Genomic DNA, 57,152 nt, shown 5'->3' with positions numbered 1-57,152 from the left:
CAGACTAATTCTATATTGGCCGCCCGGAAAAAGCCGTACGAGAATCCGGATCAGAACTTCAAGAACCTGACGGGTATCGACATGCTTGCAACAGCCATTGAATCGATCGAGACGATCATCGTCGATCTGCCAACCATCCGCCCGCACAAGCTGGCGATGCACACCATGCAGAACCAGACTTTGGTGATCATTCGTGTGCGCTGCGCCGACGGCATCGAAGGCATCGGCGAATCCACCACCATCGGTGGCCTGGCTTACGGCAACGAAAGCCCTGAAAGCATCAAGACCAATATCGATCGACACTTCGCGCCGCTATTGCTGGGCCAGGACGCCAGCAACGTGAACGCCGCGATGTTGCGCCTGGAGCGCAGCATCCGTGGCAACACCTTCGCCAAGTCCGGCGTCGAAACCGCTTTGCTCGATGCCCAGGGCAAGCGCCTTGGCCTGCCAGTCAGCGAATTGCTCGGCGGCCGCGTGCGCGATTCCCTGCCAGTGGCCTGGACCCTGGCCAGTGGCGACACCGCCAAGGACATCGCCGAAGCGGAACAAATGCTCGACCTGCGCCGCCACCGGATCTTCAAGCTGAAAATCGGCGCCGGTGAAGTCAACCGCGACCTGGCCCACGTCATCGCCATCAAGAAAGCCCTGGGTGATCGCGCCAGCGTGCGGGTCGATGTCAACAGGCCTGGGATGAAGCGGTGGCATTGCGTGCCTGCCGGGTCCTGGGCACCAACGGCATCGACCTGATCGAACAACCGATTTCGCGCAACAACCGCGCCGGCATGGCGCGCCTGAATGCCATGAGCCCGGCGCTGATCATGGCCGATGAGTCGATCGAGTGCGTGGAGGATGCCTTCAACCTGGCGCGAGAAGGTGCGGCATCGGTGTTCGCCCTGAAGATCGCCAAGAATGGCGGCCCTCGCGCCGTGTTGCGCACCGCAGCCATCGCCGAAGCGGCCGGCATCGGCCTGTATGGTGGCACCATGCTCGAAGGTGGCGTCGGCACCATGGCCTCGGCCCATGCCTTTGTCACCCTGAACAAACTGGCCTGGGACACCGAGCTGTTCGGTCCATTGCTGCTGACCGAGGACATTCTCGGCGAGCCGCTGGTCTATCGCGACTTCGAACTGCATGTGCCGAAAACACCGGGCCTGGGCCTGAGCCTGGATGAAGAGCGCCTGGCGTTTTTCCGTCGCGACAAATCATCCACTGTCCTTCATCACGCCTGAGGAGTGCATCATGCTGTTCCACGTAAAGATGACCGTGAACCTGCCGGTCGACATGAATCCCGAAATCGCCGCCAGGCTCAAGGCTGACGAAAAAGCCCTGGCCCAGCGCCTGCAAGAGCAGGGCAAGTGGCGGCACCTGTGGCGCATCGCCGGGCTGTATGCCAATTACAGCGTGTTCGATGTCGACAGCGTTCAGGAACTGCACGATCTGCTGATGCAACTGCCGCTGTACCCGTACATGGCGATCGAAGTCACCGCGATGTGCCGGCATCCTTCGTCGATTCGCGAAGATGACCGCTGAACCCAGCCTGTTCAGTTCGCTACGCTTATAATTACAAGATGAGGAACCCACCAAAATGAACGTCAAGATTTCCCACACTGCCGAAGTACAAAAGTTTCTCGAAGAGGCCAGCGGCCTGCTCAACGATGCAGGCAACCCGCGCACCAAGGCGCTGGTCTACCGCATCCTGCGTGACTCGGTGAATATCATCGAAGACCTGGCCGTAACCCCGGAAGAGTTCTGGAAAGCCGTCAACTACCTCAACGTGCTGGGTGCGCGCCAGGAGGCAGGATTGCTGGTGGCCGGGATCGGTCTCGAGCATTATCTCGACCTGCTGATGGACGCCGAAGACGAGCAGGCCGGCAAGGCTGGCGGCACTCCGCGCACCATCGAAGGGCCGCTGTACGTGGCGGGTGCACCGCTGTCGGAAGGCGAAGCACGCCTGGATGACGGCGTCGATCCGGGTGTGGTGCTGTTCATGCAGGGCCAGGTCAAGAACACCGCCGGCGAACCCTTGGCCGGTGCGGTGGTGGATGTCTGGCACGCCAACACCGGCGGCACCTACTCTTACTTCGATACCACGCAGTCGGAGTTCAACCTGCGTCGGCGCATCGTCACCGATGCCGAAGGTCGCTATCGTTTCCGCAGCATCGTGCCGTCGGGCTACGGTTGCCCGCCGGACGGTCCGACCCAGCAGCTGCTCGATCAACTGGGCCGTCATGGCCAGCGCCCGGCGCATGTGCACTTCTTCATTTCCGCGCCGGACCATCGCCACCTGACCACCCAGATCAACCTGGATGGCGATCAATACCTGCATGACGATTTTGCCTATGCCACCCGTGACGAGCTGATCGCCAAAATCACCTTCAGCGACGATCAAGAGCGGGCAGCGGCCCATGGCGTGACCGGTCGTTTTGCCGAAATCGACTTCGATTTCACTTTGCAGACTTCCGCACAACCCGATGAACAGCAGCGTCACGAGCGGGTTCGCGCACTCGAGGACTGATATCCTTAAGTAGCGGGACCGGGCCACGAGATAACCGACCGTTTATCTCGTGGCTTTGCTTGTGACGAGCTCTGCCCCGCAAGACCCGCAGCACCCTATAACAACAACGAGAGTGACCCGATGATGCAAGCGCAATTGTTGAGTCAGCGCAGCACCGTATTCGACCATGCCGATCCTTACGCGGTGTCGGGCTACGTCAATCAGCACGTCGGTAACCATTGCATCCTGATGCCCCGGGCCGGGCGACCGCTGGCCAGCCTCAATCACCGCAAATTTGCCAGCCTCGACCTCTGCCGCATCAGCTATGGCGGTAGCGTACGGGTCACCTCCGGCGCCCTGGAAAGCATCTATCACCTGCAGGTATTGCTGCAAGGCAACTGCCTGTGGCGCGGCCATGGCCAGGAACACTACTTTGCCCCTGGCGAATTGCTGTTGATCAACCCTGACGATCCGGTGGACCTGACTTACTCCGACGATTGCGAGAAATTCATCCTCAAGGTGCCCACGACATTGTTCGAGTCGGTGTGCGACGAACAGCGTTGGCGGTACCCGGGGCAGGGCGTGCGGTTCCTGGAGAACCGCTATCAGCTCGACGAACTTGAAGGTTTTGTCGGTTTGCTGGCGATGATTTGCCAGGAAGCCGAGGCCACCGAGCAAATTCCCAAAGTGCAGGAGCACTACGCGCAGATCATCGTCAGCAAGATGCTCAGCCTGATGAAGACCAACGTCAGCCGGATCAGTCTTGGCTCGCAGACGGCCACGTTCGAGGTGATTGCCGACTACATCGATCGTCACCTCAAGCAGGACATCGATAGCGAAGAGTTGGCCCGCCAGGCGCGGATGAGCCTGCGTTCGCTGTATGGCTTGTTCGAACGCAACGCCGGTACCACGCCGAAAAACTACATCCGGCAAAAGCGCCTCGAACGCATCAAGGCCTGCCTGAGCGACCCGACCTGTAACGTGCGCAATGTCACGGAGGTGGCCATGGATTACGGCTTCCTGCACCTGGGACGATTTTCGGACAACTACCGCAAGCAATTCGGCGAATTGCCTTCGGACACCCTCAAGCGCCGGCACTGACCTTCTATCATCTCGACACAGATCAGCTGTAGGAGCTGGCTTGCCAGCGAAGGCGGCCTCAAGCCTTGCATCGCCCATGCACACGCCTTCGCCAGCAAGCCGGCTCCTACGGTCCGCATGCACCGCCGATTCAACGGCAGTATCTAGTCCCCTGGGGCTGCACTAAACGGATACAGGTCTGCACCCAGCGGATAGTCCGAACCATCCCCCCGTCCTAGCATGGTCCTGCCTGACAATAACAATGGAGGCGGTGGCCATGACCCTGCGACCCGAATACCTGCATTCCCTGCTTGAAGACGATCCAGAGCAGGGTATCTATCGCTGCAAACGCGAGATGTTCACCGACCCGCGGCTGTTTGACCTCGAGATGAAACACATCTTCGAAGGCAACTGGCTGTATCTCGCCCACGAAAGCCAGATTCCCAACAAAAACGATTTCTACACCACCACCATGGGGCGCCAGTCGATCTTCATCGCGCGCAACAAGGACGGTGTGCTCAACGCATTCCTCAACGCCTGCAGCCATCGCGGCGCGACGCTGTGCCGGCACAAGTCCGGCAACAAGAGCTCCTACACCTGTCCGTTCCACGGCTGGACCTTCAACAACTCCGGCAAGCTGCTCAAGGTCAAGGATCCGGCCGAAGCGGGCTACCCGGCCAGCTTCAACTGCGAAGGCTCCCACGACCTGACCAAGGTCGCGCGTTTCGAATCCTATCGCGGCTTCCTGTTCGGCAGCCTCAACGCTGATGTGTTGCCGCTGGTCGAGCACCTGGGCGAGTCGGCGAAGATCATCGACATGATCGTCGACCAGTCCGCCGATGGCCTGGAAGTGCTGCGCGGTTCCTCCAGCTACATCTACGAAGGCAACTGGAAACTCACCGCCGAAAACGGCGCCGACGGCTATCACGTCAGCTCCGTGCACTGGAACTACGCCGCGACCCAGAACCAGCGCAAGCAGCGCGAGGCCGGCGATGACAATCCGACCATGAGCGCCGGCAGCTGGGCCAAGCAGGGCGGTGGTTTCTACTCCTTCGACAAGGGCCACATGCTGCTCTGGACCCGCTGGGCCAACCCTGAGGACCGTCCGCTGTACGAGCGTCGCGACGAACTGGCCCAGGACTTCGGCAAGGCTCGCGCCGACTGGATGATCGAGAACTCGCGCAACCTGTGCCTGTACCCGAACGTGTACCTGATGGACCAGTTCAGCTCGCAGATCCGTATCGCCCGGCCGATTTCGGTCAACCGCACGGAAATCACCATTTACTGCATCGCCCCCAAAGGCGAAAGCGATCACGCCCGTTCGAGCCGGATTCGCCAGTACGAGGATTTCTTCAACGTCAGCGGCATGGCCACCCCGGACGACCTGGAAGAGTTCCGCTCCTGCCAGACCAGTTACGAGGGCAGCGCGACGGCCTGGAACGACATGTCCCGTGGTGCCGAGCACTGGGTCGAAGGCGCCGATGAGGCCGCGCAGGAAATCGATCTGCATCCGCTGCTCAGCGGCGTGCGCACCGAAGACGAAGGCCTGTTCGTGCTGCAGCACAAGTATTGGCAGCAGACCATGCTCAAGGCCTTGGCCGCAGAGCAGTCCGACCTGATTGCAGTGGAGGCCGTGCAATGACTATCACCTATGAAGCCGTGCGCGACTTCCTCTATCGCGAAGCTCGCTACCTCGATGACCGGCAATGGGATGAATGGCTGGAGTTGTATGCAGCGGACGCCACCTACTGGATGCCGTCCTGGGACGACAACGACGAGTTGACCGAAGACCCGCAGCGGGAAATCTCGCTGATCTGGTACGGCAACCGCACCGGCCTGGAAGACCGCGTGTTCCGGATCAAGACCGAGCGCTCCAGCGCCACCATGCCGGACACCCGCACGTCCCACAACATCAGCAACATCGAGCTGCTCGAACAGGCTGACGGATTGTGCAAGGTGCGCTTCAACTGGCACACCCTGAGCTTTCGCTACAAGACCGTCGACAGCTATTTCGGCAGCAGCTTCTACACCCTGGATGTGCGCGGTGAGAACCCGCTGATCAAGGCCAAGAAAGTGATCCTGAAGAACGACTACGTTCGCCAGGTCATCGATGTTTACCATTTGTGAGGCTGCCGTCATGACCCATTCCATTGCGTTCAACTTCGAAGACGGTGTCACCCGCTTTATCGACGCCAATGCCGGTGAAACCGTGGCCGATGCCGCGTACCGCCAGGGCATCAACATTCCGCTGGACTGCCGCGACGGCGCCTGCGGCACCTGCAAATGTTTCGCCGAAGCCGGTCGTTATGACCTGGGCGAGGAATACATCGAAGACGCCCTCAGCAGCGATGAGGCCGAGCAGGGTTTTGTCCTGACCTGCCAGATGCGCGCCCTGAGCGATTGCGTGGTCCGCGTGCCGACCTCCTCGGATGTCTGCCGCACCCGCCAGGCCAGCTATGACGCGACCATCAGCGCCGTGCGCCAGCTGTCCGACAGCACCATTGCGCTGTCGATCAAGGGTGAAGCCTTGAGCAAACTGGCGTTCCTGCCGGGGCAGTACGTGAACCTGGGGATTCCCGGCAGCGAACAGACCCGCGCCTACTCGTTCAGCTCGTTGCAGCGCGATGGCGAAGTCAGCTTCCTGATTCGCAACGTGCCTGGCGGCCTGATGAGCAGCTTCCTCACTGGCATGGCAAAGGCGGGCGACAGCATGAGCCTGGCCGGGCCGTTGGGCAGTTTTTACCTGCGCGAGATCCGCCGTCCGTTGTTGCTGCTGGCTGGCGGTACCGGCCTGGCGCCGTTCACCGCGATGCTGGAGAAAATCGCCGAGCAGGGCAGTGAGCATCCGCTGCATCTGATCTACGGCGTGACCAACGATTTCGACCTGGTGGAAATGGATCGCCTGGAAGCCTTCGCAGCCCGCATCCCCAACTTCAGCTTCAGCGCCTGCGTGGCCAGCCCCGACAGCCGGCACCCGCTCAAGGGCTACGTGACCCAGCACATCGAGCCCAAACATTTGAACGACGGCGACGTCGATGTCTACCTGTGCGGCCCGCCACCGATGGTCGAAGCGGTCAGCCAGTTCATTCGCGAACAAGGCATCGCCCCGGCGAACTTCTACTACGAAAAATTTGCCGCCAGCGCCGCGTGAGGTACACATGAACAGATTTCACGAAAAAGTCGCGTTGATTACCGGTGCCGCCCAAGGCATCGGGCGCCGGGTGGCCGAGCGCATGGCAGCCGAGGGCGCGCAGTTGATCCTGGTGGATCGCTCCGAGCTGGTGTTCGAAGTGCAGGCGGCATTGGCGCCGGGCAGCCAGGTGCTGGCCCTGACGGCCGATCTTGAGCAGTACGAAGAATGCAGCCGGGTGATGCAGGCCGCCGTCGAGCGCTTCGGGCGCCTGGACGTGCTGGTCAACAACGTCGGCGGCACGATCTGGACCAAGCCTTTCGAACACTACGAACCGCAGCAGATCGAAGCCGAAGTCCGTCGTTCGCTGTTCCCGACGCTGTGGTGCTGCCATGCCGCGCTGCCGTTCATGCTTGAACAGGGCAGTGGCGCCATCGTCAACGTGTCGTCCATCGCCACCCGCAGTGTCAATCGCGTGCCCTACGGTGCGGCGAAAGGTGGGGTGAACGCGCTGACCGCGTGCCTGGCTTTCGAAACCGCCGGGCGTGGCATTCGAGTCAACGCCACCGCCCCCGGTGGTACCGAAGCGCCGCCGCGGGCCATCCCGCGCAACGCCGCGCAGCAAAGTGCCGAGGAGAAAGTGTGGTATCAGCAGATCGTCGACCAGACCCTCGACAGCAGCTTGATGAAACGCTACGGCACCCTGGATGAACAGGCCGCGGCTATCCTGTTCCTGGCCAGCGACGAAGCGTCCTATATCACCGGCATGACCCTGCCGGTCGGCGGTGGCGACCAGGGCTGACAAGTCTGGGCAGCTAAAAGCGACGCTGAAACGCCTGGACGATCCTGAGCGTAGCGTCGCTTGTGTCCAGGTTGTGTATCGCGTCCAGCGGATACCAGATGCAATCGAAGATTTCGTTTTGCGGCCGGGCCTCTCCCGGGTTCAGCACCGAGGCCTCGTAGACGTGGTGTCGGGTACTGCCGGTTTGCAGCTCCATCAGATACAGCAGGCCGTCGACCCCCAGCCCGGTTTCTTCGTGAAGTTCGCGCATGGCCGCGCCCGCGATGGTTTCACCGCGCTCGACCTTGCCGCCCGGCAGCGTCCAGCGACTCTTGAGCTTGCGCACCAGCAGAATATGCCGGTCCTGCTCGCAAATGACGGTTGCGCGTACTTTCATGTGCCACTTGATCGCCTGTTGTCATGAATCAGACATAAGAATGCAATATTCCGGCCGGAACCGTCCCGATTGCTGCTTGATAGGTTGGAGTGGCGGGAGGCAGAGAAAGTGCAAACCGATTGCAACCACCGGCGCGACGTCTGGTCTGCATTTAAGTAAGGGGCAGGTGTAAGGTAATCAACTCAAAGGTGGCTGATCACTGCCGAACAGGAGGTAACCATGAGTGTTCCCATGCTCAACAAGATGCACATGAACGGTTATGACGTACTCAGCGTCAACAACGGCCCATGGCGGGTCTGCACCGAGGGTGACCGGCTCGGCGCGTTTGCCAGCAGGGAAGAGGCGCTGGCCTTTGCAGCCTCTCTCCCCGGTTACAAATCCCGGGCAAAAAAGCCCGCCACCAGTCAGAAAACCGATAAATAGTGCGCCTTAAGCCCCGGTTTGCCGGGGCTTGTCGTGTTCAGGCGGATTGTGCTCTTTTCGACTGATCGCCTTGGCCTTCACCTCTTCGGCATAGCCCGCCAAACGCTGTTCGTCGCCCTGGAACAGTTCGCACAAGCGTAGGGCTGCCTGTGCGTCTACATCATTGCCCGCCTGGCGCAACTGGTCCGCGATGCGCAAAAGCTCGACCGCCGACCATCGCAAGTCCGAGGCAACGCTTTGCAGGTCGCGACGAAGTTCGTTTTCCGATTCGTTAAGCCACATAATGCTCTCCTGATAAGCTCCGCTAAGAAATTTTAGTCCCATTTCGGCGGGGGAGCGTTAAGTTCGTCCGATACCTATAGAACCGCAATCATGCAAGCCTCTACCTGGCAACTGTTGGAAGTGCGTAACGGCAAGCCGATCAAGCTGTGGACCGAGGGCGTCCCGGTCGAGAGCGAAGCCCGGCAGCAATTGATCAACACCGCGAAGATGCCGTTCATCTTCAAACACCTGGCGGTCATGCCCGATGTGCATCTGGGCAAAGGGTCGACCATTGGCAGCGTGATCCCCACCGTGGGCGCGATCATCCCGGCCGCGGTCGGGGTCGACATCGGCTGCGGCATGATCGCCGCGTGCACCACGCTGAGCGCCGCCGACTTGCCCGACAACCTGCACGCGCTGCGCAGCGCCATCGAAAGGGCCGTACCCCACGGCCGGATACTGAGCCGGGGTCGCCGCGACGAAGGCGCGTGGCACAGCGTGCCAAGGCAGGCGGATCAGGCCTGGGCGGCGCTGGACCCGCGGTTCAAGGCCATCACCGCCAAATACCCGAAACTGGCCAGCACCAACAACCGCCACCATTTGGGCACGCTGGGCAGCGGCAATCATTTCATCGAGGTCTGCCTGGACGAGGCCGACAGGGTCTGGTTCATGCTGCACAGCGGCTCGCGCGGCGTCGGTAACGCCATTGGCAACCTGTTCATTCAATTGGCCCAGGCAGACATGCGTCAGCACCTGGCCAATCTGCCGGACCGCGACCTGGCCTACTTCGAAGAAGGCAGTCGGCATTTCACGGACTATGTCGAAGCGGTGGGCTGGGCCCAGGATTTCGCCCGGCAGAACCGTGCCTTGATGATGCAGGCGGTGATCGGGGCCACCCGGCAAGTGATCCACAAGCCATTCGAGGTCGCGCTGGAGGCCGTCAATTGCCATCACAACTATGTGCAGAAAGAGCGGCATTTCGGTGAGGACGTGTGGGTCACCCGCAAGGGCGCGGTGTCGGCAAAAAAAGGCGAACTGGGGATCATTCCCGGCTCCATGGGGGCGAAAAGCTTCATCGTCCGCGGCCTGGGCAACGAACAATCGTTCTGCTCCTGCAGCCATGGCGCCGGGCGCACCATGAGCCGTACCAAAGCGAAAAATACCTTCACCGTCGACGATCAGGTCCGCGCCACGGCCCATGTGGAGTGCCGCAAGGATGCATCGGTGATTGATGAAATACCGATGGCCTACAAGGATATCGACAAGGTCATGCAGGCTCAGCGCGAACTGGTGGAAGTGGTGCACACCCTGCGCCAGGTGGTCTGCGTCAAAGGCTAGGCGTGAAAGGCGCGTCCTTTTGTCGGGAAAATAACGCGAATTCGGCAGGTTGGTGTCGTATTGAGGTAGCCAATTACTTGCTGTGACGAGGCCCTTTCAAATGACGACTACCGATGATTTCAGATTTCATGCCCATGAGCTGATAGTCGATCTCGACGCGGCCACCACGGAAATGATGAAGCTTATTTCTGCTCATCAGCTGAGCGGCCCGGAATGGGAACGGGTCAGTCAATGGCAGCATGATGCCTATGAACGGTGGATGACCTATCTGAACGCCAGGTCCTATCCGGAATCGGATGATACAAATACCCCGCACTGAGTTCTGCTCAATGGATGGATGTCTGGTCAGCGACGCGCTACATTGCGTCCTTTTCAGGAAAGGGAAGCGTCATGCGAATGTTGATCGGGGCCTTGGGGGTGGCGTTGCTGGCGGGCTGTTCGTTGCCCGCGTCAGTGGTGCCGGGTGAACCGAATGTAAGCAAGTACAGCGAAAAACCGCCCAAGGAATACGCTGCCTGCGTCCTGCCGGCCTGGCAGCAAGTGGTGCCCAACTCGACTCAGGCGGGGATTTCCAATGGCTACCGGATCACGGCGCCGAGCATCATCACAGCCGACGAAATCCTCGATATCGTGAAATCCAAAGACGGCAGTCGCGTATCGCTGTATCAGGGACCGCCCTGGGCTAAATCAGCGGCGTTGCGCCAGGCTGTGCGCGACTGTCTGTAGGATTCAATCGCGGATCTCGTTCACCTGGATGAGTGTGTCGTCGCTTGCCTGAGCGTTTGCAGCGCTTTTCTTTTCCCGACGATCGTTCATCCAGTGGTCCACTTGCTCGCCGAATTCCGGCGGGGCCTTGCGCCCGACCTTGCGCGCCAGATCCAGAATGGTCTGCTGGGCGAGGGCTTCTTCCATGCGTTTCTGCGCCGTCATCATCACGGCATGCACCGCGCAGGGACCGGCCACCGCCCAGTCGGGCGTGGCGCCTTCGAACAACGCGCAGCGCCCACGAATCTCGCGGCAATCAAAGATGAGTTTCTGGCCGTCGATGGCATTGACGATATCGAGCACGCTGATTTCGTCGGCAGGCCTGGCCAGCTTGAACCCGCCGCGCACCCCCTCGGTCGCCACCACCAGCTTGGCCTTGGCCAGTCGGGTGAAGATTTTTGCCAGATAATCCAGAGGCACGCCTTGCAACTCGGCGAGGTCGCGCACACTCGCCTCCCGGGTGTCCCCGTGGTGACCCACCAGAAAAATCAGGCAATGAATGCCGTACTCGACGCCAGCGCTGTAAAGAGACATCGGTATCTCCGACTAATGTTGTCGTAAATATTAGCAGCTGGACGTGAGTCAGGCAACGCGCCTGGTACGCGCTCAATGGCAGGGCGCACCATAGTGATGCGGCTGCTTAGAAATCGAATACGTCGATGGCAACCATCACAAAAAAACCATTGCGCAAAGTAACTCGGATCAATACAGTCGTAGTTATTCGGTCGGCACTGACAGGTGTGCGACCGCTTGCGAACTCATCATTGGTCTTCCCCCGGAGTTGAAAATGAAACAGCACATTCTGGTAATCGGCGCAGGTTTCGGTGGCATGTGGACGGCGTTGAGTGCGACCCGCCTGTTCGATATCCATGCTCACAACGACGTTGAAGTCACCGTGTTGGCCCCGCAGGCCGAGCTGCGCGTTCGTCCGCGCTTCTATGAACCCAATGCGCACCAACTGGCGGCACCGATCGGCGAGCTGTTCGAGGCGGTCGGCGTCAAGTTCATCAAGGGCGCTGCGGACTCCATCGATGTGCAGCAAAAGCGGGTGGGCTACCTCGATGCTTCGGGCACCCGCCACACTTGCAGCTACGACAAACTCGTTCTGGCCACCGGCAGCCGCCTGGCACAGTCCAGCACTCCGGGTGTGACCGAACATGCGTTCGACGTCGACCAGATCGAACAGGCCATACGCCTGGAAAACCACCTCAAATCCCTGGCCGACCAGCCGCACAGCAAAGCCCGCAACACAGTGGTCGTCGCCGGCGGTGGCTTCACCGGGATTGAAACGGCGAGCGAAATGCCGGCCCGCTTGCGGGCGATCCTCGGTGACGAGCCCGATATCGAAGTGATCATTGTCGATCGCGGGGAGAAAATCGGCGGATCCATGGGGCCGGAGATCGCCAGGTCGATCGAGGAAGCCAGTCTCGAGACAGGGGTGAAATGGCACTTGCAAGCCTCGGTGGTCGCCATCGACGCCAATGGGGTGGACCTGAGTGACGGCCAGCGCATCGACGCCAGCACCGTGATCTGGACCACCGGCGTGCGCGCCAGCTCGCTGACCGAGCAGATCCCCGCCGAACGCGATCATCTGGGCCGGCTGCACGTGGACAGCCACCTGCAAGTCATCGGCCAGGACGACATCTTCGCCACCGGCGATGTCGCCTGCGCCGCCACTGACGACATCGGCAATTACGCCTTGATGACTTGCCAGCACGCCATCGTGTTGGGCCGCCACGCCGGCAACAACGTCGCCGCGCAGATCCTGGGGGTGGACCCGACGCCGTACCGCCAGCCCAAATACGTCACCTGTCTGGACCTGGGGGCGTGGGGCGCGGTGTACACCGAAGGCTGGGATCGCCAGGTCAAGCTGGTCAGGCAGGAAGGCAAGGCGCTCAAGACCCAGATCAACACCCAGTGGATCTACCCACCGCTGGCCGATCGCGAAACGGCCTGGGCCGCTGCGGATCCGCTGATCCCGATCGCATGACAGGCCCTGTAGGAGCGAGCTTGCTCGCGATAATCGTTAACGATAACGCGTTCGATCTGGTTAAACGCGGCGCGCTTGATTCCATCGCCAGCAAGCTGGCTCCTACAGTTACTGCGTAATCGGGCGGCCTGACAGCGTACCCTGTAGGAGCGAGCTTGCTCGCGATGGACGTCAACGATAACGCGTTCCATCTGGCTGAACGCGGCGCGCTTGAATCCATCGCCAGCAAGCTGGCTCCTACAGTTACCGGTGTTTCCCGGAATGGTAAATAGCCTTTTTCCGGCTGAAAGGTTGCGACTGTGAAATTTAACCTGTATTTTTTCATGAAATTATAAATATAAAATTTCATGAGGCCCGCATGTTTCAACAATCCACCCGGCACGTCGACAGTTACTACGCCCACAGCTGTGCGGATCTTTTAGTCGATCGAGCGGCCCTGGAAGGGGAGCAGGACGCGGAAGTGTTGATCATCGGCGCCGGCTTCAGCGGCCTGCATACCGCGCTGCGACTGGCCTTGGCCGGCAAGCGCGTGACCGTGCTGGAAGCCAGCCGGGTGGCATGGGCCGCGTCGGGACGGAATGGCGGCCAGGCCATTCTCGGTTGGTCGTGCGACATGCCGCCACTGGAGGCGGCGCTGGGCCACGAACGGGCGCGGCGCTTGTGGGAGGGCATGCGCTGGGCTGCGCGGGAGTTGCGCGCGTTACCGGCACGGCATGCTTTCGAGTGTGATTATCGGGCGGGTCATCTGTGGACGTCGGTGATGCCGCGGCGGGTCAAGCTGCTCACTGAGTGGCAGCATGAGGCCAGCCACAAATGGGGCCACGACGGGTTGCAGTTCATCCCCCGTGCGCAGTTGCCGCAATGGGTCGCCAGTGAGCGCTATCAGGCAGGCCTGTTCGATCCGGAAGGCGGGCACCTGAATCCGTTGAAGCTGGCACTCGGCCTGGCCACCGCGATCGAGCGTGCCGGTGGCAAGATTCATGAGCAGAGTAAAGCCTTGAGTTATCGCGAAGCGGGCAATCAGTACGTGGTCACCACCGGGCGCGGCCGCATTCGGGCCGACGTGTTGGTGCTGGCGTGCAACGCTTATCTCGATCGGCTGGAGCCGAAGCTGTCGAGTTGTGTATTGCCGGTCGGCACCTATCAGGTGGCCACGGCGCCGCTCACGGCACAGCAGGCGAGCGCGCTGTTACCAAGCAATGTGTGCGTCACCGACAATCAGTTCGTGCTCGATTATTTCCGCCGCACCCCGGACAACCGCCTGCTGTTCGGCGGTGGCTGCACCTATCTGGGCGGAATGCCCCGGGACATCGCCGCCGCGACCCGGCCCTGCCTGGAGCGTGTGTTCCCCCAGCTCAAGGGCGTCGAGCTGCAATTCGCCTGGGGCGGACACATCGACCTGACCCTCAAGCGCACCCCGGACATCGGTCGACGGGGCGAACTTTATTGGCTGCAGGGGTATTCGGGGCACGGCGTACTGCCGACGCTGGCCGGGGCCCGCGCAGTGTCGGACGCGATACTGGGGCAGCCGGATGAGCTGGCGCTGTACCAGGGATTGGTCAACGGCAGTTTCCCCGGCGGAAAATACATGGCGGCGCCACTGGAAGCCATCGGCAAGGCCTGGTACCGACTGCGCGACAGCCTTTGAATTGCACCCTTTCTGGAAGCCTTTGGATGGACATGCAAGAAGAAATCTCGGCGCTGGCGATCCTGATCCAGGACCTGCGCAAGCACAAGAAATACACGCTCAAGGATTTGGCGGACAAGATCGGTCGTTCCGTGGGCTTTCTCTCCCAGGTCGAGCGCGGATTGTCACGGCCGACGGTGGCGGACTTGACCGCCATCAGCGAAACCCTCGGCGTGCCGACCACTTATTTCTACAGTCTGCCCAAACCCATGGCCCTGCGGTGGGTGACCCGTCCGGACGAGCGCCGCACCCTGTATTACGCCGATGGCATCACCGACATCCTGGTCTCGCCCAAGATGCGCGCCTCGTTCTCGATGCTGGAAAGCCAGCTCGAGCCCGGCGCCAGCAGCGGCGACCGGCACATGAATGACAGCTCGGAGCAGGGCGGTTATGTCCTGGAAGGCGAGCTGACGTTATGGCTGGCTGACGACGAGCCGGTCACCTTGCAGGCTGGCGACAGTTTTCAACTGGCCAGTCATGCCCACTGCCGCTACGGCAACCTCTCGGACCGACTCACCCGCGTGCTGTGGGTCTACACCTGATGACACGACAAGGACTATCAACGATGGATGCTGTCTGCTCCGATCTGCTCGCCGAAGTTCGCACCTTCCGCCAGCGTTACCCGGATGTGCGTTATGTGGACCTGATCTCCCTGGACATTCCCGGGCATTTCTACGGCAAGCGCTACCCGATCGAGATGCTGGAAAAGGTCGCTGCCGGCAGCGCCCTCAAGCTGCCGCAGAACTGTGTGTTGCTGGGGACTCAAGGGGGGCTGTTCAAGATTGGCGACTACTGTTTCAACGACGGCGATCCGGATGCGCCGCGGCGTCTGGTGGCTGGCACCTTGAAACGGGTGGGCTGGGAACAGCAGCCGCTGGGGCAGATGCTGATCACTTCGAGCGGCACGGAACAACCGATTGTCTTCGAACCGCGGGAAGTATTGGCGCAGGTGCTGGAAAGGCTCGGGCGCAAAGGGATTTTCCCGGTGGTGGCGTTCGAGCTGGAATTCTATCTGTTCGATCGACAGTTACAGGGTGGCCTGCCCCAGTTTCCGCGCGATCCGCTGAGCGGCGATGCGGACGACCAGCCAAACATGCACATCGAGCGCCTGTCGCGATTTTCCGCGGTGCTCGATGACATGGTCGATACCGCGCAGGCGCAAGGCATCGATGCCACGGTGATCACTGCCGAGCTGGGCCCTGGCCAGTTCGAAATCAACTTCGGTCACCTCGATGACGGTCTGCGCGCCGCAGACTGGGCGGCCCTGTTCTGCCGCAGCACGCGGGGCGTGGCGCTCAAGCATGACTATCGCGCCAGCTTCATGGCCAAACCTTATCTGCACCATCCGGGCAACGGCATGCATGTCCATGTCAGCCTCTACGACGAGGCGGGGAATAACCTGTTGGCCGTCGACGGGCAGCAGGCGCTGCGCCATGCGGTGGCAGGCTGTCTTGAGGTATTGCCCCATTGCATGCCGATCTTTGCCCCGAATCACAATGCCATGCGGCGCTTGAGCGGCACGGTGAACGTCGCGACGCGGGCCAGCTGGGGCTTCGAAGACCGTGACGCCTGTCTGCGGGTGCCCGAATCGGATGAGCGGAACCTGCGGATCGAACATCGCCTGTCAGGTGCCGATGCCAACCCTTATCTGGTGCTGGCGGCGATTCTGGTGGGGCTGGAACAGGGACTGCAAGCCGGTCGCGAGCCGATCGCACCACTCAACGAAGACCGCAACAGCGGTATCGATTTTCCGCTGGAGATGCTCGAAGCGGTGCAGTCGATGCAATGCCATTCGCCGTTGCGCGAGGGGTTGGGCGCGGAGTTCGTGGATGTCTACTGCGAGAACAAACGTCAGGATCACCTGGCGTTCATGCAGGAGATCAGCGCACGGGAATACCGGTGGTTTTTGTAGGTTGCCTTAAAAATAGTGTGGATATTTAAGGGTTTGGGAATATTAGTAACTGGATGGTTAGCTAAAATATCTTGTTACAGTCAGAAATATTGCGTAATATTCGCCCCGCGTTCACCACCACGGTTTATGCATTTTTAAGTCCCGGGCGTCCATCAGCTGCCCGGGATTTTTTTTTGCCTGGATTTAATGGCGCGCGTTGAACTCCTCCATCGCGTCCAGCAGGGCCTCCTGAAAATACGCCTGCGACGCCCGGTCGCAAAGGATGTGCAGGCTCGCTTGCCGCGCACTGCCGGCGTTGATCACGATCACGTTGATGCGGGCCGCCGACGTCTGCGCCACAGCCCCGGGGCCGAACGCCTGCGGGCTCAGGTCAACGCCGCAGAGCTTGGCCATCACCTCACTCGGATGTTCCCCCGTCAGCTGAAACCAGGCATGGCTGTCCTGGCGCGGCAGCAGATAATTGGCCTGATGATCGAGCTCCCAGCGGGCTTCTTCATCCGCCAGGCGCTGGCCCTGATCTTCGGGGCTGCCCAGCAGCAGGTATTCGCTCTGCGACAGCCGCGCCACCAGGCTGCCATCGGCTTGAGTCACGGCGCGGTTCGGTGCATCGGGCAGGGCGAAACCGCGGCTGCGCAGGTATTCGGCACTGTGGGCGCCGCGGAAACCGACCCGAGACAGGTCGGTCAGGTCCGTCAAGCTGCAGCCTGGCAACGGCGCCAGGGTTTGCCGGCCAACACGGGGTTGTTCTTTCAGACTGGTCATCACTCAAAGCTCCTGGCGTTGGTTGGCGGGATCGAAGAAGGGCAACTTGACCACCTCGGCCTGGACCACGATGCCGCCTTCGACGCGGATCGGAATCCGTTGCCCCGGGGTGCTCTGGTCGATGCCGGCATAGGCCAGGCCAATGATCTTGCCCAGGCTGGCGGAATACTCGCAGGAGGTGACATTGCCGCTGATATCCGGCCCCTTGAGCACCAGGTGGCCCTCGAGGGGTTGCAGGCTGCCCTTGGGCAACGCGAAGCCCACCAGTTTGCGTTTCAGCGGCTGGGCTTCGAGGATGTCCACCGAGCGCCGGCCGACGAAGAACGGCTTGTTGCGGCTGACCGCCCAGCCCATGTCGATTTCTGCCGGGTGGGTCATGCCGTCGGTGTCCTGGCTGATGATCACGTGGCCTTTTTCCAGGCGCAGCAGGCGCTGGGTTTCGACGCCGAAGGGGCGGATATCATGGGCCTTGCCGGCGTGCATCAATGCGTCCCACAGCTTGAGACCGTGGCGTGCCGGGACGTGGATCTCATAGCCCAGTTCGCCGACGAAGCCGACCCGCAGCAGTCGTGCCTTGATGCCCGCGACCGTGCCCTGACGCACGCCCAGGTAAGGGAAGCCTTCGGCGCTCAGGTCGAGGTCGGTGCAGACCTGTTCCAGCACCTTGCGCGAATCGGGCCCGGCGACGTTGATCGCGCAAATGGCCGCGGTGACGTTGGCGACGTCCACATCCAGGCGCCATTGGGCGTTCCACTTGAGCATTTGCTGGTAGATCCGGTCGACGCCGCTGGTGGTGGCGGTGACGTAGAAATGGTTCTCGGCAAACCGCGCGCAGACGCCGTCGTCGATCACCACCCCGTGCTCGTTGGTCATCAGCGCATAGCGCGAGCGACCGATCGGCTGCTTGAGAAAGGCGAAGGTGTACATCCGGTTGAGCAGCTCGGCGGCGTCCGGGCCGCGCACATCCAGACCGCCCAGGGTCGAGACGTCGATCAGGCCGACCTTGTTGCGCACGTGCAGGGCTTCGGCCTGCATGCAGGCATCGCGATCCTTGGCGTTGCCATAGTAGGCCGGACGTTGCCAGATGCCGGCGGGCATCATTTTCGCCCCGGCTTGCAGGTGGCGGGCATGCATCGGTGTTTGCCGGTACGTCGAACGCGCGACCGGCGACATGCGCCAGCTTTTCGGCCACGAACGGCGGACGCGCGGTGGTGACGCCGGTTTCGCTGATGTTGCGCTGGGTCGCCCAGGCCACCAGCCGCGCGGTCGGCAGCGCCGAGTGGCGGCCCTGGGACGGGCCCATGCCGACGGTGGAGTAGCGCTTGACCAGTTGCACGTCGCGATAGCCGATGCGGGTGGCGTTGACGATATCGGCCACTTGCAAGTCCTCGTCGAAGTCGACGAAGTCCTTGCCCTTGGGGTGGGGGAAGATCGGCCAGTTGAAGTTGACCCGGGCTTCGCCGTTGAAAGGGACGCGTTGGGCACCCACTGCCAGGCCCAGGGCGAGGGCGGCCTCGGTGCCGGCATTCACGCCATCGGCGATGACGTTGTCGAGCCGGTGACGCGCATTGACCGAGCCTGCGACATTCAGGTGCTGTGGCAGGCCGCTGATGGTGAACTCCGCACGCTGGTCGTCGTAGGCCAGTTTGCCGCCGGCCTGGCACAGCAATTGATAGACCGGCATGTAGCCGGCAGACATGCACAATAAATCGCAATCCAGGCGTTGCCCGCTCTCGGCGACCTGGCCTTGCGCGGTGATCTTGCGCACGTCGACGCCGTTGATATGGCGCATGCCTTTCTCGTGCAGGGCTTCATAGACGGTGCTGTTGCCCTGACGGTAAATCTTGCGTTGCGCCAGGGCGCCCAGCAGGGATTCGTCCGAAGGCCCCTGGCGCATGTCCACCACGGCGACCACTTCCACCCCCTGGTCGTGCAAGTCCAGCGCGGCAAGGTAACCGTCATCGTTGCCCGTCAGCACCACGGCGCGATTGCCCGGCTTGACCGCATACAGTTTCATCAGCCGTTGCGCGGCACTGGTCAGCATCACCCCCGGCAGGTCGTTGTTGCGAAACACCACCGGCTGATCGAAGGCGCCGCTGCACACCAGGCACTGCCGGGCACGCACTTTGTACAAGCGTTTACCCTGGATCACCGGCAGGTAGTTGTCGGTGAACCAGGCGTTGCAGGTGGCTTCGGTGAGGATGTGGATATTGGCGTGCTGCTCCACCGCAGCGAGCAGTTCGCGGCGCAGGGTCTCGGCCCGGTTGCCTTCGATATCGAAGCGGGCATAGGTCAGCGAACCGCCGAGCAACGTCTGTTGCTCGATCAGCAACACCTTGGCCCCTGCGTTGGCCGCCGTCAGCGCCGCATGCAGCCCGGCTGGCCGGCGCCGATCACCGCGACATCGGTGAACAGGTAGGCCTTGTCGTAGTACTCGGGCTGGAACTTGAGGTCGAGCACACCGAGGCCGGCTTTCTTGCGAATGATCGGTTCCCAGATTTTCCACATGCCCTTGGGCTTGTAGAACGAGCGGTAGTAGAAGCCCACCGGCATGAATTTCGAGAATTTGCCGAGGTAGGCGTCCTTGTCGTTGTCCAGCGAGCCGTTGACGTTCTGCGCAGTGACCTGCAAACCGGCGGACAGGGCGTGGGCATCGGCCAGCACGTTCGGCTCCTGGGGCAACTGCACCAGGCTGTTGGCGTCCTGGCCGGCCATGGTCAGCGGGCCGCGGGGGCGATGGTATTTGAACGAACGGGAGATCAGGAAGCGCCCGTTGGCCAACAGGGCGCTGGCGATGCTATCGCCTTGCAAGCCCTGGTAGCGGTGGCCGTCGAAACTGAAATCCAGCGGCTGATCACGGTCGATCAGCAAGCCCATGGGGGCGGGTAGGCGATTCATCCGGCGATCTCCTTGGCGGCGCTGAAGTCGACGCGGGTGGTGAACAGTTCTTTAGGGTCGAAGGTGCGCAGGATCTCGTCGCTGACAGTGTGACGTTCCGCGAGGAACCAGTAGCTCGATGGCGTATGCATCCACCACTCGCGCACCACGCCGGCGAGGTTGTCGGTGTTGAACACGTAGTCGGCCCATTCGGCGTCGCTGCAGGTCAGAGGATCGGGCATGGGTTTGAATTCACCGCCATAGGTGAACTCACTGATATTGCGCGGCCCGTTGAGCGGGCACGTCATGATTTTCATAGTCCGCTCTCCGTCAGTGACTGGCCGCCGTGGCGCCCATTTCGTTGACTTGCTGGAAGGTCGAGAAACGTTCCAGGCCAAAGGGTTTGATCAGCTCCGGCACCTTGCCGCCGCTGGCCACCAGCTCGGCCATGGTCTTGCCGCAGATCGGCGTGGCCTTGAAGCCCCAGGTGCCCCAACCGGCGTCGAGGTAGTAATTCTTCACCGGTGACAGGCCCATGATCGGGCTGTAGTCCGGGGTCATGTCGGTGATCCCAGCCCATTGGCGCATCAGCTTGGCGTTGGCCAGGAACGGGAACATCTCGATCGCGTGGGCCAGCAGGCTTTCCTTCAAGTCGAGGGTGGAGCGGGTATTGAACAGTGGATAGGGATCGGAGCCGCCGCCGAACACCACCTCGCCACGACTGGTCTGTTGCACGTAGCAGTGCAGGGCGGAGGAACTCACCAGCGGATCGAGAAACGGCTTGAACGGCTGGGTGACCATGGCTTGCAGGGGGAAGGTCTGGATCGGCGAACGGATCCCGGCCTTGGCCATCAGCAACGAACTGTGACCGGCAATCGCCTGGACCGCGCAACCGCACTTGATGGTGCCGCGATTGGTTTTCACCGCGGTGATGGCGCCGTTCTCGATGATCAGGTCCTGGACTTCGGTGAGCTGGTGGATTTCCACGCCACGCTTGGCGGCCTGCTTGGCATAGCCCCAGGCCACGGCGTCGTGGCGCGCGGTGGCGCCGTCGATGTGCCAGAGCCCGGCGATCACCGGCAAATGACCGGGATCGAGGTTGAGGCTGGGCACCAGCTCGCGGATCTGCTGGCGTTCGATCATCTCGGTGCGCCCGCCGAAGTGCTTGTTGACCTCGGCCCGCTGACGGAACGAACGTACCGTGGCGTCGGTGTGGGCCAGGGTCAGCTGGCCGCGCTCGGAGTACATGATGTTGAAATCGAATTCGTTGGACAGCGACTGGAACATCCGCACCGACTCGGCATAAAAACGCACGCCTTCGCTGGTCAGGTAGTTGGAGCGGATCACCGCGGTGTTGCGCGCGGTATTGCCGCCGCCCAGGTAGGACTTCTCCAGTACTGCGATGTTCGTGATGCCGTGGTACCTGGCCAGGTAATAAGCGGTGGCCAGGCCGTGGCCGCCGGCACCGATGATCACCACGTCATAGCTCGCCTTGAGTTCCTTCGGTGGCGGCAGATCCACGTCCACCGGGTATTCCGAACTCAGCCCGTATTTCAATAGATTGAATGGCATGGGGCCTCCGATTGGCTGCGTTGAGCCTGGTGTTGCGCAAGGGCCGCGGTTACGGTGTTTTTCATCAGGAAGGCGATGGTCATCGGGCCGACTCCCCCCGGTACCGGCGTGATCGCCGCGACATGGGGCAGGGCGCTGTCGAAGTCGACATCCCCCACCAGGCGGCTGCGACCGGCGTCGTCGATGCGGTTGATGCCGACGTCGATCACCACCGCGCCGGGCTTGAGCCAGCTGGCATCGATCAGTCGCGGCCGACCCACGGCGGCGATGACGATATCGGCCTGACGGCACAGGGCCTGCGCATCGCGACTGCGCGAATGCAGCACAGTCACCGAGCAGTCAGCCTTCAGCAGCAGGGCGGCCATGGGCTTGCCGACAATGTTCGAGCGGCCGATCACCACCGCGTGCTTGCCGCTCAAATCACCGCAGGTCTGCTCCAGCAAATACAGGCAACCGCTGGGGGTGCAAGGGGCGAGTACCGTGCGACCTTGACTGAGACCTCCGACGTTCTGACTGTGGAAACCGTCGACATCCTTGTCCGGGGAGATGGCCTCCAGGGCGCGCAATTCATCCATGTGCGCCGGCAACGGCAACTGCAGGAGAATGCCGTTGATCGAGCGGTCGGCATTCAATGTGGCAATCAGGTTCAGCAATTGTCCGGTGCTGGTGTCCGGGGACAGCCGATGCTCCACGGAGCGGATGCCCACCTCTTCGGCACGCAGGATCTTGTTGCGCACGTAGACCTGGCTGGCCGGGTCGCAGCCCACCAGAATCACAGCCAGCGCCGGTTGAATGTCTTGCTCGCGCAGGCTGTCCACGTCCTTGCGGACTTGAACCAGCACCCGGGCAGCCGCGGCCTTGCCGTCGATCAATGTGTAGGCGTTCACCGGAAGATCACCGTTCTGTCCTGGTTGAGGAAGACCCGGTGTTCGAGGTGGTATTTGACCGCCTTGGACAGGGCCACGGTTTCGGTGTCCCGGCCGGTGGCGACCAGGTCGTCGGGCAGGTAGACATGATCTACGCGCTGTACTTCCTGCTCGATGATCGGTCCCTCGTCGAGGTCGCTGGTGACGTAATGGGCGGTGGCGCCGATCAGTTTCACTCCGCGCTGGTAGGCCTGGTGATAGGGCTTGGCACCCTTGAAACCGGGCAGGAACGAGTGGTGAATGTTGATCGCCCGGCCCGAGAGTTGCTTGCACAGGTCGTCGGAGAGGATCTGCATATAGCGCGCCAGCACCACCAGTTCGGTGCCGGTGTCGTCGACGATCTTCATCAGCTCGGCTTCCTGCCGGGCCTTGGTGTCCTTGGTCACGGGCAGGTAGATGAAGCGAATGCCTTCGCGTTCGGCCATGGGCCGCAGGTCGAGGTGGTTGGAGACGATGGCGGTGATGGTCATGTCCATCTCGCCCTTGTGGTAGCGGTAGAGCAGGTCGGTGAGGCAGTGGTCGAACTTGCTGACCATCAGCAGCACGCGCATCGGTTCGCGGGTGTCGTGCAGTTCCCAGGTCATGTCGAACGCCTGGGCGACGTCGGTGAAACCGTCCTTGATCTGCTGGATGTCGCCCGGATGGCCGTCGTTGAAGCGGAAGACTGCACGCATGAAGAAGCGGCCGCTGAAGTCGTCGTCGAATTGCGCCATCTCCCCGATGTAGCAACCGTTGTCCGCCAGGTAGGTGGTGACGGCGGCGACGATGCCGGACACCGCGGGACAGGTGATCTTGATGATGAAATGGTTTTTTTCGTGTTGCATGACACGTCCTCGGGATGATGGCGGCAGCTCATCGCATAGCGAAAAAAATGTCAGCGGACAGCAGGGCTCATCCTTGAGCGCGGTTTCTTGTAGGGAATAAATTATTCCTGTTGATGGCTTTATACGGGGGAAGGGGAGGTGGCGTCTAGGGGGTTTTGGAAAGTTTTTTAACTGGCAGGAATTTTATTGCGGATTTTCAGGGCGCACGCTTTCCCAATGTAGGAGCTGGCTTGCCAGCGAAGGCGCCCGTTCAGTTGATGAATATGTCGACTAATCCACCGCTTTCGCTGGCAAGCCAGCTCCTACAGGGGGCGGTGTGATACCGGGTGGGCGAGGACTACGTTATTCCTTGTCACTCCCGTAATTCATGATCGACAACATCCGGATCGGCACCCGCACCAACTCCTCGGGCCCATGGGGAATTTCCCCCTCGAACGTCAGGCTGTCCCCGGCCTCCATCCGATACAGCTGATTGCCATGCCGATAAATCAGCTCGCCTTCAAGCAGATGAAGAAACTCGGTCCCCGGATGCGAGAAGGTCGGGAACTCCTCGCTCGCGTCATCCATGCTGACCATATAGGCCTCGAAACTCTTCTTCGGCCCACGGGTGTGGTTGAGCAGATGGTAGGTATGACCTTTCTCAGTGCCACGGCGCACGACTTCCATCCCCTGGTCAGCCTTGACCAGCAACGCACTGCCATCCTGCTGGTCGTACTCGCTGAACAACTTCGACAGCGGCAGCCCCAGCACATCGCACAGCCGGCTCAGCGTCTCGAGGCTGGTAGACACCTGGGCGTTCTCGATCTTGCTCAACATGCCCTGGCTGATATCGGCAATCTTCGCCACATCGGACAATTTGAGGTCCTGGGCCTGGCGTTGGCGCTTGATCTGCAACCCCAGGTATTGCTCAAGCTTGAGACGCGGTGCGGTTTCGGTCGGCATAGTCATCAGTCCTGCACACTTTCCGTTCAGTAATATTAGTTTCGCACTGAGAAAGTGCAAATCATTGGCGCTCGGCGCCCATTCCGCTGGGCGTATTCCCATGGGGAAAAGAATTTTCCCATATATACAGTACAAAAGCGCCTTTCTCGACGTTTCAAAGGCGCAATCGCGAATCTGGCAAGGCCTTTGCATTCCTATTGGGAAACTAACTTTCTTTTTAGGAATAAAAAGACAGTCAAGGCCAATCCACAATGTTTTGCCTTTCGCGAGGAGTGACGAGCAATGTTGCCAGCAGAAACCCAGCGCATCATCGACAAGCACGGAATCAAGTACGTGCTTGCGCAGTTTGTGGATATTCATGGTGCGGCCAAGACCAAGTCGGTGCCGATTTGCGGGCTCAAGACCGTCGCCGAAGAAGGCGCGGGTTTTGCCGGGTTCGCGATCAGCGGCATGGGCATGGAGCCTCACGGTCCGGACTTCATGGCCCGCGGCGACTTGTCCACCCTGACCCCGGTACCCTGGCAGCCGGGTTACGGGCGGGTGGTGTGCGTGGGCCATGTCGACGGCCAACCCCATCCCTATGACAGCCGTTATGTATTGCAGCAACAAGTGCAACGCCTGGCAGAAAAGGGCTGGACCCTGAACACCGGCCTGGAGCCCGAATTCAACCTGATGCGCCGCGATGAACAGGGCAAGCTGCAACTGGTCGACCCCAGCGACAACCTGGACAAGCCTTGCTACGACTACAAAGGCCTGTCGCGCTCCCGGGTGTTCCTCGAGCGGCTGACCGAAGCCCTGCAGGCGGTGGATTTCGAGGTCTATCAAATCGACCACGAGGACGCCAACGGCCAGTTCGAAATCAACTACACCTACAGCGACGCCATGACCTCGGCGGATCGCTTCACCTTCTTTCGCATGGCCGCCGGTGAGATCGCCAATGACTTGGGCATGATCTGCTCGTTCATGCCCAAGCCCGATCCGAAACGCGCCGGCAACGGCATGCACTTTCACCTGTCGATCAGCAGTGCCGACAACAAGAACCTGTTCCATGACGCCAGCGATCCGAGCGGCATGGGGCTGTCGAAAATGGCCTATCACTTCGCCGCCGGTTTGCTTGCCCACGGCCCGGCGCTCTGTGCCTTTGCCGCGCCGACGGTCAACTCCTACAAGCGTCTGGTGGTGGGCAACTCGTTGTCCGGCGCGACCTGGGCCCCGGCCTTCATTGCCTTCGGCGCCAACAACCGTTCGGCGATGGTGCGGGTGCCTTATGGCCGCCTGGAGTTCCGCCTGCCGGACGCCGGTTGCAATCCCTATCTGGTCAGCGCCGCGATCATCGCCGCCGGCTTGGACGGCATCGACCGTCAGCTGGAAATCGACCACGTCTGCAATGAAAACCTCTACAGCCTGAGCCTGGAGCAGATCGCCGCGCGGGGCATCAAGACCTTGCCGCAATCGCTCAAGGAAGCGTGCGACGCCCTGGAAGCCGACCCGCTGTTCGCCGAAATGCTGGGCCCGCAGATCGTGGGCGAGTTCATCAAGCTCAAGCGCATGGAGTGGGTGGAATACAGCCGCCACGTCTCCGACTGGGAGATCCAGCGCTACACCGAATTTTTCTGACTCTGTGTTTTGACAACCATTCGGGCACCCGGCACGGCGTCGGGCGTTCACTGCCTCCGAAGGAGCGTTGATATGTGTGGAATCGTAGGTCTGTACCTGAAAAATCCGCAGCTGGAATCCCAGCTCGGCAAGCTCTTTGAACCGATGTTGCAGGCCATGACCGATCGTGGCCCGGACAGTGCCGGTTTCGCCATCTACGGCGATGAAGTGGCCGATGGCTGGGTCAAGCTGACCCTGCAGGCAACCACCGAAGGCTTCGATTGGAAAAGCCTGATGGGCGAACTGGAAGGGCGTCTCGGCTGTTCCCTGGACTGGTTCCAGAACGCCAGCGCCGCGGTGCTGAAGATCCATGCCGAAGAGGCACCGGTGCGTCTGGCCCTCGCTGAGCTGGCGCCAAGCGTGCGCATCATGAGCGCCGGGCAGAGTATCGAAATCCTCAAGGGCATGGGCTTGCCCCAGGAGATTTCCCAGCGCTTCGGCCTGGCCGGGATGAAGGGCAGCCACATTATCGGCCACACCCGCATGGCCACCGAGAGCGCGGTGACCATGGAAGGCAGCCACCCGTTTTCCACCGGCGCCGACCTGTGCCTGGTGCACAACGGTTCGTTGTCCAACCACTACCGCCTGCGCCAGGAACTCAAGCGCGAAGGCATTCATTTCGAGACCGACAACGACACCGAAGTGGCCGCCGGCTACCTGACCTGGCGCCTGCAGCAGGGCGATTCGCTGAAGGAAGCGCTGGATCATGCCCTGGAGGACCTCGACGGTTTCTTCACCTTCGCTATCGGCACCCGTAACGGTTTTGCGGTAATCCGCGATCCGATCGCCTGCAAGCCGGCGATCCTCGCCGAGACCGACGACTACGTCGCCATGGCCTCGGAATACCAGGCGCTGTCGAGCCTGCCGGGCATCGAACACGCCAGGATCTGGGAGCCGGCACCGGCCACCCTGTACATCTGGGAACGCGAGTCAGCTTAAGGAGCGCACACATGAAAACCATCGATCTTTCCACTGCCACCGTGCGTGATCTCAACCAGGCGCTGCACGACCAGGCCATCACCGTTGAAGACCGCGAGTGGGTTGTGACCCATTCGAACGGCAAGCACAACCTCGCGGTCGGGGTGAACCAGGCCGTGTCCATCGATATCCAGGGCCATGCCGGCTACTACTGCGCGGGCATGAACCAGAAGGCTTCGATCACCGTCCACGGCAATGTCGGCGTCGGTTGCGCCGAAAACATGATGTCCGGCTACGTCCGGGTCAAAGGCAGCGCCTCCCAGGCGGCCGGGGCCACGGCCCATGGCGGACTGCTGGTGATCGAAGGCGATGCCGGCGCCCGTTGCGGGATTTCCATGAAGGGCATCGACATCGTGGTCGGCGGCAGCATCGGCCACATGAGCTGCTTCATGGGGCAGGCCGGGCGCCTGGTGGTCTGTGGCGATGCCGGCGATGCCCTGGGCGATTCGTTGTACGAGACCCACATCTATGTCAAAGGCACGGTCGAGTCCCTGGGTTCCGATTGCGTCGAGAAAGAGATGCGCGCCGAGCACCTGGAAGAACTGCAAGTGTTGCTCAACCGTGCCGGTTTCGAGCACAAGGCGGCTGACTTCAGGCGCTATGGCTCGGCCCGTCAGTTGTACAACTTCAAAGTCGATAACGCGTCCGCGTACTGATCCGCGCGAGGAGAACAAATATGAACGACCCAATCAGTCAAAAAGCAGCCACTCCAGTACTGCGCGAGTCCGCCACCTTCGACCGCCTGACCATCCAGGAAATCCAGCGTGCCGCCGAGACCGGCATCTACGATATTCGCGGCGGCGGCACCAAGCGCAAGCTGCCGCATTTCGATGACTTGCTGCTGCTGGGCGCCAGCGTTTCGCGCTACCCGCTGGAAGGCTATCGGGAGAAGTGCGGCACGGATGTGATCCTCGGCAACCGCTTCGCCAAGAAGCCGATCCACCTGAAGATTCCGGTGACCATCGCCGGCATGAGCTTCGGTGCGTTGTCGGCCAATGCCAAGGAAGCCCTGGGCCGTGGCGCGACCATCGCCGGCACCAGCACCACCACCGGTGACGGCGGCATGACCCCGGAAGAGCGCGGCCAGTCCCAGCACCTGGTCTATCAGTACCTGGCCGTCGCGCTACGGCGTGAACCCGGACGATTTGCGCAAGGCGGACGCCATCGAGATCGTCCTGGGCCAGGGCGCCAAGCCCGGTGGCGGTGGCATGCTGCTGGGGATGAAAGTGACCGAACGTGTGGCGGGCATGCGTACGCTGCCGATCGGTGTCGACCAGCGTAGCGCCTGCCGTCATCCAGACTGGACCGGGCCGGATGACCTGGCGATCAAGATTGCCGAGTTGCGGGAAATCACCGATTGGGAAAAACCGATCTACGTGAAGATCGGCGCAAGCCGGCCTTACTACGACGTCAAGCTGGCGGTGAAGGCCGGGGCCGATGTGATCGTGCTCGATGGCATGCAAGGCGGGACGGCGGCGACCCAGGAGGTGTTCATCGAACACGTCGGCATCCCGATTTTGTCGGCCATCCCGCAAGCGGTACAGGCTTTGCAAGAGATGGGTATGCATCGCAAGGTTCAGCTGATCGTCTCCGGGGGTATCCGCAACGGTGCCGACGTGGCCAAGGCCATGGCACTGGGGGCGGATGCGGTGGCCATCGGCACGGCGGCGCTGATCGCCTTGGGCGATAACCATCCACGTCTGGACGAGGAACTGCAGAAGATCGGCTCGGGCGGCGGGCTTTTATGACGACTGGCAGAACGGCCGCGACCCGGCCGGGATCACCACCCAGGACCCAGAACTGTCCAAGCGCCTGGACCCGGTGGAAGGCGGCCGCCGCCTGGCCAATTACCTGCGGGTGATGGTGCTGGAAGCCCAGACCATGGCCCGGGCGTGCGGCAAGTCGCATCTGCATAACCTGGATCCGGAGGATCTGGTGGCGTTGACGGTGGAATCGGCGGCCATGGCCCGGGTACCGCTGGCGGGGACAGCTGGATTCCGGGGGCCGGTTACTGAGACCTGCGCCTGTAGGAGCCAGGCTTGCCGGCGAAGGCGCCCTCAAGATCGCCTTCGCCGCAAGCCTGGCTCCTACAGACGATGATGTTCAACTATTCGAAGAGACCACAACGGTCCGTCGCTTTGCCACTTGCTCACTGCCCGGCACTTCCCATTTCCTTTGCAGGAGCGTTGAACATGGTCAATCGTCCTTTGGGCAAATCCCTTCTCGGCGTGTTGATGGCCGGTGCACTCGTACCGCTCGCGCAGGCGGCCGATGCACCAACTTTGAACACCGGCAGCACCGCATGGATGGTCACCGCCACTGTGCTGGTGCTGTTCATGTGCCTGCCAGGCCTCGCGTTGTTCTACGGCGGCCTGGTGCGGGCGAAAAACATGCTCTCGCTGTTCACCCAGTGCTTCGGCATCGCCGGGCTGGTGGGGGTGCTGTGGGTGATGTATGGCTACAGCATGGTGGTCGACAGCTCCGGCATGGTCGAGGGGCAGGTGACGTTCAATAGTTTTGTCGGTGGCTTGAGTCGGGCCTTCCTGGCCGGCATGACCCCGGACAGCCTGGTCGGCGAAATACCGGAAGGGGTGTTCGTGACCTTCCAGATGACCTTCGCCATCATCACCCCGGCACTGATTGCGGGTGCGTTCGCCGAGCGCATGAAATTCTCGGCGGCGCTGCTGTTCATGGCGCTGTGGTTCACCCTGGTGTATGCCCCGGTGGCGCACATGGTCTGGGGGGGAGCGGGGGCCTTGATGCATAACTGGGGCGTGCTCGATTTTGCCGGGGGCACCGCGGTGCATATCAACGCAGGGGTCGCCGCGCTGGCCGCGTGCCTGATGCTTGGCAAGCGCAAGGGCTACCAGAACACGCCGATGCCGGCCCACAACCTCAGCCTGACCATGGCCGGCGCGGCGATGCTCTGGGTCGGTTGGTTCGGCTTCAATATCGGTTCCGGTGGCGGCCTCAGCGGCACCTCTGGCGTCGTCATGCTCAATACCCAGCTGGGTGCTTGCGCCGGGATTCTCGGCTGGATGTTCACCGAGTGGTTCAAGGTCGGCAAGCCGAGTGCCCTCGGCCTCGCCAGCGGTGCCCTGGCCGGTCTGGTAGGGATCACCCCGGCATGCGCCTATGTGGGCGTCGGGGGTGCATTGGCCATCGGTCTGTTGTGCGGGGTGTTCTGCTACCTGAGCGTCACCGTGCTCAAGCGCCGCTTCGGTTATGACGACAGCCTGGATGTATTCGGCTTGCACGGCATTGGCGGGATGATCGGCGCGGTGCTGACCGGGGTCTTCTGCGTGCCGTCCCTGGGCGGCCTGGTGGAAGGCGTGACCATGGGCGCCCAGGTCGTGGCGCAAATCAAGGGTGTGCTGATGACAACGGTGTATTGCTTTGTCATCAGCTGGATCATTCTCAAAGTGGTCAATGCGCTGGTCGGCTTGCGGGCCCATGAGTCGGTGGAGGACATGGGGCTGGACCTGGCTGAGCACAATGAGCGTGCTTACAACCATTGAGCATGATGGTTGATCGATATCTCGCTTGAGCTCGCGAAAAAACCCTGTCGTTGCCGGCAGGGTTTTTTTCCATGTACAGCGTCCAGCTCACCCCGACACCGGCACACTCACCACCTGCGGTCCGCCAAGCTGCACGGCACGCTGCAACTGGCTGGCGATCAAGGTGTTCTTCAGCAGATACGCAATCGTCATCGGCCCGACACCGCCCGGCACCGGCGTGATTGCACGGGCGACGGTGCGCGCGCTGGCGTAATCGACATCGCCCACCAGACGAGGGCCGGATTCGCCGGCAATCCGATTGATCCCGACATCGATCACCACGGCCCCGGGCTTGAGCCAACTGGCATCGATCAAATGCGGCCGACCCACCGCAGCAACCACGATGTCCGCCATACGGCACAGCGTCGGCGCATCGACGCTGCGCGAGTGCACCACGCTGACCGAGCAGTCGGCCTGCAGCAGCAGGGTGGCCATCGGCTTGCCGACGATGTTCGAGCGGCCGATGACCACCGCGTGCAAGCCGCTCAAGTCACCGCAGGTTTCACGCAGCAGCCGCATGCAGCCGCTGGGCGTGCAGGGCGTCAGCACTTCGATGCCTTGCACCAGGCCGCCGACGTTTTCCCGATGAAAACCGTCGACGTCCTTGATCGGGTGAATGGCATGGATCACCGCCTGCTCGTCGATATGCGCCGGCAAGGGCAATTGCACCAGGATGCCGTTCACCGAGGCGTCGGCGTTTAACTGTGCAATCAGCTCCAGCACCTCGTTCTGGCTGGCATTTTCCGCCAGGCGGTGCTCCAGGGATCGGATGCCGACCTCCTTGGCCCGTAGCAGTTTGTTGCGCACATAGACTTCGCTGGCCGGGTCTTCACCGACGAGCAGTACGGCCAGGGCCGGATAAATCTGTTCTTCGGCCAGGGCCAGGACTTCTTCCCGAACCTCGTCGAGAACCCGGGCGGAGATGGCTTTGCCGTCGATATCGCGGGCAAGTGCAGGGGGGGTGCTGATCAAAAGAGTCACCGTCGTCTTGATTGAAAAAGGGGCGAAATGATCATCGGGGCGTCGTTGCGCCCCGATGGTCTATCAGAGACCTGCAGGCAAGTGCGTTCAGGCTACCAGTTGATGGCAGCCGTACACCACCAGAACACCCGCGATCAGTGTGGCATAAGGCAACCAGCCGGCGCGTTTCTGACCGGCATCGGCCTGGATATACAGGTCGTTGAGCATCGCTTCAGGGAAGCGTCCGCGGTCCTGCACATAGTGGCGGTAGCAGAATACCGGCAGGATCAACAGCGCCAGCAGCAGGCCGGTCATCAGGGTTCCGGCGCCCCAGATATCGGCGCCCAGGCCCATGCAGGCCAGGTTGACGAAACTCAGTACACCGCCGGCCACCAGCAGCACGGTGGGGGCCTTGTACGGGCGTACCCAGTCCGGACGGTCCAGGCGATGGATCCAGCCGGCGTTGAGGTTGAGGAAGTTGAAGATGATGTAGCTGACGTTGGAGGCCGCGAGCACGAACACGTAGTCGGACATCAGTAACAGCAGCAGGTTGAACGACAGGTCGGTCCACATGGCGGCGGTCGGTGCCCCGTGTTCGTTGGTGCGGCCCAGGTATTTGGGCAGCCAGCCGTCCACCGACGCCTGGTACAGGGTGCGGGACGAGCCGGACATCGAGGTCATGATCGCCAGCAAGGTGGCAAGCACCAGCATGATCAGCACGATATTGGCCACCAGCTTGCCGCCGCCGATGCTGTCCGCCATGACCTGGCCGACACCCATGCCGCTGTAGATCGCCGGCGACAACAGGCCGCTGTAGACCGCCGGTGTGACCACCGCGCCGCTGGCGTCGAGCACCGCCGGTGTCACCAATTGGCCAAGACCGAGACTGCCCTGAAAGGCCAGGGGCACCAGGGTGAACACCAGGATGCACAACAGGCCGGCATAGAAGATCGCCTTGAAGGTGTCGCGCTTGGGGTCCTTGAATTCCCGGGTGTAGCACACCGCCGTTTCGAACCCGTAAGTCGACCACGCGGCCATGAACAGCCCGCCGGCCATCAGCGACCAGCCGGAAATGTCCCAGGTGCCGTCGATGACTTGCCCGGCCGCGTCATGGGCCAGGGGGTACAACGGCAGGAAGTTGGCCTGGGCCGCATCCCCGGTGAACAAGGGCACTACGCCCACCAGCAGCAAGGGAATCAGCGAGGTCACGCCGAGCACCAGGGTCAGGCGTGCCGAGCGCAGGATGCCGCCATGCTGCACGGCGAACACGGTCAGTAGGATCAGCAGGCCGATGGCGAAGGTCGCGTTGATCCGCAGCGACAGGCCGCTCTTGATCCAGCCCAGGTCGAGCAAGGTCAGTTGCCAGGTGTTGATCAGTGCATCGGCGGGAAACAGCGCGGTGAGGATGTAACCGGCCGCCAGCCCTGAACCGATCGACAGCACGGGCGACCAGGCCAGCCAGTTGCACCACACCGACACCGGTGCGATCAACTTGCTGTAACGCACCCAGGCGACGGCGCCATAGACCGAGGCACCGCCGGACTTGTGCGGGAACAGCCCGGCGATTTCGGCGTAGGTGAAAGCCTGGATAAAACCGAACAGGATCGACACGATCCAGACGATCCAGGCCGGTTTGCCGACCGTGGCGGCAATCGCGCCGATAGAGAACAGCACCAGGGCGGGCACGCCACTGGCGACCCAGAACGCCCCGCGCCAGTCGATCTTGCGCTGCAGGCTGCCCGTTGAACCGGCGGCCTGGGGTACGGCCTCGAACGTAGTCGCTTCCATCTTCGTATTCCCATGTTTGAGTAGAGCGAGTCCTGTAGGAGCCGGCTTGCCGGCGAAGGCGATGTAATGTTCGGAATCGCTTTCGCTGGCAAGCGCTCCTACAGGTGCGGGTATGGGCAGGAAACAGTGAGTGTGAAGCCGATCAACTGCGTACCCGGCTCTTGTCCGGGTCGTAGAAAATCTCGGCGGTGACCGTGGCGCTGATGCGCTTCTGCAGGCCGTCGACTTTGCCGATATCCAACACCGTGCCGACGTCGGCACAGGCCACGTCGACCCGGCACAACGCGATGTTGCTGGCCAGCAGTGGCGAGCGGCAGGCACTGGTGATGACCCCGACCTGGGCCCGACCGCGGTACACCGGGTCACCGTGGTGGGCGCCTTCATTGCCACTCAATTGCAGGCCCACCAGCTTGTGGGCCGGATGAGCGCTGCGCCGCAGCAGGGCCTCGCGACCGATGAAATCATCGGTCTTGCTCTTCAGCGGTACGCTGAAACCGATACCGGCCTCGAACGGATCGGTCTGGTCGCTGAACTCGTAGCCGGCAAAGATCAGCCCGGCTTCGATGCGCAGCATGTCCAGCGCTTCCAGGCCCAACGGCACCAGGCCAAAGGGTTGGCCCAGGGCCCAGATCCGGTCCCAGACTTGCCCGGCATCCTCGGGCTGGCACCACACTTCGTAACCCAGTTCGCCGGTGTACCCGGTGCGCGAGATCATCAGCGGGCAACCGTCGTAACCGTCCAGGCGACCCACCAGAAAACGGAACCAGCCCAGGCTTTCCAGGCTCGGCTGATCAGGCGCGGTCCAGACCATCTGCTTGAGCAGCTCACGACTCATCGGGCCTTGCACCGCGAGGTTGTGGATCTGTTCGCTGGCGGACTTGACCCAGACTTTCATGCCGAGCTTGTGCGCCTGCTCGCGCAGCCAGACCCCGGCGTAGTCTTCGCCGCAGATCCAGCGGAAATTGTCCGCGCCCAGGCGCAGCAAGGTGCCGTCGTCGAGCATGCCGCCGTGCTCGTGGCACATCGCCGAGTACACCACTTGCCCCACTGCCAGGCGCCGCACATCGCGGGTCAGGCAGTACTGCAGCAAGGCTTCGGCGTCGGGGCCGATGATTTCGAATTTGCGCAGGGCGGTCAGGTCCATCACCGCCACCCGTTCGCGGCAACCCAGGTATTCCTCGATCGCGCCATAGCCGTCATAACGCAATGGCAGCCACCAGTTGCGGTAGTCGACGAAACTGCCGGTCAAGGCGCGGGTGCGTGAGTGGAACGCGGACTCACGGGTAAGGATCGGGTCGGCATCGGCCGTGGTTCGAGTGCTCATGGCGATGGAAAAACGCTCCTTTTCGCTGTAGATGCGGACATGGATATCGCTCGGGTTCCAGCCATTGGCCGGGTCGATGTCATCCGGGCACGAGGTGCTGGCGCACAGCAGGTCGGTCATGGCCCGCAGCAGCACGTAATCGCCTGGACGCGACCAGGGTTCATCCAGGGTCATCTGCTGGTGCGCGTCGATCCCGGTATTGAAGAAGAAGTTGATCGCCGGCCAGCCATTACGGGCCTTCACCCCATGGGGCGAAAGCACCTGGCTGAGGTTGTCGCTGCAGTTGTCGTGCCCGAAGTAGCCATGGCTCTCGTAGTAGCGTGCGGCGCAGGCCAGGGCGAAGGAATCGTGGCGGCCGACGGTGTCACGCACCACCTCGAGCATCGGTTGCATCTGCCGGTCGAAGAATTTCGAAAACAGACCCGGTGCCGGGTAGGCGCTGCCGTTCAGCGTGCGGGTGACGGTCTGGTCCAGGTCCAGCTCCAGGCCGCGATCCAGTGCCCGTCGATCCAGGGCAACGAAGTCGGAACACTGGCGCCCGGCGACATCCAGCACCTGCACATACTGACCTTCGCCGACGGTGTAACTGTGGGCGGTGCCGGCACCGAGGGTGAACTCGTCGAGTAGCTCGCCCAAGGGTTCGGGCAACGCGGGGAGCAGCAGCGGCGAGGGATTGGCCCGAGTCACCCATAACCTGAGTTCGCTGGGCCGGTATTGCCGGTCGACGGCGGTCGGTCCGGCGGGTGCCGCGACGATCACGAGTAGCTCATCGTCGCGACGAAGCGGCGACTGAAATCGGCGGGGCTGTCCTCGTCCCAGAGTGAGGCGGCGCTGGGCAGGTGTCGTGGATCAATCGCGCGTCGGATCAGCGCATCGCCAATGCGGCGCGACTGCAAGGTCGGTTCGGCGAGCCGTGCGCCGATAAACCCGCAGGCCGTCGAACCGCTTAGCGCCCAGGCGGCCAGGGCGCTGCGCCCGAGCCTGTCCATGGCCAGCAAATGGCAAGGTTGTCGGCCTTCGAGGTCGATCACTTGCAGGCTGTCGCCGGGCTGCAGCGCGACAGAGTCAGGCCGCCGGCGGCCACCCGATAGCGCTCCAGGGCCGGGGCCCGGGCAAAGAGTCCGGGCTCCCGCGGGCGGGAAACACGAGGTGCGTTCATGGCGAGGCTCCCGGGTCAACCGATCGACTTGACGGACATCGGCGGTCCGGCGAGGTACGCCGCCATGGAGTCGTCAAGGGCATGCAGCCAAGGCGTGTGGTGGGGCGGCGACTGGGTGCCGGTCATCAGCGAGCGATAGGACTTGTCGCGGTAACCCATGATGTCGTGGGCCTTGTCGTGCTTCCAGTGCAGGAAGGTGTCGTTGACCGCGGCGATATCGAAGTTCGGGTAATCGGTGGCGTCCACCAGCTGCTGGATGTAGGCGCCCTGGAATTCAAACATTTGCTGGTTGGTTTCCAGTGTCTGTTCCCGTGCGTGCCAGTGCAGGCTGTCGGCGATCATCTCGGCCTGGCTCGGCAGCTGGAGGCGTCCGAGGATCACGTCGCGGGCGTACCAGGCCTGGGCGTCGAACATGTTGAACGAGTACCACTGGTCCTGCATGCCGAGGTAGATCAGTTGCGGGTTGGGCTCCCAGAAAATGCCCTTGTACAGGTTCATCGGCCATAGCCGGTTGTCGGTCTTGAGGCACAGTTCGTCCGGCAGGAAGGGGAAGTGGTGTTTGTAGCCGGTGCACAGGATCACCGCATCGATGTGCTTGTGGGTGCCGTCGATAAAGTACGCGCGGTTTTTTTCCAGGCGCTGCAACAGCGGTTTTTCTTCCCAGTTGGCGGGCCAGTCATAGCCCATGGGGGCGGTGCGGTAGCAGCTGGTGATGCTGCGGGCGCCATACTTGTAGCACTGCGAGCCGATGTCTTCGGCGGAATAGCTGCTGCCGACGATCAGCAGGTCCTTGCCCTTGAACTCCAGTGCTTCGCGGAAATCATGGGCGTGCAGGATGCGTCCGCCGAACTGCTCGAATCCGGGGAAGTACGGCATCTTCGGCGTCGAAAAGTGCCCGCAGGCGTTGATCACATAGTCGAACTCTTCCGAGGTTCGGGTATCGCTGCCGTGGTCGTGGGCAACCACCGTGAAGCGGCGAGTCTCTTCGTCAAAGGTGACCTGGCGCACCACATTGTTGAAACGGATGTAGTCGCGAACCCCGGCTTTTTCGACGCGGCCCTTGATGTAGTCCCACAGCACCTCCCGGGGCGGGTAGGAGCCGATGGGGCGACCGAAATGTTCTTCGAAGGTGTAGTCGGCGAACTCCAGGCATTCCTTCGGGCCGTTCGACCACAAATAGCGGTACATGCTGCCGTGCACCGGTTCGCCGTGTTCATCCAGGCCGGTGCGCCAGGTGTAATTCCACATGCCACCCCAGTCTTGCTGTTTTTCATAGCAGACCAGTTCCGGGATGGGCGTTCCCTGGTCCCTGGTCGATTGAAATGCCCGCAGTTGAGCCATGCCGCAAGGGCCGGCGCCGATGATTGCTACGCGTGTGGTCATGGTCGTTTCTCGTGGCTGTGAATCGGAAAAAAGGCTCGCTCAGCGAAAAATCACCGTCTTGTCCTGGTTGATGAACACCCGGTGTTCCAGGTGGTATTTCAGGGCTTTGGAAAGCGCCACGGTTTCGGTGTCGCGGCCGATGGCAACCAGCGAATCGGGCAGGTGCGTGTGGTCGACGCGCTGGATTTCCTGCTCGATGATCGGCCCCTCGTCGAGGTCCGAGGTGACGTAGTGGGCGGTGGCGCCGATCAGTTTCACGCCGCGGTCGTAGGCCTGGTGATAGGGCTTGGCCCCCTTGAAGCCGGGCAGGAACGAGTGATGGATGTTGATCGCCCGCCCGGACAACTGCTGGCACAAACCATCGGAGAGAATCTGCATATAGCGGGCGAGCACCACCAGGTCGGTCCGGGTGTCCTCGACGATGCGCATCAATTCGGCTTCCTGGCCGGCCTTGCTGTCCTTGGTGATCGGCAGGTAGATGAAGCGGATACCTTCGCGTTCGGCCATGGCGCGCAGGTCCAGGTGATTGGAGACCACGGCGGTGATGTGCATGTCCATCTCGCCCTTGCGATGGCGGTACAGCAGGTCGGTCAGGCAATGGTCGAACTTGCTGACCATCAGCAGCACCCGGGTCGGCTGGCTGCTGCAGAACAGTTGCCACTGCATGTCGAAGCCGCCGGCCATGTCCCCCAGGTCTTCGCGCAGGGCACCGATATCGCCGGTCACGCCAGTGTTGAAGCGGAACACCGCGCGCATGAAAAACTGCCCGGTGAACTCGTCGTCGAATTGCGCCAGTTCGCTGATGTAGCACTGCTGCCGGGCCAGGCATGTGGTGATCGCGGCGACGATGCCGGACGCTGCCGGGCAGTTGATCTTGAGGATGTAATGTTCGTTGGAGGTGTCCATTGAAGGTTCCCTGATTGCAAGTGAAGGGGCGGCTCAGCCCTTGGCTGTGCGCTTGGTTTTTTCCGGGTCGTCGAAGGGCAGGGCGTGGGTCACGGCGGCGCTTTCCAGGCTGCCGCGCACCTGCAGGGCTATGCCGGGAAGCGCGCAGGCAAGGCTCATCCGGGCGATGGCCATGGAGCGTTTGCTCAGGCGCGAATACATGCCGCAGGTGATCACCCCGACTTGCCGGTCGCCCTGCCACAGGGTGTCGCCGGCTTCGGCGGCGCGTACGCCGTCGAGCAACACGCCGGTGATCCTGAAGCGCTCCTGGCCGCGCAGGCGAAAGTGCTCCTCGGCGCCGCGGAATTCGCGCTTGTCCGGGGAGACGGTGAAATCCAGGCCCATTTCCCACAGGGTGTCGCCGGCCTTCTGGTCGGCGAAGGGGTACATCTGCGAGTTGTCGTAGGGGAAGAACATCAGCGAACTTTCCACCCGCAACCAGTCCAGGGCGGTGAAGGCGCACGGGATGATGCCAAGGCTCGCGCCCTGTTCGAGGATGCTGTCCCACAGCGCCGGGGCATCGGCGGCCTTGCAGAAAATTTCGTAGCCGCGCTCGCCGGTGTAGCCGGTGCGCGAGATCATCACCGGGCGGTCGAACAGGCGGGTTTGCAGGTGATGGAAATAGGGCAGCTGACGGATCCCGGGGACGTGCTCGGCGAGAAAATCCACCGCCAGCGGGCCTTGCAGCGACAGGTCGTGCAGGTCGTCGTCGAACAGCACGGCCACCTGGCGACCCTGGGCTGAACGCACCAGCATTTCGTGACCGCTTCCGGCCCCGTGCACCACCATGAACGCGTTGGGCCCGGTGCGATAGACGATGCAGTCATCGACGAACTTGCCGTCCTCGTCGAGCATCGAGGCGTACACCGACTTGCCGGGGTACAGCTTGGCGATGTCGCGGGTGGTGGCCCATTGCAGCAGGCTCTCGGCATGGGGGCCGACGTAGTGGACTTTCTTCAGCCCGGACACATCCATCAGCCCGGCGCGGGTGCGGATCGCCTGATGGTGATCGGCAAGATCGCTGCTGTAGGTCCAGGCCGTGCCCATGCCGTTCCAGTCTTCGAGGTTCGAGCCGAGTGCGCGGTGCCGTTCGGCCAATGCGGAAATACGCCATGAGTGAGCCATGTGAGGATCCTTGTCGAAAAAAAATGGGTGGGGGTCAGGCCTGGTCGAAGCGGCTCAGCCACTCGACCAGGGTCGCTCGGTAACGGCTCATACCCTTGTAGTCGGCGATCGGCTCGGGCAGGTCGCGCAGCACACGGTGCAGGCGGCAGCCCCAGCCGGGCTGGGTGACCAGCTCGTCCATGCTGATCAGGTAGGTGCGGATGCTGAACATCACCGCATTGCTGCGCGGCAGGCGGGCCATCACTTGCAACTCGACCCGCAGATGCACCTGTTGCCCGACGTTTTCGGCGGTGATGCGGCCGCGGTCGGCGCCCCATTCATGGAAGGTCTCGGGGGAAGAATCCAGGCGCGGGTTGATGGTCAGCGTCCAGTCAGGCGCCGTACCGGCTGCCCCGCCTGCAGGTTGAGCAGGTACTTCAGCGCGCGGTCGAACACACCCATCTGGTGGGCCATCGGTACCGGCGAATGCCACTGCTTGAAACTCATGCCGGCGTCGAAGGCCAGTGACCAGTCGGCCGGGCAGGTGACCAGCCCGGCGTCCATGTACAGATCGCCGTCGCGTTGATCGAGCAGGGCGAAATCCCCCTGCACCTGGCGGCCGATGAACTCCAGCGGCTCGCAGGGCAGGCTCGTGGCATCACCGAACACGAAGCGCTGATCGATATCCAGCAGCTGGTTGCGCCAGTGCCAGTCGTCACCCACACGCTCAAGGCTGAACCATTGCGGATAGTCGGCGGCGAGGTGTTCCATGAGCATCTGCAGTGCATCCCAGGCGGCTACCTGCATGTGCGGCATCACCAGGTAGCGGCGCGGGTCCTTGTCCAGCACCAGGGCGCGCTCGGCCATTTCCGAACGGTAATGTTCGTCGATGTCGAAGCCGTGCTGGTAAACCGAGCCGGGATCCCGGGACGTTGCCGGCTCGATGTTCACCGAGTACAGGTAGCTGTCCTCGGTGAAGGGGAATGGGAAACGGCGGATGGCCGTGGGGCTGTTGCGAAAACTGAAGTCGTCTCGATAGCTCTGCACGGGGGTTGCTTGAATGGTCATGGTCGACTCCTAAAGATCCAGCGAAACGCATTGGCCGCGGCCACGAGAGACACAGGGCATGAGAAAGCCGTCCTGTTCAGCGGGGCTGAGGAAGTTGTCGCGGTGTTCGATGTCGCCGCCCCGGTGGCGGGTCATGCATTGGCCGCAGACGCCGCCACGGCACAGGTTGGGGATCTGCAGGCCGGTCGATTCCAGGGCTTCGAGCAGGCTTTGTTCAGCCCCGACCCGCAGGCGGCGGCCGCTGCGCAGCAGTTCGACGTCGAAGGCCTGACCCGGCTGTGCGCCATTGAAGGCTTCCCAATGCACCCTCCCGGGAGGCCAGCCGAGGGCCGTGGCCTGTTGCCGTACCGCGTCGAGCAACGGTGGCGGGCCGCAGGTGTACACATGGCTGCCCAGCGGCCGGTCGCGCAGGATCCGGCTCAGGTCCGGGCGACTGGCGTAGGTGTGCAATCGCGAACCCAGTCGCTGTTGCAACTGATCGACGGTAGGCATCGCTCAGCCCGGGGCGATACAGGTAGTGCAATTCGAAGTGGGCCTGGCGTTGTTCCAGGGCCGCGATGTAGGCCATGAACGGTGTGATGCCAATGCCCCCGGCGATCAGGATGTGCAGGCTGGCGGTCGAGTGCAGGGCGAACAGATTGGCCGGCGGCGAGATCTGCAGCCTGTCGCCGACCCGGACCTGGCGATGCAGGTAGTGCGAGCCGCCGCGGGAGACGTCCTGCAGGCGTACGGCAATGCGGTAGAGCTGGCTGTGCGCCGGGTCGCCGGTCAGTGAATAGGCATTGCGAACATTGCCCGCCGCCAGCGGCAGGTGAACCTGCACATGACTGCCGGGGGAAAAACCTGGCAAGGGTCCGGCGCATGATTGCAGGGTGAACTCGCGCACCACCGGGCTGAGCATTCTCGCCGCGCTGACCTGCACCTCGAGGACCGCGCTCATGGCCGGGCTCCGGCGTAAGGCTGGTCGGGGTTGGTGCAGACGCCCAGGTATGCCCCCAGGCGCCTGGAAAAGTGCTCGCGCACTTCCAGCCCGACCGCGCAACCGATGCAGGTCAACAGCGGCTCCGGCCCGGCAGCCTGGGTCAGGCCGCAGTGCACGCAATACACCAGGCGCGGGCGGCAAGCGTGCGGATGATGTCGATCTCATCATCTTCCAGCCCGACGCTGCGGGCCTCGCCATGGATCCGCCAGATAAAGGCCTCGTCGCCCATGATGTAGAGCTGGCTGCCGACGGTGGCACTGCCCAGCATCTGCTGCAGGCGCGGGGTGAAGTCGGCGTTCTCGCCATTGAGCACCAGGGGCTGTTCAAGGGCGCCGACAACGGGGGCGCAGGCCGCCGCCGATTGCATGACCACAAGGTGCCGGGTGGCGGTATCGCGGGGCAGTGGCTGGCGATAGCGCGGGAGGCTGTGAAGTCGGTCCGGGGCGGCGCTGTGTCTATCCGTCATGTGGGCTTTCCTGGCTGATCCGCGCCTGTCGAAAGGCGAGAAAGGTGGCGTTGGACAGAGAATTTGTTTCCTGTTGGGGAAGATACTTTCCTATGGGGAAAATCTTCTCAATCCGGAAAAAGGGCTATGTCTTTGGAGATAAGCCGTGCGCGACACCGGTTCGGGGCATGGAAGTTGCTGGTCTCCCGGTTCAGGGCTGAGCAGCCGGACGGGGGAGTTATCGAGAGTGCGAACACGACCGCAGTGGTGGCCGCTCTGGTGGGGGCGTATCCGCCCCGATCAGGCACGCAGCGTGCGCAGGTTGTTGGCCGGGTTGCCCCTGAGCCAAATGCACGCTGACGTGCTGGCGACTTTTCTGGACCGTTTCGACGCACTGCTGCCCGGCTGCAGACTGAATCTGATCCTGGGCGGCGAAGACCTGGGGCCGGCACGGCGTGCATCGCTTGAGGGCTGTAGGGGCGTGGAACGCTGTCCCTGGCGTGACGGGGCACTGACGGATACGGCTCAAGTCTGTGGCCCTTGCCGGCAGCGGGGCGTGCATCGCCTGCTGTGTGCCTTTTCGCCCAGTGACGATTCGGGCAACGGGGTGTTGCTGCTCGATAGCCCACGACCGGTTCACGCCAGCTGGCGCCCCTTGCTGGAGGAGGCGGCGCAGGCGGTCGGCGTCACGGTACGCTTGCGTTGCCACAGCCGTGAGCAACAGCGCAAACAGGCCACGTTCCAGCACGGTGCCCTGGCCCGTGAACTGCACGATTCGGTGGCGCAGCAGTTGGGTTACCTGGCGTTCCAGGCGCACTTGCTGCGCACGCAACCGGGCACGCCTGCGCACGCTACTGCCGTGTTGCAGGAATTGTGCGGCGGCCTGAGCCAGCTGCAACGCCAGGTGCGCGAGCTGATCACCAGCGCGCGCCTGACCATGGACGGGCGCTCGCTGCGTCAGGCCCTGGCCGACTCCGTCGCCGAGTTCTCGCGGCGCTGCATCATCGTTTTCGAACTGGACAATCGCCTCGCCGACGATGCCTTGGGCCCGGAAACCGAACTGCAGATTTTGCAGATCATTCGCGAGGCACTGGCCAACGCGGTGCGCCATTCCCATGCGAGGCATGTGCGCATCGAATTGCGGCAAAGCCAGGACGGCGATATCGCGGTATCCGTGGAGGATGACGGCATCGGCCTGAGCCCGGCGTCGGGGGAGGACAACCATTTCGGCCTGGCGATTATCCGCGAGCGCGCCGCGAGCATCGGCGCCCGGCTGACCATTGAAGCGATCCGCCCGCACGGGGTTCGCGTACACCTTGGCCTTTGCCACCACCAGGACCAGCCACAGGGGAGTTTCGATGGACTGCACGACCTTATTACTGATCGATGATCACCCGCTGTTTCGCAAGGGCCTGGCGCAGCTGTTCGGCGCCAGCGATGACTTCGAAGTGGTGGGGCAGGCCGCCAGTGGCCGCGAAGGCATCAACCTGGCCGTGAGCCTGGCGCCGCAGCAGGTGCTGCTGGATCTGCACATGCCTGGCTTGAGCGGCTTGCAGGTGCTCGATGAACTGCGGCAGTTGCGCCTCGATTGCCAGGTGGTGGTGCTCACCGCGTCGATGGATCGCGCCGAGCTGTTGACGGCCCTGCGCCTGGGGGCCAGCGGCTATGTGCTCAAGGAGACCGAGCCCGATGCGTTGTTGGCCTACATGCGCAACTGCCACAAGGGCGCGATCGTCCTGGATTCGACCCTGGTGGCCCTGCTGGCCGATCAACGCGAGTCGGCGCACCGGCCGGCACAGGATCCGGATCCGCTGGACACCGGCAACCTGACCGAACGCGAGGGCCAGACCCTGGCCCTGATCGCAGCCGGCATGAGCAATAAACAGATCGCCCGGGAACTGGGGATCAGCGATGGCACGGTCAAGATCTATGTGCGCAATCTGTTGCAGAAGCTTGGCCTGCACTCGCGCCTGGAGCTGGCGGCGTGGGTCCACAACGGCGCGTCCGTGCGACACGAGGAGCGGCATTAGATGATGGATCAGCCTGAGGCATGTGTGCAGGCATCGTCCTTGCACCTGATGGATCGCTTTCCGGCGGCGCTGCTGGAACTGCGGGATAACGGGCAGATCGCCCACTTCAACCTGGCCTGGGTTCGAGCTGATGGATCGGCCGGGCCGGAGCGTAATCTCGTCGATTACGTGCACCACGAAGACCGTTCATTGTGGCGCCAGGCCCTGCATGAACTGCGCCGGCGCCCCGAGACCTGCTTCAACCAGCGGCTGCGCTTCGTCCACCCTTCGGGGGAACTGCGCTGGTTCGACGTCAGCCTCAGGCGCGGCGCTCAAGGTTTCTATCTGGTGGCCGGGGACATTACCGCGCACAAACGCCGCGAGATCGCCTTGCAGGCCAGCCAGCGCAGCAGCATGAGCCTGCTGGACAGCATGCCCGGGCTGATCTACCGCGGCCGCAACAACCGCGACTGGACCATGGAATTCGTCAGTGCCGGCTGCCTGCAACTGACCGGCTATCCCCCAGAGCGGCTGGTGGACAACCATGAGTTCACCTACAACAGCCTGATCCTGGCGCAGGATGCCGATTACGTCTGGCGCGAGGTGCAATATGCCTTGTCGCGACAGGAACCGTTCGAACTCGATTACCGGATTCGTTGCGCCGATCAGTCGATCAAGCATGTCTGGGAAAAAGGTGTCGGGATCTATGCCGACACCCGGGAAGTGCTGGGTATCGAAGGCGCGATTTTCGAACGCAGCACTCGCCTCCAGTGACGAGTGCGGCTTGCCCCCTGGCGACAGGGGGCCGCGGGCCTCAGGTTGCGTGGTGGGCATTGCACCCGGTGTGGTAGATGTTCAGGCGGTGATCACGACAGCTCGCCAACCCCCTGGGCGCGCTTGCCGAGCTTCATCAGCCCGTAATAGCTGATGGCTGGCACCAGCAGCCCGACCAGCCACGCCAGATCGACACCGTCCAGCGCGGTAGCGACCGGGCCGACGTACAGCGTGGTGTTCATGAACGGGATTTCCACGGCTATCGCCAGCAGGAAACTGCCGCAGGCAATCCAGTTGACGCGTCCGTAGATCCCGTCCAGGTCGAAGATGTCGGCGATCCGGTACTGGCCTTTGCGCAGGCAGTAGTAGTCCACCAGATTGATCGCCGTCCAGGGGATCAGGAAGTAGCTCATGAAGAAAATGAAGTTGAGGAAGAAGCTGATGAAGTCGTCCTGGCTGATGGTGCACAGCGCTGTGGCCACCAGGCTGATCACCAGCATGAACAGGCCGCGCACCCGCGGCGTCACCTTGAGCCGGGTAAAGGGTTCGATCACGGTGATGGTCGACATGAAGGCGCCATACAGGTTGAAGACATTGATCGACACCTGGCCATACAGGATGAAGACGAACAGCAGCAACGCGCCGCTGCCGAACAACCCGGCGACATGACTGCCGACGTTGCTGGAGAAATCGCTGATGCCGACGCTGAGCATCGCCCCCAGAATCATCATCCATGCACCGCCGCTGACCGTGCCGGCATAGCTGTACCAGAACACCTTGGCGGTCGGCGTGTTGCTCGGCAGGTAGCGCGAGTAGTCGGCCACATAAGGCGCATAGGACAGTTGCCAGGTCACGGCAATGCTCACCGCCACCAGGAACTTCGATAGCGAAAAGCCCGTCGGCAGCCATTGTTCGGCGGGGATCGGCAGTTGCAACGCGAGCAGCGTGGCCGCGACGAACACCAGCAGCGAAAGCAGCGACAACAGCTTCTGCAGGCGATGGATCAGCCGGTAGCCAAACAGCGCGACGACGAAGCACAGTGCACCGATCAGGTAGATATTACCGGTGGCCGGCAGCGGGCTGACCGACTCCATGGCCTGGGCGGCGAGCAAGGTATTGCTGACGAAGAATCCCAGGTAGATCAGCATGACGAACAGCAGCGGCAACACCGCCCCCAGCACACCGAATTGCGCCCGGCTCTGGATCATTTGCGGAATACCCAGTTTCGGTCCCTGGGCGGAGTGGGAGGCCATGAAAATCGCCCCCACCAGCGAGCCGACAATAATCGCCAGCGCACTCCAGAACAGGTTCAGCCCCATGACCACCGGCAATACGCCGGAAGCGATGGTGGTGATGTTCATGTTGGCGCCGAACCAGATGAAGAACAGCGAGCCGGGTTGGCCGTGGCGTTCAGCCGCGGGGATGAAATCGATGCTGCGTTTTTCGACTTGCATGGCGATCACTCCTGGGTCTGGACGAGGCGGGTTTGCAAACGGGCGATGGTGCTTTCCAGTTGGTGGGGCTGGTAGGCGAATTCATCCGGCTGCCCGGGGACCAGGCTCAAGTAGTCTTCACCCTCGAGGGCGCGCAGGCATTGCTCGCCGGTGAGGATTTCCAGAGCGTAGACCCAGTTGGCCATGATCAGCAGTGCCGAGTAGTGCCCGGCCAGCGTGGTCGTGGTGCAGGCGTCGCTGACCAGGCGAATGGCATAACCCAGGGCGAAGGCATCGAACACCGTGCTCAGTACACAGACATCGGTCAACACGCCGCAGACGATCAGGGTGTCGACTCCAAGCGCCTTGAGTTGATTGTCCAGGTCAGTGCGGTGGAAGGCGCTGTAGCGACCCTTGTCGAAGACGAGTTCATCGGGCCGCGGTGCCAGGCGCTCGATGATTTCCACTTGCCGGGTACCGGCGCGATAGCTGCTCGGGCCGCCGTCGGCCGCACGTGGTTCGCCGCGCGGCAAATCACTGCCGTCGGCCTGATTGATGTGGCGGGTATAGATGACAGGGACCCGCCGACGGCGGGCGGACTCGAGCAGGGCGGCCGTATTGGCCAGCACCGGGTCGAAATTTTCCAGGACGAAGCCGTCCTCTTGCTGCATGTCGATGATCAACAGCGCGTTATTGTTGTTCATTGGGCAAACCTGATCATGGGCCGGAACACATTGCACCGGGCACGCCGCGCGATGGCGCGACGTGAGGTGCGTGGAGTCTTGTTCGGGGCTCAGTGAACTATTTGCCAGAAGCCGTTCTGTTTGGCGGAAACGCTGGCGCTCAGGCGCTTGAGATGGATATGCGAAGCGGTCCATTCGCCGCGCAGGTAAGCCTGCTCGGCGCCGGAGGAAAGTGTGAGTGATGGGAGACGACCATTGAGCATCGGAATCGACCCTGCACGTCAGTCAACCCCCGGGCTTCGCGTCCCGGGGACCGGTGGGTGGGCTCAGCGGAACGCCGGGACCACGTGTTTGATAAACAGCTCCAGGGATTTTTTCTTCTCCGCGTGGGGCAGGCTGTTATCGCACCAGAAGCTGAACTCGTCGACCCCCAGTTCCTGGTAGTACTTGATGCGCGGGATGATTTCTTCCGGGGTCCCGATCATCGCGGACCTGTGCAGGCTCTCGAGTTGGAACTCCGGGCGCTCGGCGAACTTCTCTTCCGGGCTCGGTTCCAGGAAGCCGTTGACCGGCGTGGTCTTGTTGCCGAACCAGGCGTCGAAGGTGCGGTAGAAACGCGAGATGGCCTTGGCCCCGACTTTCCAGCCCTCGGGATCGTCGACCGAGTGGACGTGGGTGTGGCGCAGCACCATCAATTGTGGGCGCGGCACGTCCGGGTTGTTGTCCAGGGCCGTCTGGAACTTGTTCTTCAGGTCGAGGACTTCTTCGTCGCCTTTCATCAGCGGCGTGACCATGACGTTGCAGCCGTTGGCCACTGCGAAGTTGTGCGAATCCGGGTCGCGGGCGGCGATCCACATCGGCGGGTTGGGCTTCTGGATCGGCTTGGGCACGCTGGTGGACGTCGGGAATTTCCAGATATCGCCGTCGTGGGCGTAATCGCCTTGCCACAGGGCGCGCACCACCGGAACCATTTCCCGCAGGGCCTGACCACCGGAGGACGCAGGCATGCCGCCGGCCATGCGGTCGAACTCCACCTGGTAGGCACCGCGGGCCAGCCCGACTTCCATGCGGCCGTTACTGATCACATCGAGCAGGGCGCATTCGCCGGCGACCCGCAACGGGTGCCAGAACGGCGCGATGATGGTGCCGGCGCCGAGGTGGATGGTGGTGGTCTTGGCGGCCAGGTAGGCCAACAGCGGCATCGGGCTCGGCGAGATGGTGTATTCCATGGCGTGGTGTTCGCCGATCCAGACGGTGCTGAAACCACCGGCCTCGGCCATCAGGGTCAGTTCGGTCAAGTCTTCGAACAGCTGACGGTGGCTGACACTTTCGTCCCAACGTTCCATGTGCACGAACAGGGAAAACTTCATGACGCTTACCTCGGATCTTTTGTTGTCGGCCTGTCGACTGCGGGCCTGTTGATTATTGGTATACCATAATACGATACGGCGGCAAAATGTTTCTCGGGTCGACCGGTTCCGGGGTCAGGCGAGAACGGGCAGGGCACCCATCTTGCCGTGGCAGTACACCAGCGGGCCGGCATTGTGCTGGGGCACGATGAGGTTCTTCACCGCGCCGACCATGATCGCGTGATCGCCGCCTTCATATTCGCGCCACAGTTCGCATTCGATCACCGCCGTGGCGTTGGCCAGAATCGGGTTGCCCAGCTCGCTCAAGGTCCATTCGATGCCCTGCGCCTTGTCCTTGCCTTTGCGGGCGAAGGCATAGGCTTCGCTCTGCTGGCCGCCGGACAGGACGTGAATGGCAAAGCGTTTGTTCTTGATCAGCACGGGGTAGGAATCGGAGCTGTAGTTGGGGCAGAACAGCACCAGGGCCGGGTCCATGGACAGCGAACTGAACGCGCTGGCGGTCAGGCCGACAATCTGGCCATCGTCATCGAGCGTGGTGATCACGGTCACACCGGACGGAAACGAACCCATCACTTGTTTATAGATGGCGGCATCGATCATGGGACGGTCCTCTGGCGGTGTGGTGCGGTTTTTATGTGTTTGTAGGTCTGATGGTATACCGTAATACATAGTTTGCAAGCGCTTTTTCCACCAGCCGATAAACGTGAGTATCAGGCGATAAAGCCAATGATTCCGGGCCTTGAAGCGCGATCACGCTGGCGGTCACCCGTCAGGAATGCGCATCAGATGCCGGAGAAAAGAGCGGCTCAGCCTTGTACAAAGTTTGGAATACCATAATATGGTCGGCATCTGAGGGGTCGCCACGAAGCACCCCCGGTTTGGCTTCGTACAACTATAAGATCAGACAAACTCGAGTTCATGCATATGTCCCAGATGTCCCGGCAAGACCCCCTGATCGAGAATCACACGGTCGATTACGTCCCACTCGCGGAACGCCATGGGAAGGCCCGCGATCTGTTCACCCTATGGTTCAGCACCAACATCGCACCGCTGCCCATTGTCACCGGCGCCATGGTGGTTCAGGTGTTCCACCTTGATCTGTTCTGGGGGCTGCTGGCGATTGCGCTCGGCCACATGATCGGCGGCCTGGTGATTGCCCTGGCATCGGCCCAGGGCCCGCGCATGGGAATTCCGCAGATGGTGCAGAGCCGCGGCCAGTTCGGCCGTTATGGCGCGCTGCTGATCGGTGTTCTTCGCGGCGCTGATCTACATCGGCTTTTTCATCTCCAACATCGTCCTGGCCGGTAAATCGATCGTCGGCATCGCGCCGTCGGTGCCGGTACCGGCGAGCATCCTCATCGGCGCCTTGAGCGCCACCGCGATCGGGGTGATCGGCTACCGCTTCATCCACACCCTCAACCGCATCGGCACCTGGGTCATGGGCAGCGCCTTGCTCGCCGGGTTCCTCTACATCTTCGCCCATGACCTGCCGGCGGACTTCTTCAGTCGCGGCGGTTTCAACCTGTCCGGCTGGCTGGCGACGGTGTCGCTGGGGATCATCTGGCAGATCAGCTTCTCGCCTTATGTGTCGGACTACTCGCGTTACCTGCCGGCGGATATCGGCATTGCCAAGCCGTTCTGGGCCACTTACCTGGGGGCGACCCTGGGCACCATCCTGTCGTTCACCTTTGGTGCGGTGGCGGTGCTGGCGACCCCGGAAGGCACCGAGGCGATGGCCGCGGTCAAGCAATCCACCGGCTGGCTGGGGCCGATCCTGATGGTGCTGTTCCTGCTCAACATCATCAGCCACAACGCCTTGAATCTGTATGGCGCGGTGCTGTCGATCATCACCTCGATCCAGACCTTCGCCAGCCAGTGGACACCGAGCATCAAGGTGCGGGTGGTGTTGTCGAGCATTGTATTGACGAGCTGCTGCGTGGTGGCATTGGGGGCTTCGGCAGACTTCATTTCGCAGTTCATCGGCTTGATTCTGGCGCTGCTGCTGGTGCTGGTGCCTTGGGCTTCGATCAACCTGATTGATTTCTACCTGATCAAGCGCGGCAGCTACGACATTGCCTCGATTTTTCGGGCGGATGGCGGGATTTACGGGCGGTTTAACCTGCATGCGATCGTGGCGTATTTCATCGGTATTATCGTGCAGTTGCCGTTTGCCAATACTTCGTTGTATGTCGGGCCCTATGCCAATCTGATCGAAGGCGCCGACTTGTCGTGGCTGGTGGGGTTGGTGGTGACTTGTCCGCTGTACTACTGCCTGGCGACGCGTGGGCAGGCTCAAGATCTCAAGGCCGCCAGGCTCGGTTATACCGACTGATCGAAGCTTGGCTGAAATGCTCTGGAGCCATTGTGGGAGCGAGACCGGCTTGCCGGCGAAGGCAGTCTGGCAGGCGACCTCTGTTTTTTGACCGAGTACATATCCGTTTCTGTGGTCATGGCGACTTAGGGTTCCGCCCTTACGGCGGGTCACTTGGAAAAGCCCCAAGTAACCAAGGGCTCCTGCCCCTTTCGTTCGGTGCCTCGCTAGTGCTCGGCATGCCCTCGCTCCGGTCCTGCTCCGTGGGCCCGCCGCCATCGGCCATCCATGGCCGGGGGCGGCTAACCCGGCCTCCATGCCGGGTTGCCCACTGCGCAGAACCTGCGCTCGGCCTCTCGAGGGGGCGTAACACCGCAAAAGCAAAAGCAAAAGCAAAAGCAAAAGCAAAAGCAAAAGCAAAAGCCCAAAGCGAGGCGGCCTACGGCCGACCCGGCTCTCTGATCCGCATGCAGTTCAAATGTAGGCGCTGGCTTGTCGGATCGCCGCACCGCAGCGAAGGCGTCCGCTCACTGGTGACTGTATCGAACTGACCCACCGCTTTCGCTGGCAAGCCAGCTCCTACAGGTCTTGTGCCAGCCCTCAATCCCGAGCCTGGCACCGATCCCTGTAGGAGCTGGCTTGCCAGCGAAGGCGTCCTTCCAGACGAAAAAAATGTTGCCTGACCCACCGCTTTCGCTGCGGTGCGGCGATCCGACAAGCCAGCTCCTACAGGTCCGGCGGCCAGCCTTTTAACCCACACAAATCCCGAATCCGGCAAACATCCAATGTGTGCGAGCCTGCTCGCGAAGGCGGTGTGTCATCCAGCGTCGATGTTGAATGTGCAGACCTCTTCGCCGGCAAGCCAATCTCGCTCCCACAAGGGATCGGCGTACGGCTTTCGCTCTTCACCACTCAACAGGCCGAGCGTTAGCTCGCCTGCCGCTTTTGATCTTGATGCACCGCCCCTCGAGAGGGCATGCCGAGCCTGGGCGAGGCACCGAACGAAAGGGGCAGGAGCGTTTGGTTACTTTGCGCTTTTCAAAGTGACCCGCCGTAAGGGCGGAACCGCCAGCAGCCGTTACCGCAGAAACGGATATGCCCACTAATCAAAAAGCAAAAAAAAGGCCGCCGCAACCCGACGTTGCGGCGACCCGAGGGTGACACGTAACCGTTGGCCCACTGGCATGGGCCAACGCTAAATCAATGAGCCCCGGCAGCCTTGTTCAGATCACTCTCAGCCCATTCGGTATACACACAAGCATCCGCCGTAGCCCAACGCACACGCACCGGATCACCGGCCTTGAGCGGCATGCCCGCCGCCGACAGCGCCTTGACCGTCATCGAAGTACCGCCCGACGTCACCACGCTGCAGGTCTGGCTCTCACCCAGGAACAACACTTCCACGACCTTGGCCGAGACTTCATTCCAGCCGGCCGCCAAGGGTTCGACAGCCGCTTGCTCGACACTCAAGGCCAGGGCCTTCTCCGGACGCACCATCAGCAGTACATCCTGATCGGTTTGCAGCCCGGCAGTCAGGCGAATCGACAACGATTGACCTTCAAACGAAGCCACCGCATTCCCCTGGGCCTTGAGCTTGAGGAAGTTTGAGTTACCCAGGAACGACGCGACAAAGGCATTCGGCGGATTCTGGTACAGGTCGAAGCCGCTGCCCAAACCGACGATCTTGCCATGGCTGAAAATCGCAATGCGCTGGGACAGGCGCATGGCTTCTTCCTGGTCGTGGGTCACGTAGACAATGGTGATGCCCAGGCGCCGATGCAGCTGGCGCAGTTCGTCCTGCAAGTCTTCGCGCAGCTTTTTGTCGAGGGCACCGAGCGGTTCGTCCATCAGCAGGATGCGTGGCTCATAGACCAGCGCCCGGGCGATGGCGACCCGTTGCTGCTGGCCACCGGAAAGCTGCGAAGGGCGGCGATGGGCAAATTGCTCGAGCTGCACCAGCTTGAGCATGGCATCGACCCGGCGTTCGCGCTCGGCCGTGGCCAGTTTGCGAATCGCCAATGGGAACGCAATGTTGTCGCGCACCGACAGGTGCGGGAACAGCGAGTAACGCTGGAACACCATGCCGATGTCGCGCTTGTGTGGCGGCACGTTGACCAGCGACTGGCCGTTGACCAGGATCTCGCCGCTGCTCGGGGTTTCGAAGCCGGCGAGCATCGACAGGGTGGTGCTTTTGCCGGAGCCGCTGGAGCCAAGGAAGGTGAGGAATTCACCGTCCTTGATGTCCAGCGAGATGTCGTCCACGGCGGCAAAGTCGCCGTAGTACTTGTTCAGGTTGCGCAGGCTGACCAGGGGCTTGTCACTCTGCTGGGCGGAATCTTTGATCACGGCACTCATGTCGTTCTCCTGGCGCTCAGGCGCTGATTGGGTTGCGCCGGCGAACGGCGGCGGCGATGACCATGACCAATACCGAGAGGCCGATCAGCAGCGTCGAAGCGACGGCGATCACGGGCGTCAGGTCCTGGCGCAGGGTGGTCCACATTTTCACGGGAAGGGTTTGCAGGGTCGGGCTGGCCATCATCACGCTCAGCACCACTTCATCCCAGGACACGAGGAAGGCGAACAGGGCGCCGGCGACCATGCCCGGACGAATCGCCGGAAAGGTCACCTTGAACACCGCTTGCAGGCGCGAGGCACCGCAGATCACCGCGGCATCCTCGATCGACTGATCGAACAGCTTCAGCGAGTTGATGATCGAGATGATGGTGAATGGCAGCGCGACGATCACGTGACTGACGACGAAGGCGAACATGGTTCCGGTGTAGCCCAGTTTCAGGAACAGCGCGTACACCGCCACGGCAATGATCACCAGCGGCACGATCATCGGCAGGGTGAACAGGCCGTAGAGCATTTCCCGGCCCGGGAAGCGCCCGCGCACCAGGGCGAAAGCGGTCGGCAAGCCCAGGGCGACGGCGCAGATCGTGGTCAGTACCGCGACCTTGAGGCTGGCCACCGCCGCGTTCATCCAGTCGGGGTTGGAGAAGAACTGGCCGTACCATTTCAGCGTCCAGCCCGGTGGCGGGAACACCAGCCACTGCGAGGAGCCGAAGGACAGCAGCATGATGAACACGATCGGCAGCAGCAGGAACAGTGCGATCAGCCCGGTGGTGGCATACAGGCCGAAGCGCATGCGCCGGCTCATGGCATTGGGGGTCAGGAGCATGACGGCTTACCTCGCGTTGCTGGCGCCGACCGGGGATTCCGGCTGGAGCTTCAGGTAGAAGTAGAACAACACCAGCGTGATGACGATCAGCAATGCGGCGCCGGCGCTGGCCAGGCCCCAGTTGAGGAACGACTGCACCTGCTGGATGATGAACTCGGGCAGCATCATGTTCTGCGCACCGCCCAGCAGCGCCGGGGTGACGTAGTACCCGAGGGACATCACGAACACCATCAGGCCGCCGGAGAACAGCCCCGGCCGGCACAGCGGCAGGAACACCCGGAAGAAGTTGGTCCAGGGGCTGGCACCGCAGATCGAACCGGCCTGCAGGATCATCGGGTCGATGGCCTGCATGGTCGCCTGCAGCGGCAGGACGATGAACGGGATCATGATGTAGCTCATGCCGATCACCACGCCGGTGAGGTTATGCACCATCTCCAGCGGCTGATCGATGATGCCCATCGCCATCAGCGCCTTGTTGATCACCCCGGACGCCTGCAGCAGCACCAGCCAGGAGTAGGTCCGGGCGAGGAGGCTGGTCCACATCGACAGCAGCACGATGTTGAGGATCCAGCGCCCCCAGCCCTTTGGCACCAGGGTGATGGCCCAGGCCAGCGGGAACCCCAGCAGCAGGCTGAACAGCGTCACCAGGCCCGCCACCGAGAAGGTGTTGAGCAGGACCCGGGCATAGGCCGAGTTGGCGAACAGTTGTTCGTAGTTGCCCAGCCCCGGCACCGGTTCCAGCACGCCTCGCAGCAACAGGCCGATCAACGCCGCGAGAAAGAACAGGCCGAGGAACAGCAGGGCGGGGATCAGGTTGCCCGAGCCGCGCCAGCGCTGTGCCAGGGAAGGGGATTGGTTCATCGCAGCCGCCTTGCCGGAAGCCGGGCCGGCAGCGCCCATGGCGCTCCCGGTCTGGGTGGGTTGACGGGGCGTGGATGCCGTCATTTTCATTTGACCAGCCATTCGTTCCACCGTGTCGCGATGGCCGGACCGTTTTTGGCCCAGTACGCGAAGTCAAGAGTGATCTGATCCTTGGCGTAGGCAGTCGGCAGGTTAGGCGCCAGCACCGAATCCAGGCGCGCCACGCTGTCGTCGTTGACCGGCGCATAGGCGGTCAGGTTGGAGAAGTCGGCCTGTCCCTTGGCACTGCTGGCGTTGGCCAGGAACTTCATCGCCGCGGCTTTGTTCTTGCTGCCCTTGGGAATGACCAGGATGTCGGCCATGACCAGGTTCTGCTTCCAGCTCACGCCCACCGGCGCGCCATCTTCCTGCAGGGCGTGGATCCGGCCGTTCCAGAACTGGCCCATGCTCGCTTCACCCGAGGCCAGCAACTGTTGCGACTGCGCACCGCCGCCCCACCAGACAATGTCTTTCTTGATGGTGTCGAGTTTCTTGAAGGCGCGATCCAGGTCCAGCGGGTAGAGCTTGTCGGCGGCTACGCCATCGGCCAGCAGCGCCAGTTCGAGCACGCCAGGGCTAGGCCATTTGTAGAGGGCGCGTTTGCCGGGGTAGGTCTTGGTGTCGAACAGCGCGGACCAGTCCTGGGGTTTTTTGGCGCCCAGCTTGCCTTCGTTGTAGCCGAGGACGAAGGAGAAGAAGAACGAACCGACGCCGTGATCGGAGACAAACCGCGGGTCGATCTTGTCGCGCTGGATCACCGAGAAATCGAGGGGTTCGAGCAGGCCTTCGGCAGCGGCGCGCAGGGCGAAATCGGCTTCGACGTCGACCACGTCCCACTGCACGTTGCCGCTCTCGACCATGGCCTTGAGTTTGCCGTAGTCGGTAGGGCCATCCTGGACCACGGTGATGCCGGTGGCCTTGCTGAACGGGTCGGCCCAGGCCTGCTTCTGCGCATCCTGGGTGCTGCCGCCCCAGCTGACGAAGTTGACGCTTTCAGCTGCCAATATCGCCTGGCTGGTCACGCTCAGCAGTCCCGCAAACAGGATTGCGGTTGCACGTTTGTTCAACACCATTTTCACGCCCTCATTGTTGTGTTTATGAGCGGGGCTTTTCAGTGCCCGCCTATAGGGAGCAGTAGGTCCGTCTGGCCGTAAGGTCGTCCGGTCTATGGAATATCATATTATGGTATTCCAAGCTTTGTGCAAGCACTTTGCCTTACCGGCTATCAGCCAAAAGCGGTTTTTTTAATGGCTCCCATGCCTTGCCCAGAGCAATCCGGTCAACGCAATCCCCTGTAGGAGCAAGCTTGCTCGCGATGGACTCAAGAGCGCCCCGTTTAACCAGGCAACACGCGTTATCGTTAACGACCATCGCGGGCAAGCCCGCTCCTACAGGGATTCGCGCCATGCCAGAGGGTTGCGGGTTACCCGGTGAAAGGAATGCTCTCCACCACCTCCAGGTCGTACCCGGTCAAGCCGGCATATTTCAACGGCGGGCCGAGGTGACGCAGCTTGCCGACGCCAAGGTCCTGCAGAATCTGCGCGCCGGTTCCTACTTCAGAATAGATGCGCGATTGCGAACGGCTGAATTGCCGCGGCGACTGGGTGAGCTGGGGTACCCGCTCCAGCAGCGCCTGCGACGACTCATGATTGGCCAGCACCACCACGACGCCGCGACCTTCCTCGGCCACGCGCTGGAGTGCGGCCCACAGCGTCCAGTTCGCCGGACCGCTGTATTCGGCGCCCACCAGATCGCGCAACGGGTCGAGCACGTGCACGCGGACCAGTGTCGGCGCGTCCCGGCGCAATTCACCCATCACCATTGCCATGTGGACACCGCCTTCGATGCGATCCTCAAAGGTGATCAGACGAAAGGTGCCATGCACCGTGGGCAATTCGCGTTCACCGATACGCACCACGGTGTGTTCGGTGCTGAGGCGGTAGTGGATGAGGTCGGCGATGGTGCCGATCTTGATCCCGTGCTGGCGGGCGAACACTTCCAGGTCCGGGCGACGGGCCATGGTGCCGTCATCGTTCATCACTTCGACGATCACCGAGGCCGGGGTGAAACCGGCCAGGCGGGCCAGGTCACAGCCGGCTTCGGTATGCCCGGCACGGGTCAGCACCCCGCCTTCCTTGGCGCGCAAGGGGAAGATGTGGCCGGGCTGCACGATATCGGCAGGACCCGCCCCAGGGGTGACGGCGGCGGCGACGGTACGCGTCCGGTCGGCGGCGGAGATGCCGGTGGTCACGCCGACGGCGGCCTCGATGGACACGGTGAACGCGGTGCTGAACACGCTGCCGTTGCTCGGCACCATCTGCTCGAGGCCGAGGCGCTGGCAGTGCTCGTCGGTCAAGGTCAGGCAGATCAGCCCGCGGGCTTCCCGGGCCATGAAGCTGATGGCCTCGGCGGTGCAACGGTCGGCGGCCAGCAGCAGGTCGCCTTCGTTTTCCCGGTCTTCGTCGTCGACCAGCAGCACCATTTTGCCTTGGCGGTAGTCTTCGATAATTTCTTCGATGCTGTTGAAGGCCATGTGCGGATTCTCAGTGTTTGATGGAAATACTTTGTGGTATACCATAATACAAAATTAACCGAGAGGTCACTATGAAGGCGTACTGGATTGCACATGTAGATGTCACCGATCCCGACCAATACAGCCAATACACCCAGCGCGCGCCGGCGGCGTTTGCCTTGTATGGCGGGCGAGTGCTGGCCCGGGGCGGGCGGTGCGAGGCGCTGGAGGGCGGGCCTGCGGCGCAGCGCAATGTGGTCATTGAGTTTGATTCATACGAACAGGCGCTGGCTTGCTACCGGTCGGAGGAGTATCAGGAGGCGAAACGGCACCGCGAGGGGGTTGCACGGGCGCAGATTGTGATTGTCGAGGGCGTAGCGCCGATTTGATAGATCACCGCCCCTGTAGGAGCCGGCTTGCCGGCGAAGGCGATGGGTGAATCAACACATTCATTGGCTGAACGGACGCC

At 62.2% G+C, this 57,152-nt stretch carries 48 protein-coding genes and 7 pseudogenes; 26 read left to right on the top strand and 29 right to left on the bottom strand.

The window, feature by feature from the left end:
* Positions 1-81: 81 nt before the first annotated feature.
* From BZ163_RS18460 to BZ163_RS18425, 8 genes and pseudogenes are all read left to right on the top strand, one after another.
* Positions 82-1,229, top strand: a pseudogene (locus BZ163_RS18460) (muconate cycloisomerase family protein).
* 10 nt (positions 1,230-1,239) lie between these two features.
* On the top strand, positions 1,240-1,530 hold the full coding sequence (catC, locus tag BZ163_RS18455) for a muconolactone Delta-isomerase (protein WP_128872106.1): 291 nt from the start codon (positions 1,240-1,242) through the stop codon (positions 1,528-1,530).
* A gap of 55 nt (positions 1,531-1,585) precedes the next feature.
* Positions 1,586-2,515 (top strand): catechol 1,2-dioxygenase, encoded by a 930-nt coding sequence (gene catA / locus BZ163_RS18450; protein WP_128872105.1) that lies wholly within the window; start codon positions 1,586-1,588, stop codon positions 2,513-2,515.
* Positions 2,516-2,635: 120 nt separating this feature from the next.
* Positions 2,636-3,595 (top strand): AraC family transcriptional regulator, encoded by a 960-nt coding sequence (locus BZ163_RS18445; RefSeq protein WP_128872104.1) that lies wholly within the window; start codon positions 2,636-2,638, stop codon positions 3,593-3,595.
* 256 nt (positions 3,596-3,851) lie between these two features.
* Positions 3,852-5,216 (top strand): benzoate 1,2-dioxygenase large subunit, encoded by a 1,365-nt coding sequence (gene benA / locus BZ163_RS18440; protein WP_128872103.1) that lies wholly within the window; start codon positions 3,852-3,854, stop codon positions 5,214-5,216.
* Complete coding sequence (gene benB / locus BZ163_RS18435; RefSeq protein WP_128872102.1) at positions 5,213-5,701, top strand: benzoate 1,2-dioxygenase small subunit; 489 nt, start codon at positions 5,213-5,215, stop codon at positions 5,699-5,701. The genes benA and benB overlap by 4 nt, the downstream gene beginning before the upstream one ends.
* 10 nt (positions 5,702-5,711) lie before the next feature.
* The gene (benC, locus tag BZ163_RS18430) at positions 5,712-6,725 is read left to right on the top strand and encodes a benzoate 1,2-dioxygenase electron transfer component BenC (RefSeq protein WP_128872101.1); all 1,014 of its coding nucleotides are present in this window, start codon (positions 5,712-5,714) and stop codon (positions 6,723-6,725) included.
* Between the two features lie 7 nt (positions 6,726-6,732).
* Entirely contained in the window at positions 6,733-7,506 is a 774-nt protein-coding gene (locus BZ163_RS18425; RefSeq protein ID WP_128872100.1) for a 1,6-dihydroxycyclohexa-2,4-diene-1-carboxylate dehydrogenase, read from the top strand.
* Between the two features lie 13 nt (positions 7,507-7,519).
* On the opposite strand, the gene BZ163_RS18420 is transcribed toward BZ163_RS18425, so the two are convergent.
* Entirely contained in the window at positions 7,520-7,882 is a 363-nt protein-coding gene (locus BZ163_RS18420) for an NUDIX hydrolase (RefSeq protein WP_128872099.1), read from the bottom strand.
* 219 nt (positions 7,883-8,101) lie between these two features.
* On the opposite strand from BZ163_RS18420, the gene BZ163_RS18415 reads away from it, so the two are divergent.
* Positions 8,102-8,305: an SPOR domain-containing protein gene (locus BZ163_RS18415; protein ID WP_128872098.1), complete on the top strand. Its 204-nt coding sequence runs from the start codon at positions 8,102-8,104 to the stop codon at positions 8,303-8,305.
* A gap of 6 nt (positions 8,306-8,311) precedes the next feature.
* Here BZ163_RS18415 and BZ163_RS18410 read toward each other — a convergent pair whose 3' ends face one another.
* Positions 8,312-8,587: a hypothetical protein gene (locus tag BZ163_RS18410; protein WP_128872097.1), complete on the bottom strand. Its 276-nt coding sequence runs from the start codon at positions 8,585-8,587 to the stop codon at positions 8,312-8,314.
* Positions 8,588-8,677: 90 nt separating this feature from the next.
* On the opposite strand from BZ163_RS18410, the gene BZ163_RS18405 reads away from it, so the two are divergent.
* From BZ163_RS18405 to BZ163_RS18395, 3 genes are all read left to right on the top strand, one after another.
* Complete coding sequence (locus tag BZ163_RS18405) at positions 8,678-9,904, top strand: RtcB family protein (protein ID WP_128872096.1); 1,227 nt, start codon at positions 8,678-8,680, stop codon at positions 9,902-9,904.
* A 100-nt stretch (positions 9,905-10,004) separates the two neighbouring features.
* Positions 10,005-10,223 carry a hypothetical protein gene (locus BZ163_RS18400; protein WP_128872095.1) on the top strand — a complete coding sequence of 73 codons (219 nt, stop codon included), beginning with the start codon at positions 10,005-10,007 and terminating at the stop codon, positions 10,221-10,223.
* 71 nt (positions 10,224-10,294) lie between these two features.
* Positions 10,295-10,630 (top strand): hypothetical protein, encoded by a 336-nt coding sequence (locus BZ163_RS18395; RefSeq protein ID WP_128872094.1) that lies wholly within the window; start codon positions 10,295-10,297, stop codon positions 10,628-10,630.
* 3 nt (positions 10,631-10,633) lie between these two features.
* On the opposite strand, the gene BZ163_RS18390 is transcribed toward BZ163_RS18395, so the two are convergent.
* Positions 10,634-11,203 carry an Rrf2 family transcriptional regulator gene (locus BZ163_RS18390; RefSeq protein WP_128872093.1) on the bottom strand — a complete coding sequence of 190 codons (570 nt, stop codon included), beginning with the start codon at positions 11,201-11,203 and terminating at the stop codon, positions 10,634-10,636.
* Between the two features lie 253 nt (positions 11,204-11,456).
* Between BZ163_RS18390 and BZ163_RS18385 the strand changes: the two genes are divergently transcribed.
* The 4 genes from BZ163_RS18385 (at position 11,457) to BZ163_RS18365 (ending at position 16,258) form a co-directional block, all read left to right on the top strand.
* Positions 11,457-12,659 carry an NAD(P)/FAD-dependent oxidoreductase gene (locus BZ163_RS18385; RefSeq protein ID WP_128872092.1) on the top strand — a complete coding sequence of 401 codons (1,203 nt, stop codon included), beginning with the start codon at positions 11,457-11,459 and terminating at the stop codon, positions 12,657-12,659.
* Between the two features lie 358 nt (positions 12,660-13,017).
* Complete coding sequence (locus tag BZ163_RS18375; RefSeq protein ID WP_128872091.1) at positions 13,018-14,307, top strand: FAD-binding oxidoreductase; 1,290 nt, start codon at positions 13,018-13,020, stop codon at positions 14,305-14,307.
* Between the two features lie 26 nt (positions 14,308-14,333).
* Entirely contained in the window at positions 14,334-14,888 is a 555-nt protein-coding gene (locus BZ163_RS18370; protein ID WP_128872090.1) for a helix-turn-helix domain-containing protein, read from the top strand.
* A gap of 23 nt (positions 14,889-14,911) precedes the next feature.
* Positions 14,912-16,258 carry a glutamine synthetase family protein gene (locus tag BZ163_RS18365; RefSeq protein WP_128872089.1) on the top strand — a complete coding sequence of 449 codons (1,347 nt, stop codon included), beginning with the start codon at positions 14,912-14,914 and terminating at the stop codon, positions 16,256-16,258.
* A 183-nt stretch (positions 16,259-16,441) separates the two neighbouring features.
* Here BZ163_RS18365 and BZ163_RS18360 read toward each other — a convergent pair whose 3' ends face one another.
* From BZ163_RS18360 to BZ163_RS18330, 7 genes and pseudogenes are all read right to left on the bottom strand, one after another.
* Positions 16,442-17,020, bottom strand: a complete 579-nt coding sequence (locus BZ163_RS18360; RefSeq protein WP_128872088.1) for a sarcosine oxidase subunit gamma — start codon at positions 17,018-17,020, stop codon at positions 16,442-16,444.
* Positions 17,021-17,023: 3 nt separating this feature from the next.
* Positions 17,024-19,918 (bottom strand): annotated as a pseudogene (locus BZ163_RS18355) (2Fe-2S iron-sulfur cluster-binding protein).
* A complete protein-coding gene (locus BZ163_RS18350) occupies positions 19,915-20,214 on the bottom strand; it encodes a sarcosine oxidase subunit delta (protein ID WP_064677183.1) in 300 nt (99 codons plus the stop codon). Before BZ163_RS18350 ends, BZ163_RS18355 begins: the two are co-directional and overlap by 4 nt.
* 13 nt (positions 20,215-20,227) lie before the next feature.
* Entirely contained in the window at positions 20,228-21,469 is a 1,242-nt protein-coding gene (locus tag BZ163_RS18345) for an FAD-dependent oxidoreductase (RefSeq protein ID WP_128872087.1), read from the bottom strand.
* The gene (folD, locus tag BZ163_RS18340; protein ID WP_128872086.1) at positions 21,451-22,356 is read right to left on the bottom strand and encodes a bifunctional methylenetetrahydrofolate dehydrogenase/methenyltetrahydrofolate cyclohydrolase FolD; all 906 of its coding nucleotides are present in this window, start codon (positions 22,354-22,356) and stop codon (positions 21,451-21,453) included. Before folD ends, BZ163_RS18345 begins: the two co-directional genes overlap by 19 nt.
* Positions 22,353-23,219: a formyltetrahydrofolate deformylase gene (gene purU, locus BZ163_RS18335; RefSeq protein ID WP_064677186.1), complete on the bottom strand. Its 867-nt coding sequence runs from the start codon at positions 23,217-23,219 to the stop codon at positions 22,353-22,355. Before purU (BZ163_RS18335) ends, folD begins: the two co-directional genes overlap by 4 nt.
* 342 nt (positions 23,220-23,561) lie before the next feature.
* Complete coding sequence (locus tag BZ163_RS18330; protein ID WP_128872122.1) at positions 23,562-24,161, bottom strand: helix-turn-helix domain-containing protein; 600 nt, start codon at positions 24,159-24,161, stop codon at positions 23,562-23,564.
* A 282-nt stretch (positions 24,162-24,443) separates the two neighbouring features.
* On the opposite strand from BZ163_RS18330, the gene glnT reads away from it, so the two are divergent.
* From glnT to BZ163_RS18305, 5 genes and pseudogenes are all read left to right on the top strand, one after another.
* Positions 24,444-25,778 carry a type III glutamate--ammonia ligase gene (gene glnT, locus BZ163_RS18325; protein WP_128872085.1) on the top strand — a complete coding sequence of 445 codons (1,335 nt, stop codon included), beginning with the start codon at positions 24,444-24,446 and terminating at the stop codon, positions 25,776-25,778.
* 72 nt (positions 25,779-25,850) lie between these two features.
* A complete protein-coding gene (locus tag BZ163_RS18320; RefSeq protein WP_128872084.1) occupies positions 25,851-26,756 on the top strand; it encodes a glutamine amidotransferase family protein in 906 nt (301 codons plus the stop codon).
* An 11-nt stretch (positions 26,757-26,767) separates the two neighbouring features.
* Positions 26,768-27,451, top strand: coding sequence for a protein glxC (locus tag BZ163_RS18315; RefSeq protein ID WP_128872083.1), 684 nt, complete (start codon positions 26,768-26,770; stop codon positions 27,449-27,451).
* Between the two features lie 20 nt (positions 27,452-27,471).
* Positions 27,472-28,810, top strand: a pseudogene (locus tag BZ163_RS18310) (FMN-binding glutamate synthase family protein).
* 177 nt (positions 28,811-28,987) lie between these two features.
* Positions 28,988-30,313 carry an ammonium transporter gene (locus BZ163_RS18305; RefSeq protein WP_128872082.1) on the top strand — a complete coding sequence of 442 codons (1,326 nt, stop codon included), beginning with the start codon at positions 28,988-28,990 and terminating at the stop codon, positions 30,311-30,313.
* Positions 30,314-30,400: 87 nt separating this feature from the next.
* Here BZ163_RS18305 and BZ163_RS18300 read toward each other — a convergent pair whose 3' ends face one another.
* The 10 genes and pseudogenes from BZ163_RS18300 to BZ163_RS18260 all read right to left on the bottom strand — a co-directional run bounded on the left by BZ163_RS18300 (position 30,401) and on the right by BZ163_RS18260 (position 41,531).
* The gene (locus BZ163_RS18300; protein ID WP_128872081.1) at positions 30,401-31,333 is read right to left on the bottom strand and encodes a bifunctional 5,10-methylenetetrahydrofolate dehydrogenase/5,10-methenyltetrahydrofolate cyclohydrolase; all 933 of its coding nucleotides are present in this window, start codon (positions 31,331-31,333) and stop codon (positions 30,401-30,403) included.
* An 87-nt stretch (positions 31,334-31,420) separates the two neighbouring features.
* Positions 31,421-33,100: an APC family permease gene (locus BZ163_RS18295; RefSeq protein ID WP_128872080.1), complete on the bottom strand. Its 1,680-nt coding sequence runs from the start codon at positions 33,098-33,100 to the stop codon at positions 31,421-31,423.
* Between the two features lie 142 nt (positions 33,101-33,242).
* Positions 33,243-35,583, bottom strand: a pseudogene (locus BZ163_RS18290) (DUF1989 domain-containing protein).
* 15 nt (positions 35,584-35,598) lie between these two features.
* Positions 35,599-36,966 (bottom strand): NAD(P)-binding domain-containing protein, encoded by a 1,368-nt coding sequence (locus BZ163_RS18285; RefSeq protein WP_128872079.1) that lies wholly within the window; start codon positions 36,964-36,966, stop codon positions 35,599-35,601.
* A 39-nt stretch (positions 36,967-37,005) separates the two neighbouring features.
* The gene (gene purU, locus BZ163_RS18280; RefSeq protein ID WP_128872078.1) at positions 37,006-37,872 is read right to left on the bottom strand and encodes a formyltetrahydrofolate deformylase; all 867 of its coding nucleotides are present in this window, start codon (positions 37,870-37,872) and stop codon (positions 37,006-37,008) included.
* Between the two features lie 33 nt (positions 37,873-37,905).
* On the bottom strand, positions 37,906-39,036 hold the full coding sequence (locus tag BZ163_RS18275; protein WP_128872077.1) for an aminomethyltransferase family protein: 1,131 nt from the start codon (positions 39,034-39,036) through the stop codon (positions 37,906-37,908).
* A gap of 34 nt (positions 39,037-39,070) precedes the next feature.
* A pseudogene (locus BZ163_RS18270) lies at positions 39,071-40,083 on the bottom strand (DUF3445 domain-containing protein).
* Positions 40,084-40,092: 9 nt separating this feature from the next.
* Positions 40,093-41,023: pseudogene (locus BZ163_RS18265) on the bottom strand (2Fe-2S iron-sulfur cluster-binding protein).
* Complete coding sequence (locus BZ163_RS35760; protein WP_256579067.1) at positions 41,020-41,181, bottom strand: hypothetical protein; 162 nt, start codon at positions 41,179-41,181, stop codon at positions 41,020-41,022. The pseudogene BZ163_RS18265 and the gene BZ163_RS35760 overlap by 4 nt, the downstream one beginning before the upstream one ends.
* A complete protein-coding gene (locus BZ163_RS18260) occupies positions 41,166-41,531 on the bottom strand; it encodes a hypothetical protein (RefSeq protein WP_256579066.1) in 366 nt (121 codons plus the stop codon). The genes BZ163_RS35760 and BZ163_RS18260 overlap by 16 nt, the downstream gene beginning before the upstream one ends.
* Before the next feature lie 226 nt (positions 41,532-41,757).
* Here BZ163_RS18260 and BZ163_RS18255 point away from each other — a divergent pair, with 226 nt between their 5' ends.
* From BZ163_RS18255 to BZ163_RS18245, 3 genes are read left to right on the top strand one after another with little or no spacing between them, the layout of a single operon-like run.
* Positions 41,758-42,900: an ATP-binding protein gene (locus BZ163_RS18255; protein ID WP_256579065.1), complete on the top strand. Its 1,143-nt coding sequence runs from the start codon at positions 41,758-41,760 to the stop codon at positions 42,898-42,900.
* Positions 42,869-43,540 (top strand): response regulator, encoded by a 672-nt coding sequence (locus BZ163_RS18250; RefSeq protein ID WP_128872076.1) that lies wholly within the window; start codon positions 42,869-42,871, stop codon positions 43,538-43,540. The genes BZ163_RS18255 and BZ163_RS18250 overlap by 32 nt, the downstream gene beginning before the upstream one ends.
* Positions 43,541-44,293, top strand: coding sequence for a PAS domain-containing protein (locus BZ163_RS18245; RefSeq protein WP_128872075.1), 753 nt, complete (start codon positions 43,541-43,543; stop codon positions 44,291-44,293).
* Between the two features lie 92 nt (positions 44,294-44,385).
* Here BZ163_RS18245 and BZ163_RS18240 read toward each other — a convergent pair whose 3' ends face one another.
* The 4 genes from BZ163_RS18240 to BZ163_RS18225 all read right to left on the bottom strand — a co-directional run bounded on the left by BZ163_RS18240 (position 44,386) and on the right by BZ163_RS18225 (position 48,379).
* Positions 44,386-45,747, bottom strand: a complete 1,362-nt coding sequence (locus BZ163_RS18240; protein WP_128872074.1) for a cytosine permease — start codon at positions 45,745-45,747, stop codon at positions 44,386-44,388.
* Between the two features lie 5 nt (positions 45,748-45,752).
* Positions 45,753-46,430: an isochorismatase family cysteine hydrolase gene (locus BZ163_RS18235; RefSeq protein ID WP_128872073.1), complete on the bottom strand. Its 678-nt coding sequence runs from the start codon at positions 46,428-46,430 to the stop codon at positions 45,753-45,755.
* Positions 46,431-46,735: 305 nt separating this feature from the next.
* Positions 46,736-47,779, bottom strand: coding sequence for an LLM class flavin-dependent oxidoreductase (locus BZ163_RS18230; protein WP_128872072.1), 1,044 nt, complete (start codon positions 47,777-47,779; stop codon positions 46,736-46,738).
* Between the two features lie 114 nt (positions 47,780-47,893).
* Entirely contained in the window at positions 47,894-48,379 is a 486-nt protein-coding gene (locus BZ163_RS18225) for a flavin reductase family protein (protein WP_128872071.1), read from the bottom strand.
* Positions 48,380-48,703: 324 nt separating this feature from the next.
* Here BZ163_RS18225 and BZ163_RS18220 point away from each other — a divergent pair.
* A pseudogene (locus BZ163_RS18220) lies at positions 48,704-50,111 on the top strand (cytosine permease).
* 1,179 nt (positions 50,112-51,290) lie between these two features.
* Here BZ163_RS18220 and BZ163_RS18210 read toward each other — a convergent pair.
* The 5 genes from BZ163_RS18210 to ribBA all read right to left on the bottom strand — a co-directional run bounded on the left by BZ163_RS18210 (position 51,291) and on the right by ribBA (position 56,704).
* Positions 51,291-52,445: an ABC transporter ATP-binding protein gene (locus BZ163_RS18210; RefSeq protein WP_128872069.1), complete on the bottom strand. Its 1,155-nt coding sequence runs from the start codon at positions 52,443-52,445 to the stop codon at positions 51,291-51,293.
* 16 nt (positions 52,446-52,461) lie between these two features.
* Complete coding sequence (locus tag BZ163_RS18205) at positions 52,462-53,271, bottom strand: ABC transporter permease (RefSeq protein WP_128872068.1); 810 nt, start codon at positions 53,269-53,271, stop codon at positions 52,462-52,464.
* Positions 53,272-53,277: 6 nt separating this feature from the next.
* Positions 53,278-54,234 carry an ABC transporter permease gene (locus BZ163_RS18200; RefSeq protein WP_128872067.1) on the bottom strand — a complete coding sequence of 319 codons (957 nt, stop codon included), beginning with the start codon at positions 54,232-54,234 and terminating at the stop codon, positions 53,278-53,280.
* Positions 54,219-55,244 carry an ABC transporter substrate-binding protein gene (locus tag BZ163_RS18195; RefSeq protein WP_128872066.1) on the bottom strand — a complete coding sequence of 342 codons (1,026 nt, stop codon included), beginning with the start codon at positions 55,242-55,244 and terminating at the stop codon, positions 54,219-54,221. The genes BZ163_RS18200 and BZ163_RS18195 overlap by 16 nt, the downstream gene beginning before the upstream one ends.
* Before the next feature lie 350 nt (positions 55,245-55,594).
* Positions 55,595-56,704, bottom strand: coding sequence for a bifunctional 3,4-dihydroxy-2-butanone-4-phosphate synthase/GTP cyclohydrolase II (gene ribBA, locus BZ163_RS18185; RefSeq protein ID WP_128872065.1), 1,110 nt, complete (start codon positions 56,702-56,704; stop codon positions 55,595-55,597).
* Between the two features lie 71 nt (positions 56,705-56,775).
* Here ribBA and BZ163_RS18180 point away from each other — a divergent pair, with 71 nt between their 5' ends.
* Positions 56,776-57,072 (top strand): DUF1330 domain-containing protein, encoded by a 297-nt coding sequence (locus tag BZ163_RS18180; protein WP_128872064.1) that lies wholly within the window; start codon positions 56,776-56,778, stop codon positions 57,070-57,072.
* Positions 57,073-57,152: the final 80 nt, after the last annotated feature.

Source organism: Pseudomonas sp. VI4.1 (assembly GCF_002029345.1).
In the GTDB taxonomy this organism is placed as follows: domain Bacteria; phylum Pseudomonadota; class Gammaproteobacteria; order Pseudomonadales; family Pseudomonadaceae; genus Aquipseudomonas.
This window is presented reverse-complemented; position numbering and strand designations above follow the sequence as displayed.

What these genes read in the sequence shown, in the direction of transcription:
- catC (WP_128872106.1), top strand. Translation starts at nt 1,240, where the DNA reads ATGCTGTTCCACGTAAAGATGACCGTGAACCTGCCGGTCGACATGAAT.
- catA (WP_128872105.1), top strand. Translation starts at nt 1,586, where the DNA reads ATGAACGTCAAGATTTCCCACACTGCCGAAGTACAAAAGTTTCTCGAA.
- BZ163_RS18445 (WP_128872104.1), top strand. Translation starts at nt 2,636, where the DNA reads ATGATGCAAGCGCAATTGTTGAGTCAGCGCAGCACCGTATTCGACCAT.
- benA (WP_128872103.1), top strand. Translation starts at nt 3,852, where the DNA reads ATGACCCTGCGACCCGAATACCTGCATTCCCTGCTTGAAGACGATCCA.
- benB (WP_128872102.1), top strand. Translation starts at nt 5,213, where the DNA reads ATGACTATCACCTATGAAGCCGTGCGCGACTTCCTCTATCGCGAAGCT.
- benC (WP_128872101.1), top strand. Translation starts at nt 5,712, where the DNA reads ATGACCCATTCCATTGCGTTCAACTTCGAAGACGGTGTCACCCGCTTT.
- BZ163_RS18425 (WP_128872100.1), top strand. Translation starts at nt 6,733, where the DNA reads ATGAACAGATTTCACGAAAAAGTCGCGTTGATTACCGGTGCCGCCCAA.
- BZ163_RS18420 (WP_128872099.1), bottom strand. Translation starts at nt 7,882, where the DNA reads ATGAAAGTACGCGCAACCGTCATTTGCGAGCAGGACCGGCATATTCTG.
- BZ163_RS18415 (WP_128872098.1), top strand. Translation starts at nt 8,102, where the DNA reads ATGAGTGTTCCCATGCTCAACAAGATGCACATGAACGGTTATGACGTA.
- BZ163_RS18410 (WP_128872097.1), bottom strand. Translation starts at nt 8,587, where the DNA reads ATGTGGCTTAACGAATCGGAAAACGAACTTCGTCGCGACCTGCAAAGC.
- BZ163_RS18405 (WP_128872096.1), top strand. Translation starts at nt 8,678, where the DNA reads ATGCAAGCCTCTACCTGGCAACTGTTGGAAGTGCGTAACGGCAAGCCG.
- BZ163_RS18400 (WP_128872095.1), top strand. Translation starts at nt 10,005, where the DNA reads ATGACGACTACCGATGATTTCAGATTTCATGCCCATGAGCTGATAGTC.
- BZ163_RS18395 (WP_128872094.1), top strand. Translation starts at nt 10,295, where the DNA reads ATGCGAATGTTGATCGGGGCCTTGGGGGTGGCGTTGCTGGCGGGCTGT.
- BZ163_RS18390 (WP_128872093.1), bottom strand. Translation starts at nt 11,203, where the DNA reads ATGTCTCTTTACAGCGCTGGCGTCGAGTACGGCATTCATTGCCTGATT.
- BZ163_RS18385 (WP_128872092.1), top strand. Translation starts at nt 11,457, where the DNA reads ATGAAACAGCACATTCTGGTAATCGGCGCAGGTTTCGGTGGCATGTGG.
- BZ163_RS18375 (WP_128872091.1), top strand. Translation starts at nt 13,018, where the DNA reads ATGTTTCAACAATCCACCCGGCACGTCGACAGTTACTACGCCCACAGC.
- BZ163_RS18370 (WP_128872090.1), top strand. Translation starts at nt 14,334, where the DNA reads ATGGACATGCAAGAAGAAATCTCGGCGCTGGCGATCCTGATCCAGGAC.
- BZ163_RS18365 (WP_128872089.1), top strand. Translation starts at nt 14,912, where the DNA reads ATGGATGCTGTCTGCTCCGATCTGCTCGCCGAAGTTCGCACCTTCCGC.
- BZ163_RS18360 (WP_128872088.1), bottom strand. Translation starts at nt 17,020, where the DNA reads ATGACCAGTCTGAAAGAACAACCCCGTGTTGGCCGGCAAACCCTGGCG.
- BZ163_RS18350 (WP_064677183.1), bottom strand. Translation starts at nt 20,214, where the DNA reads ATGAAAATCATGACGTGCCCGCTCAACGGGCCGCGCAATATCAGTGAG.
- BZ163_RS18345 (WP_128872087.1), bottom strand. Translation starts at nt 21,469, where the DNA reads ATGCCATTCAATCTATTGAAATACGGGCTGAGTTCGGAATACCCGGTG.
- purU (WP_064677186.1), bottom strand. Translation starts at nt 23,219, where the DNA reads ATGCAACACGAAAAAAACCATTTCATCATCAAGATCACCTGTCCCGCG.
- BZ163_RS18330 (WP_128872122.1), bottom strand. Translation starts at nt 24,161, where the DNA reads ATGCCGACCGAAACCGCACCGCGTCTCAAGCTTGAGCAATACCTGGGG.
- glnT (WP_128872085.1), top strand. Translation starts at nt 24,444, where the DNA reads ATGTTGCCAGCAGAAACCCAGCGCATCATCGACAAGCACGGAATCAAG.
- BZ163_RS18320 (WP_128872084.1), top strand. Translation starts at nt 25,851, where the DNA reads ATGTGTGGAATCGTAGGTCTGTACCTGAAAAATCCGCAGCTGGAATCC.
- BZ163_RS18315 (WP_128872083.1), top strand. Translation starts at nt 26,768, where the DNA reads ATGAAAACCATCGATCTTTCCACTGCCACCGTGCGTGATCTCAACCAG.
- BZ163_RS18305 (WP_128872082.1), top strand. Translation starts at nt 28,988, where the DNA reads ATGGTCAATCGTCCTTTGGGCAAATCCCTTCTCGGCGTGTTGATGGCC.
- BZ163_RS18295 (WP_128872080.1), bottom strand. Translation starts at nt 33,100, where the DNA reads ATGGAAGCGACTACGTTCGAGGCCGTACCCCAGGCCGCCGGTTCAACG.
- BZ163_RS18285 (WP_128872079.1), bottom strand. Translation starts at nt 36,966, where the DNA reads ATGACCACACGCGTAGCAATCATCGGCGCCGGCCCTTGCGGCATGGCT.
- purU (WP_128872078.1), bottom strand. Translation starts at nt 37,872, where the DNA reads ATGGACACCTCCAACGAACATTACATCCTCAAGATCAACTGCCCGGCA.
- BZ163_RS18275 (WP_128872077.1), bottom strand. Translation starts at nt 39,036, where the DNA reads ATGGCTCACTCATGGCGTATTTCCGCATTGGCCGAACGGCACCGCGCA.
- BZ163_RS18260 (WP_256579066.1), bottom strand. Translation starts at nt 41,531, where the DNA reads ATGACGGATAGACACAGCGCCGCCCCGGACCGACTTCACAGCCTCCCG.
- BZ163_RS18250 (WP_128872076.1), top strand. Translation starts at nt 42,869, where the DNA reads ATGGACTGCACGACCTTATTACTGATCGATGATCACCCGCTGTTTCGC.
- BZ163_RS18245 (WP_128872075.1), top strand. Translation starts at nt 43,541, where the DNA reads ATGATGGATCAGCCTGAGGCATGTGTGCAGGCATCGTCCTTGCACCTG.
- BZ163_RS18240 (WP_128872074.1), bottom strand. Translation starts at nt 45,747, where the DNA reads ATGCAAGTCGAAAAACGCAGCATCGATTTCATCCCCGCGGCTGAACGC.
- BZ163_RS18235 (WP_128872073.1), bottom strand. Translation starts at nt 46,430, where the DNA reads ATGAACAACAATAACGCGCTGTTGATCATCGACATGCAGCAAGAGGAC.
- BZ163_RS18230 (WP_128872072.1), bottom strand. Translation starts at nt 47,779, where the DNA reads ATGAAGTTTTCCCTGTTCGTGCACATGGAACGTTGGGACGAAAGTGTC.
- BZ163_RS18225 (WP_128872071.1), bottom strand. Translation starts at nt 48,379, where the DNA reads ATGATCGATGCCGCCATCTATAAACAAGTGATGGGTTCGTTTCCGTCC.
- BZ163_RS18210 (WP_128872069.1), bottom strand. Translation starts at nt 52,445, where the DNA reads ATGAGTGCCGTGATCAAAGATTCCGCCCAGCAGAGTGACAAGCCCCTG.
- BZ163_RS18205 (WP_128872068.1), bottom strand. Translation starts at nt 53,271, where the DNA reads ATGCTCCTGACCCCCAATGCCATGAGCCGGCGCATGCGCTTCGGCCTG.
- BZ163_RS18200 (WP_128872067.1), bottom strand. Translation starts at nt 54,234, where the DNA reads ATGGCTGGTCAAATGAAAATGACGGCATCCACGCCCCGTCAACCCACC.
- BZ163_RS18195 (WP_128872066.1), bottom strand. Translation starts at nt 55,244, where the DNA reads ATGGTGTTGAACAAACGTGCAACCGCAATCCTGTTTGCGGGACTGCTG.
- ribBA (WP_128872065.1), bottom strand. Translation starts at nt 56,704, where the DNA reads ATGGCCTTCAACAGCATCGAAGAAATTATCGAAGACTACCGCCAAGGC.
- BZ163_RS18180 (WP_128872064.1), top strand. Translation starts at nt 56,776, where the DNA reads ATGAAGGCGTACTGGATTGCACATGTAGATGTCACCGATCCCGACCAA.